At 62.2% G+C, this 56,281-nt stretch carries 57 protein-coding genes (2 of these 57 only partly in view); 26 read left to right on the top strand and 31 right to left on the bottom strand.

All coding sequences use genetic code 11. The features are described 5' to 3' along the window. The 5 genes from gcvP to LVS58_RS10735 all read left to right on the top strand — a co-directional run. Positions 1-1,497: the 3' portion of an aminomethyl-transferring glycine dehydrogenase gene (gcvP, locus tag LVS58_RS10755; protein WP_233691045.1), read on the top strand. It extends 1,359 nt beyond the left edge of the window; only the last 1,497 of its 2,856 coding nucleotides appear in the window; its start codon lies off the left edge, out of view; the stop codon is at positions 1,495-1,497. A 150-nt stretch (positions 1,498-1,647) separates the two neighbouring features. Next, positions 1,648-3,024 (top strand): L-serine ammonia-lyase, encoded by a 1,377-nt coding sequence (locus LVS58_RS10750; protein WP_233691044.1) that lies wholly within the window; start codon positions 1,648-1,650, stop codon positions 3,022-3,024. 27 nt (positions 3,025-3,051) lie between these two features. Beyond that, positions 3,052-4,173, top strand: a complete 1,122-nt coding sequence (gene gcvT, locus LVS58_RS10745) for a glycine cleavage system aminomethyltransferase GcvT (protein ID WP_233691043.1) — start codon at positions 3,052-3,054, stop codon at positions 4,171-4,173. A 357-nt stretch (positions 4,174-4,530) separates the two neighbouring features. Beyond that, a complete protein-coding gene (locus LVS58_RS10740; RefSeq protein ID WP_028631500.1) occupies positions 4,531-4,743 on the top strand; it encodes a cold-shock protein in 213 nt (70 codons plus the stop codon). 89 nt (positions 4,744-4,832) lie between these two features. Beyond that, a complete protein-coding gene (locus LVS58_RS10735) occupies positions 4,833-5,321 on the top strand; it encodes an RDD family protein (protein ID WP_233691042.1) in 489 nt (162 codons plus the stop codon). Between the two features lie 148 nt (positions 5,322-5,469). Here LVS58_RS10735 and lptG read toward each other — a convergent pair whose 3' ends face one another. Both lptG and lptF read right to left on the bottom strand, forming a co-directional pair. Next, the gene (gene lptG / locus LVS58_RS10730) at positions 5,470-6,531 is read right to left on the bottom strand and encodes an LPS export ABC transporter permease LptG (protein ID WP_233691041.1); all 1,062 of its coding nucleotides are present in this window, start codon (positions 6,529-6,531) and stop codon (positions 5,470-5,472) included. Then, positions 6,524-7,639 (bottom strand): LPS export ABC transporter permease LptF, encoded by a 1,116-nt coding sequence (gene lptF / locus LVS58_RS10725; RefSeq protein ID WP_233691040.1) that lies wholly within the window; start codon positions 7,637-7,639, stop codon positions 6,524-6,526. Before lptF ends, lptG begins: the two co-directional genes overlap by 8 nt. Before the next feature lie 301 nt (positions 7,640-7,940). Between lptF and LVS58_RS10720 the strand changes: the two genes are divergently transcribed. The 5 genes from LVS58_RS10720 (at position 7,941) to rlmF (ending at position 14,344) form a co-directional block, all read left to right on the top strand. After that, positions 7,941-9,434 carry a leucyl aminopeptidase gene (locus LVS58_RS10720; protein WP_233691039.1) on the top strand — a complete coding sequence of 498 codons (1,494 nt, stop codon included), beginning with the start codon at positions 7,941-7,943 and terminating at the stop codon, positions 9,432-9,434. Positions 9,435-9,484: 50 nt separating this feature from the next. After that, on the top strand, positions 9,485-9,913 hold the full coding sequence (locus LVS58_RS10715; protein ID WP_014755450.1) for a DNA polymerase III subunit chi: 429 nt from the start codon (positions 9,485-9,487) through the stop codon (positions 9,911-9,913). 5 nt (positions 9,914-9,918) lie between these two features. Continuing rightward, positions 9,919-10,284, top strand: coding sequence for a DNA polymerase III subunit chi (locus LVS58_RS10710; protein WP_233691038.1), 366 nt, complete (start codon positions 9,919-9,921; stop codon positions 10,282-10,284). Between the two features lie 84 nt (positions 10,285-10,368). Then, positions 10,369-13,215: a valine--tRNA ligase gene (locus LVS58_RS10705; protein WP_233691037.1), complete on the top strand. Its 2,847-nt coding sequence runs from the start codon at positions 10,369-10,371 to the stop codon at positions 13,213-13,215. A 175-nt stretch (positions 13,216-13,390) separates the two neighbouring features. After that, on the top strand, positions 13,391-14,344 hold the full coding sequence (gene rlmF, locus LVS58_RS10700; RefSeq protein WP_233691036.1) for a 23S rRNA (adenine(1618)-N(6))-methyltransferase RlmF: 954 nt from the start codon (positions 13,391-13,393) through the stop codon (positions 14,342-14,344). A 47-nt stretch (positions 14,345-14,391) separates the two neighbouring features. On the opposite strand, the gene LVS58_RS10695 is transcribed toward rlmF, so the two are convergent. Continuing rightward, on the bottom strand, positions 14,392-14,673 hold the full coding sequence (locus LVS58_RS10695; protein WP_003255106.1) for an HU family DNA-binding protein: 282 nt from the start codon (positions 14,671-14,673) through the stop codon (positions 14,392-14,394). A gap of 369 nt (positions 14,674-15,042) precedes the next feature. Between LVS58_RS10695 and yejK the strand changes: the two genes are divergently transcribed. Continuing rightward, positions 15,043-16,050 (top strand): nucleoid-associated protein YejK, encoded by a 1,008-nt coding sequence (gene yejK / locus LVS58_RS10690; protein ID WP_233691035.1) that lies wholly within the window; start codon positions 15,043-15,045, stop codon positions 16,048-16,050. Here yejK and LVS58_RS10685 read toward each other — a convergent pair. From LVS58_RS10685 to LVS58_RS10670, 4 genes are all read right to left on the bottom strand, one after another. Beyond that, positions 16,031-16,339: a GIY-YIG nuclease family protein gene (locus LVS58_RS10685; RefSeq protein ID WP_233691034.1), complete on the bottom strand. Its 309-nt coding sequence runs from the start codon at positions 16,337-16,339 to the stop codon at positions 16,031-16,033. The two genes, yejK and LVS58_RS10685, sit on opposite strands and share 20 nt — an antisense overlap. Beyond that, the gene (locus LVS58_RS10680) at positions 16,332-16,808 is read right to left on the bottom strand and encodes a nuclear transport factor 2 family protein (RefSeq protein ID WP_014589835.1); all 477 of its coding nucleotides are present in this window, start codon (positions 16,806-16,808) and stop codon (positions 16,332-16,334) included. Before LVS58_RS10680 ends, LVS58_RS10685 begins: the two co-directional genes overlap by 8 nt. Positions 16,809-16,917: 109 nt before the next feature. After that, on the bottom strand, positions 16,918-18,198 hold the full coding sequence (locus LVS58_RS10675) for a CynX/NimT family MFS transporter (protein WP_233691033.1): 1,281 nt from the start codon (positions 18,196-18,198) through the stop codon (positions 16,918-16,920). A 13-nt stretch (positions 18,199-18,211) separates the two neighbouring features. Further along, entirely contained in the window at positions 18,212-18,862 is a 651-nt protein-coding gene (locus LVS58_RS10670; RefSeq protein WP_233691032.1) for a FadR/GntR family transcriptional regulator, read from the bottom strand. A 138-nt stretch (positions 18,863-19,000) separates the two neighbouring features. Between LVS58_RS10670 and LVS58_RS10665 the strand changes: the two genes are divergently transcribed. Continuing rightward, on the top strand, positions 19,001-20,185 hold the full coding sequence (locus LVS58_RS10665) for an alkaline phosphatase family protein (protein WP_233691031.1): 1,185 nt from the start codon (positions 19,001-19,003) through the stop codon (positions 20,183-20,185). Between the two features lie 241 nt (positions 20,186-20,426). Here the strand turns inward: LVS58_RS10665 and hisC are convergent, their stop codons facing one another. The 10 genes from hisC to LVS58_RS10615 all read right to left on the bottom strand — a co-directional run bounded on the left by hisC (position 20,427) and on the right by LVS58_RS10615 (position 28,514). Further along, the gene (gene hisC / locus LVS58_RS10660; protein ID WP_020193391.1) at positions 20,427-21,473 is read right to left on the bottom strand and encodes a histidinol-phosphate transaminase; all 1,047 of its coding nucleotides are present in this window, start codon (positions 21,471-21,473) and stop codon (positions 20,427-20,429) included. 2 nt (positions 21,474-21,475) lie between these two features. After that, positions 21,476-22,801, bottom strand: coding sequence for a histidinol dehydrogenase (gene hisD, locus LVS58_RS10655; protein ID WP_233691030.1), 1,326 nt, complete (start codon positions 22,799-22,801; stop codon positions 21,476-21,478). 286 nt (positions 22,802-23,087) lie between these two features. Next, positions 23,088-23,723, bottom strand: coding sequence for an ATP phosphoribosyltransferase (gene hisG / locus LVS58_RS10650; protein WP_010952155.1), 636 nt, complete (start codon positions 23,721-23,723; stop codon positions 23,088-23,090). A 91-nt stretch (positions 23,724-23,814) separates the two neighbouring features. Next, on the bottom strand, positions 23,815-25,080 hold the full coding sequence (gene murA / locus LVS58_RS10645; protein WP_003255119.1) for a UDP-N-acetylglucosamine 1-carboxyvinyltransferase: 1,266 nt from the start codon (positions 25,078-25,080) through the stop codon (positions 23,815-23,817). Between the two features lie 23 nt (positions 25,081-25,103). Beyond that, a complete protein-coding gene (locus LVS58_RS10640; protein WP_003255121.1) occupies positions 25,104-25,343 on the bottom strand; it encodes a BolA family protein in 240 nt (79 codons plus the stop codon). A gap of 117 nt (positions 25,344-25,460) precedes the next feature. Continuing rightward, positions 25,461-25,763 (bottom strand): STAS domain-containing protein, encoded by a 303-nt coding sequence (locus LVS58_RS10635; protein ID WP_233691029.1) that lies wholly within the window; start codon positions 25,761-25,763, stop codon positions 25,461-25,463. Continuing rightward, on the bottom strand, positions 25,760-26,413 hold the full coding sequence (locus tag LVS58_RS10630) for an MlaC/ttg2D family ABC transporter substrate-binding protein (protein WP_233691028.1): 654 nt from the start codon (positions 26,411-26,413) through the stop codon (positions 25,760-25,762). Before LVS58_RS10630 ends, LVS58_RS10635 begins: the two co-directional genes overlap by 4 nt. A 9-nt stretch (positions 26,414-26,422) precedes the next feature. Then, positions 26,423-26,908, bottom strand: coding sequence for an outer membrane lipid asymmetry maintenance protein MlaD (mlaD, locus tag LVS58_RS10625; protein ID WP_016485045.1), 486 nt, complete (start codon positions 26,906-26,908; stop codon positions 26,423-26,425). Then, positions 26,908-27,705: a lipid asymmetry maintenance ABC transporter permease subunit MlaE gene (mlaE, locus tag LVS58_RS10620; protein ID WP_003255125.1), complete on the bottom strand. Its 798-nt coding sequence runs from the start codon at positions 27,703-27,705 to the stop codon at positions 26,908-26,910. Before mlaE ends, mlaD begins: the two co-directional genes overlap by 1 nt. Beyond that, a complete protein-coding gene (locus tag LVS58_RS10615; protein ID WP_010952150.1) occupies positions 27,705-28,514 on the bottom strand; it encodes an ATP-binding cassette domain-containing protein in 810 nt (269 codons plus the stop codon). The genes mlaE and LVS58_RS10615 overlap by 1 nt, the downstream gene beginning before the upstream one ends. 248 nt (positions 28,515-28,762) lie before the next feature. On the opposite strand from LVS58_RS10615, the gene LVS58_RS10610 reads away from it, so the two are divergent. From LVS58_RS10610 to LVS58_RS10565, 10 genes are all read left to right on the top strand, one after another. Beyond that, complete coding sequence (locus tag LVS58_RS10610; protein WP_233691027.1) at positions 28,763-29,737, top strand: KpsF/GutQ family sugar-phosphate isomerase; 975 nt, start codon at positions 28,763-28,765, stop codon at positions 29,735-29,737. Positions 29,738-29,749: 12 nt separating this feature from the next. Next, positions 29,750-30,274, top strand: coding sequence for a KdsC family phosphatase (locus LVS58_RS10605; protein WP_233691026.1), 525 nt, complete (start codon positions 29,750-29,752; stop codon positions 30,272-30,274). A gap of 8 nt (positions 30,275-30,282) precedes the next feature. Then, positions 30,283-30,855, top strand: coding sequence for an LPS export ABC transporter periplasmic protein LptC (gene lptC / locus LVS58_RS10600; protein WP_012051313.1), 573 nt, complete (start codon positions 30,283-30,285; stop codon positions 30,853-30,855). Further along, positions 30,842-31,366, top strand: coding sequence for a lipopolysaccharide transport periplasmic protein LptA (lptA, locus tag LVS58_RS10595; RefSeq protein WP_003255131.1), 525 nt, complete (start codon positions 30,842-30,844; stop codon positions 31,364-31,366). Before lptC ends, lptA begins: the two co-directional genes overlap by 14 nt. Further along, positions 31,367-32,092 carry an LPS export ABC transporter ATP-binding protein gene (gene lptB, locus LVS58_RS10590; protein ID WP_003255132.1) on the top strand — a complete coding sequence of 242 codons (726 nt, stop codon included), beginning with the start codon at positions 31,367-31,369 and terminating at the stop codon, positions 32,090-32,092. It abuts the gene before it with no gap. 175 nt (positions 32,093-32,267) lie between these two features. After that, a complete protein-coding gene (locus LVS58_RS10585; RefSeq protein WP_233691025.1) occupies positions 32,268-33,761 on the top strand; it encodes an RNA polymerase factor sigma-54 in 1,494 nt (497 codons plus the stop codon). 79 nt (positions 33,762-33,840) lie between these two features. Then, positions 33,841-34,149, top strand: a complete 309-nt coding sequence (gene hpf / locus LVS58_RS10580) for a ribosome hibernation-promoting factor, HPF/YfiA family (RefSeq protein ID WP_003255135.1) — start codon at positions 33,841-33,843, stop codon at positions 34,147-34,149. A gap of 12 nt (positions 34,150-34,161) precedes the next feature. Then, a complete protein-coding gene (ptsN, locus tag LVS58_RS10575) occupies positions 34,162-34,626 on the top strand; it encodes a PTS IIA-like nitrogen regulatory protein PtsN (protein WP_003255137.1) in 465 nt (154 codons plus the stop codon). A gap of 2 nt (positions 34,627-34,628) precedes the next feature. Further along, complete coding sequence (gene rapZ / locus LVS58_RS10570) at positions 34,629-35,483, top strand: RNase adapter RapZ (protein WP_233691024.1); 855 nt, start codon at positions 34,629-34,631, stop codon at positions 35,481-35,483. 18 nt (positions 35,484-35,501) lie between these two features. Further along, positions 35,502-35,774: an HPr family phosphocarrier protein gene (locus LVS58_RS10565; RefSeq protein ID WP_010952144.1), complete on the top strand. Its 273-nt coding sequence runs from the start codon at positions 35,502-35,504 to the stop codon at positions 35,772-35,774. Positions 35,775-35,802: 28 nt separating this feature from the next. On the opposite strand, the gene LVS58_RS10560 is transcribed toward LVS58_RS10565, so the two are convergent. The 6 genes from LVS58_RS10560 to pmbA all read right to left on the bottom strand — a co-directional run bounded on the left by LVS58_RS10560 (position 35,803) and on the right by pmbA (position 41,064). Beyond that, on the bottom strand, positions 35,803-36,696 hold the full coding sequence (locus LVS58_RS10560) for a ZIP family metal transporter (RefSeq protein ID WP_233691023.1): 894 nt from the start codon (positions 36,694-36,696) through the stop codon (positions 35,803-35,805). A gap of 11 nt (positions 36,697-36,707) precedes the next feature. Further along, positions 36,708-37,319, bottom strand: coding sequence for a superoxide dismutase (locus LVS58_RS10555; RefSeq protein ID WP_233691022.1), 612 nt, complete (start codon positions 37,317-37,319; stop codon positions 36,708-36,710). Position 37,320: 1 nt separating this feature from the next. After that, on the bottom strand, positions 37,321-37,782 hold the full coding sequence (locus LVS58_RS10550; RefSeq protein WP_233691021.1) for a DUF2753 domain-containing protein: 462 nt from the start codon (positions 37,780-37,782) through the stop codon (positions 37,321-37,323). Between the two features lie 27 nt (positions 37,783-37,809). Continuing rightward, complete coding sequence (locus LVS58_RS10545) at positions 37,810-39,186, bottom strand: class II fumarate hydratase (protein WP_233691020.1); 1,377 nt, start codon at positions 39,184-39,186, stop codon at positions 37,810-37,812. Then, positions 39,179-39,580: a hypothetical protein gene (locus LVS58_RS10540; RefSeq protein ID WP_012051310.1), complete on the bottom strand. Its 402-nt coding sequence runs from the start codon at positions 39,578-39,580 to the stop codon at positions 39,179-39,181. Before LVS58_RS10540 ends, LVS58_RS10545 begins: the two co-directional genes overlap by 8 nt. Positions 39,581-39,717: 137 nt before the next feature. Beyond that, a complete protein-coding gene (gene pmbA / locus LVS58_RS10535) occupies positions 39,718-41,064 on the bottom strand; it encodes a metalloprotease PmbA (protein WP_233691019.1) in 1,347 nt (448 codons plus the stop codon). A gap of 109 nt (positions 41,065-41,173) precedes the next feature. Between pmbA and yjgA the strand changes: the two genes are divergently transcribed. After that, the gene (gene yjgA, locus LVS58_RS10530; RefSeq protein ID WP_003255152.1) at positions 41,174-41,695 is read left to right on the top strand and encodes a ribosome biogenesis factor YjgA; all 522 of its coding nucleotides are present in this window, start codon (positions 41,174-41,176) and stop codon (positions 41,693-41,695) included. A gap of 57 nt (positions 41,696-41,752) precedes the next feature. Here the strand turns inward: yjgA and tldD are convergent, their stop codons facing one another. The 8 genes from tldD to mreB form a co-directional block, all read right to left on the bottom strand. Beyond that, a complete protein-coding gene (gene tldD, locus LVS58_RS10525) occupies positions 41,753-43,192 on the bottom strand; it encodes a metalloprotease TldD (RefSeq protein ID WP_233691018.1) in 1,440 nt (479 codons plus the stop codon). 2 nt (positions 43,193-43,194) lie between these two features. Next, the gene (locus LVS58_RS10520) at positions 43,195-44,046 is read right to left on the bottom strand and encodes a carbon-nitrogen hydrolase family protein (protein WP_233691017.1); all 852 of its coding nucleotides are present in this window, start codon (positions 44,044-44,046) and stop codon (positions 43,195-43,197) included. Positions 44,047-44,054: 8 nt separating this feature from the next. Continuing rightward, complete coding sequence (locus LVS58_RS10515) at positions 44,055-47,876, bottom strand: YhdP family protein (protein WP_233691016.1); 3,822 nt, start codon at positions 47,874-47,876, stop codon at positions 44,055-44,057. Between the two features lie 82 nt (positions 47,877-47,958). Continuing rightward, positions 47,959-49,416 carry a ribonuclease G gene (rng, locus tag LVS58_RS10510; RefSeq protein WP_233691015.1) on the bottom strand — a complete coding sequence of 486 codons (1,458 nt, stop codon included), beginning with the start codon at positions 49,414-49,416 and terminating at the stop codon, positions 47,959-47,961. 54 nt (positions 49,417-49,470) lie between these two features. Next, complete coding sequence (locus tag LVS58_RS10505; RefSeq protein ID WP_233691014.1) at positions 49,471-50,082, bottom strand: Maf family protein; 612 nt, start codon at positions 50,080-50,082, stop codon at positions 49,471-49,473. Positions 50,083-50,114: 32 nt separating this feature from the next. Further along, a complete protein-coding gene (gene mreD / locus LVS58_RS10500; protein ID WP_003255161.1) occupies positions 50,115-50,603 on the bottom strand; it encodes a rod shape-determining protein MreD in 489 nt (162 codons plus the stop codon). Beyond that, positions 50,603-51,613, bottom strand: a complete 1,011-nt coding sequence (mreC, locus tag LVS58_RS10495) for a rod shape-determining protein MreC (RefSeq protein ID WP_233691013.1) — start codon at positions 51,611-51,613, stop codon at positions 50,603-50,605. Before mreC ends, mreD begins: the two co-directional genes overlap by 1 nt. A gap of 225 nt (positions 51,614-51,838) precedes the next feature. Continuing rightward, a complete protein-coding gene (gene mreB, locus LVS58_RS10490) occupies positions 51,839-52,876 on the bottom strand; it encodes a rod shape-determining protein MreB (RefSeq protein ID WP_003255163.1) in 1,038 nt (345 codons plus the stop codon). A gap of 205 nt (positions 52,877-53,081) precedes the next feature. Between mreB and gatC the strand changes: the two genes are divergently transcribed. The 3 genes in view from gatC to gatB are tightly spaced (at most 15 nt apart) and all read left to right on the top strand, a layout consistent with a single transcriptional unit that may run on beyond the window. Beyond that, positions 53,082-53,369 (top strand): Asp-tRNA(Asn)/Glu-tRNA(Gln) amidotransferase subunit GatC, encoded by a 288-nt coding sequence (gene gatC / locus LVS58_RS10485; protein ID WP_233691012.1) that lies wholly within the window; start codon positions 53,082-53,084, stop codon positions 53,367-53,369. Positions 53,370-53,384: 15 nt separating this feature from the next. Then, entirely contained in the window at positions 53,385-54,836 is a 1,452-nt protein-coding gene (gene gatA / locus LVS58_RS10480; RefSeq protein WP_233691011.1) for an Asp-tRNA(Asn)/Glu-tRNA(Gln) amidotransferase subunit GatA, read from the top strand. An 11-nt stretch (positions 54,837-54,847) separates the two neighbouring features. Then, on the top strand, positions 54,848-56,281 hold the 5' portion of the coding sequence (gene gatB / locus LVS58_RS10475; RefSeq protein WP_233691010.1) for an Asp-tRNA(Asn)/Glu-tRNA(Gln) amidotransferase subunit GatB. The gene runs 12 nt beyond the window's last position; only the first 1,434 of its 1,446 coding nucleotides appear in the window; its start codon is at positions 54,848-54,850; the stop codon falls past the right edge of the window.

Raw genomic sequence — 56,281 nt, 5'->3', positions numbered from 1 at the left:
ACCGGTTCCCTGCTGCCTGCTGCCCTGCTGCGCCAGTCGGCCATTCTCGAACACCCGGTGTTCAACCGCTACCACAGCGAAACCGAGCTGATGCGCTACCTGCGCCGCCTGGCCGACAAGGACCTGGCGCTGGACCGCAGCATGATCCCGCTGGGCTCGTGCACCATGAAGCTGAACGCCGCCAGCGAAATGATCCCGGTCACCTGGGCCGAGTTCGGCAACCTGCACCCGTTCGCCCCGGCCGAGCAGAGCCAGGGCTACCTGCAGATGACCACCGAACTGGAGGCCATGCTGTGCGCGGCCACTGGCTATGATGCCGTGTCGCTGCAGCCCAACGCCGGCTCGCAGGGCGAATACGCCGGGCTGTTGGCGATCCGCGCCTACCACCGCAGCCGTGGTGAAGGCCACCGCGATATCTGCCTGATCCCGTCGTCAGCCCATGGCACCAATCCGGCCACCGCGCACATGGCTGGCATGCGTGTCGTGGTTACCGCCTGTGACGCACGGGGCAACGTCGATGTCGAGGACCTGCGCGCAAAAGCCATCGAGCACCGCGAGCGCCTGGCGGCAATCATGATCACCTACCCGTCGACCCACGGCGTGTTCGAGGAAGCGATCGGCGAAATCTGCGCGATCATCCACGACAACGGTGGCCAGGTGTACATCGACGGCGCCAACATGAACGCCATGGTCGGACTGTGCGCACCCGGCAAGTTCGGCGGCGATGTTTCCCACCTGAACCTGCACAAGACTTTCTGCATCCCGCACGGTGGTGGTGGCCCGGGTGTTGGCCCGATTGGCGTCAAGTCGCACCTGGCGCCGTTCCTGCCAGGCCATGCACAACTGGAAAACACCCAGGGCGCGGTATGCGCTGCGCCCTTCGGTAGCGCCAGCATCCTGCCAATCACATGGATGTATATCCGCATGATGGGCGGTGCCGGCCTCAAACGTGCCTCGCAGATGGCAATCCTCAACGCCAACTACATCGCCCGCCGCCTCGAAGAGCACTATCCTGTTCTGTATACCGGCGGTAACGGCCTGGTGGCTCACGAGTGCATTCTCGACCTGCGCCCACTGAAGGACACCAGCGGCATCAGTGTCGACGACGTGGCCAAGCGGTTGATCGACTTCGGCTTCCACGCCCCGACCATGTCCTTCCCGGTGGCTGGCACGCTGATGATCGAACCGACCGAAAGCGAGTCCAAAGAAGAACTGGACCGCTTCTGCAACGCGATGATCCAGATCCGCGAAGAAATCCGCGCGGTGGAGGACGGTAGCCTGGACAAGGACGACAACCCGCTGAAAAACGCACCGCACACTGCGGCTGAGCTGGTTGGCGAATGGACTCATGGCTACAGCCGCGAGCAGGCGGTATACCCCCTGGCGAGCCTGGTGGAAGGCAAGTACTGGCCGCCGGTCGGCCGGGTCGACAACGTGTTCGGCGACCGCAACCTGGTGTGCGCCTGCCCGTCGATCGAGAGCTATCAGGACGCCTGATAGCCCCTCCCCGCCACCTGGCTTGGGTGGCGGGCTCTGTGTAGGAGCAGGTTCACCCGCGAATGCGATGGTGGCTATACCGCCGCATTCGCGGGTAAACCTGCTCCTACAGGGCTCAACGTCCGCCCAACAAACTGGCAGGAGGTCAACATGTCACTGAGCGTCTTCGACCTGTTCAAGATCGGCATCGGTCCCTCCAGCTCCCACACGGTCGGTCCGATGCGCGCCGCTGCGCGGTTTGCCGAAGGGCTGCGCCGTGACGGCCTGCTGGCCCGCACCGCCAGCATCAAAGCCGAGCTGTATGGCTCACTGGGCGCCACAGGCAAAGGCCACGGCAGTGACAAAGCCGTGCTGCTGGGCCTTGAAGGCGAACACCCGGACATTGTCGATACCGACAGCATTCCCGCCCGCCTGCAGGCCATCCGCAACAGCGGACGCATCAACCTGCTGGGCGAGCACAGCATTGCGTTCATCGAAAAGCAACACCTGGCGATGATCCGCAAGCCGTTGGACTACCACCCCAACGGCATGATCTTCCGCGCGTTCGACGACGCAGGCCTGCAAATCCGAAGCCGCGAGTATTACTCGGTAGGCGGTGGTTTTGTGGTCGACGAGGATGCTGCCGGCCACGACCGCATCGTCGAGGACAACACGGTGCTGGCCTATCCATTCAAGACCGCCAAGGAACTCCTTGGCCACTGCACCGCGCATGACCTGTCGGTGAGCCAGGTCATGCTGGCCAACGAGACCGCCTGGCGCCCAGAAGCAGAAACCCGGGCCGGGCTGCTGCGCATCTGGCAGGTGATGCAGGATTGCGTCGAAGCAGGTTGCCAGCATGAGGGCATACTACCGGGAGGGCTCAAGGTCAAGCGCCGCGCGCCGGCCCTGTACCGCCAACTGAGCGGCCACCCGGAAGCCAGCCTGCGTGACGCCCTGTCGGTGCTCGACTGGGTCAACCTCTACGCCTTGGCGGTGAACGAGGAAAACGCCTACGGCGGTCGTGTGGTCACCGCCCCTACCAACGGGGCAGCGGGCATCGTCCCGGCAGTCCTTCACTACTACATGCGCTTCGTCCCGGGTGCCAGCGAGGACGGGGTGGTGCGCTTTCTGCTCACCGCCGCAGCCATCGGCATCCTGTACAAGGAAAACGCCTCCATTTCCGGCGCCGAAGTGGGCTGCCAGGGCGAGGTCGGCGTCGCCTGCTCGATGGCCGCCGGGGCGCTGTGCGAAGTGATGGGCGGCAGCGTGCAACAGGTGGAGAACGCCGCCGAAATAGGCATGGAACACAACCTGGGCCTGACCTGCGACCCGATCGGCGGCCTCGTACAGGTGCCCTGTATCGAGCGCAATGCCATGGGCTCGGTGAAGGCCATCAACGCGGTACGCATGGCCCTGCGCGGCGACGGACAGCACTATGTGTCGCTGGACAAGGTCATCCGCACCATGCGCCAGACCGGCGCCGATATGAAAAGCAAATATAAAGAGACCGCCCGCGGCGGCCTGGCCGTCAACATCATCGAATGTTGACCCGACAATGACAGCAAGGAGTCATCGATGTCCGAAACACTGCTCAAGACCCCACTGCATGCCCTTCATCTGGAACTGGGTGCTCGCATGGTGCCGTTCGCCGGCTACGACATGCCGGTGCAGTACCCGCTGGGCGTGCTCAAGGAACACCTGCACACCCGCGAGCAGGCCGGCCTGTTCGACGTCTCGCACATGGGCCAGATCATTCTGCGTGGTGCTGACGCCGCCAAGGCGCTGGAAAGCCTGGTACCGGTGGATGTCATCGACCTGCCGGTGGGCATGCAGCGCTATGCCATGTTCACCAATGAGCAAGGCGGTATTCTCGACGACCTGATGGTTGCCAACCTGGGCGAGGACACCCTGTTCCTGGTTGTCAACGCCGCCTGCAAGGAGCAGGACCTGGCTCACCTGCAAACCCGCATTGGCAGCCGTTGCGAGGTGCAGCCGCTGTTCGAGGAGCGTGCCCTGCTCGCCCTGCAAGGCCCGGCTGCAGTCAACGTGCTGCAACGCCTGGCGCCAGAAGTGGCCGGCATGACCTTCATGCAGTTGCGCCGCATAAAGCTGCTGGGTGTGGACTGCTTCGTCAGCCGCTCGGGCTACACCGGCGAAGACGGCTACGAAATTTCGGTACCGGTCAACGCTGCCGACGCCCTGGCTCGCCGCCTGCTGGCCGAGCCGGAAGTACAACCGATCGGCCTGGGCGCACGCGACTCGCTGCGCCTGGAAGCTGGCCTGTGCCTGTATGGCCACGACATGAACAGCGAGACTACGCCGATCGAAGCCAGCCTGCTGTGGGCAATTTCCAAGGTGCGCCGTGCCGAAGGTGCACGCGCTGCCGGCTTCCCGGGTGCCGAGGCGATCTTCGCCCACGTGCGCGACGGGGTCGCGCGCAAACGCGTAGGCTTGTTGCCTCAGGAGCGTACGCCAGTACGTGAAGGCGCGGACATTGTCGACGCAAACGATAAACTGGTGGGTAAAGTGTGCAGCGGGGGCTTTGGCCCGACACTCGCTGCGCCGGTTGCAATGGGTTATATCGATAGTGAACATGCTGCACTCGACACCGCACTGTTTGCTGTGGTGCGTGGAAAGAAGGTGGCCTTGAAAGTCAGCAAAATGCCTTTCGTGACACCACGTTACTACCGTGGCTGAAACGGCTTTGTGAAGGATTTGGGCAGCGTTGATATATTCGTTTTCGAACCTGCCCAATAACTTTTGAACATAGCGCCAGGCCAGGCCCTATGGCGTTTCCGACAAATCGGTCGGTTATCGGCAAGCGGCCTGTTTTCCACACGACCAAGGGCTTGTTTTTCGCTCAGGAGTTGGCGTAGAGTCATTGCACTGTGTTTGCATGGGTCGCAACAGTTCGTGACCTGGGCCAGTAGCCGAGATTTGCTACAACCCGTTCGACGTCTCTTACTTCCTGCAACCCAGCCCAGTAATCTTTCGCTTACAAAAAAGTGCGAAAGTAACTGTCATCAAAATTTAAGTTTCATAGGAAATAAGACAATGGCTGAGCGTCAGAACGGTACCGTCAAGTGGTTCAATGACGAAAAAGGTTACGGCTTCATCACCCCAGAAAGCGGTGCTGATCTGTTCGTGCACTTCCGCGCTATCGAAGGCAACGGCTTCAAGAGCCTGAAAGAAGGCCAGAAGGTCTCCTTCGAAGCAGTGCAGGGCCAGAAAGGCCTGCAAGCTGACAAAGTTCAGGTCCTCGGTTAATCTGAACCCGACTTCGAAAAGCCCCTGCCAAGTGCAGGGGTTTTTTTTTGCCCGTAGAATAGCGGCTTCGTTTTCTGGAGCTGTTCTGCATGACCAAGCCTCTGCTCACACCCCAGGGTGATTTTCCGCCGGTCGGCCTGGGCCGGCGCCTGGCTGCGATGTTCTATGACTTTTTACTGTGCACCGCGCTGCTGATCGTGACGGCCGGCGCCTACAAGATGATTCAGATGGCGATCATCGGCGAAGCACGCATGCGCGAGCTGACCGAGGCAGGTGCACTGGATGGCGACCCACTGCTGTCTACGGTATTGCTGTTTGCCCTGTTCGGCTTTTTTGCCAAGTTCTGGACCCACGGTGGGCAGACGCTGGGTATGCAGGTATGGGGCGTTCGGGTGCAGAATGCCGATGGCTCGGCCATCAGCCTGTGGCAGGCGCTGTTGCGGTTCGTCGTGTCGATCGCGTCGTGGCTGTGCCTCGGGCTGGGGTTCTTCTGGGTGCTGATCGACAAGCGCAAGCGCGGCTGGCATGACATCTATTCGGAAAGCCAGCTGGTGCGGGTGCCTAAACAGAAGAAATAAGCCAGAGGATTGGCGTTGCCAGTTCGGGCCCTTTCTTGATGCCTGCGCAGCACCTGTAGGAGCGGGTTTACCCGCGAAGAGGCCGGGCCAGATCAACACCCACGAAAAAGCCGACCCTGAGGTCGGCTTTCTTGTGCAACTCAGGCTATCACCCTGCCCGGCGCAACAACCACACTCCGGCCAAGGCACAGATGCCCGCCGGGATCACCACCGCCAGCAACGGCGGGAAGCCGAACACCTGGCTGGAGGGCCCAAGCAAATCCTGGCCGATGCGGAACACGAAGCCCACCAGCACGCCGGTGAACACGCGCTGGCCAAGGGTCACCGACCGCAGCGGGCCGAAGATGAACGAGATCGCCATCAGCACCAGCGCCGCGGTCACCATCGGCTGCAGCACCTTGGTCCAGAACGCCAGCCAGTAACGGGCGTTGTTCAGGCCCTGGTCGGACAGGTAGTGGATGTAGTCCCACAGCCCGGTGATCGACAGCGACTCGGGCGCCAGAATGACGGTATTGAGCAGCTCCGGCGTGAGTGACACATCCCAGCGCTCTTCTGGCGCGGTTACCACTTCAGTGTGGTCGCCCCGGAAGTAAGTGGTGCGCACATCGGCGAGCAGCCAGTGATCTTGCTGGTACTGCGCACGACGGGCAAAGCTCGAAGTAACAATCTTGCGCTCGCTGTCGAAGCGATAGCGGGTCACCCCAAGCAGCAGGCCGCTGGGCTGCACGGCGTTGATGTGCACATACTCCTCGCCCTGGCGGTGCCACATGCCGCGCTTGGAACTTTGTGCTTCACCACCGCCCTGGGCCAGGGACCGGTCGGCCTGGGCCTTGTTCTCGGTCACCGGGGCCACGTACTCGCCAATCAGCAGGCCGACCAGCATCAGCACCAGCATGGGCTTCATCACCGCCCAGACGATACGGCCGATGGACACGCCGGCCGCACGCATGATGGTCAGCTCGCTGCTGCTGGCCAGACTGCCCAGGCCGATCAGGCAACCGATCAGGGCGGCCATTGGCAGCATTTCGTACAGCCGCCGAGGTGCGGTAAGCAGGACAAAGTTACCCGCCTCCATCACCGTGTAGGTGTCACTCAGGTCGCCCATCTCATCGATGAAGGCGAAAAGCGAAGCCAGGCCGAGGATGATCCCCAGCACGGCCAGGATGGCCAGCAGCACGCTCTGGCCAATGTAGCGATCGAGCTTAGCCATGGGCCACCTCCGCACGGCGGGCGGCACGCTTGAGGCGCAGCGGCTCCCAGTACATCAGGCCCAGGCCGATCAGCAGGAACAGGCCGTGGACCCACCACATGCCCAGGGCGATCGGCAGTTTGCCCTTCTCGAGGGCACCGCGTACGGAAATCAGCATTGTCAGGTAGGCCATGTACAGAAGAATTGCCGGCAGCAGCTTGAGGAAGCGGCCCTGGCGCGGGTTGGCCCGCGACAGTGGCACCGCCAGCAGGGTGACGACGAACACCAGGATCGGCAGCGACAGCCGCCACTGCAGCTCGGCGCGCTCACGCAGGCCCTCCTTGCCGATCAGTTCGGAAGTGGGGATGGCTTCGCGCTCGGTCACTTCCTCGGCGACTTCCGGCTTGGGCAGCAGCACACCATAAGTGTCGTACTTGATCGCGCGGTAATCGGCCTGGCCTGGGTTACCGTCATAGCGATAGCCGTTTTCCAGCACCAGGTAGCGGTTGCCGTCAGCCTGGATCTCCTGATGACCTTTTTCAGCGACCAGCACCGATGGGGCGCGGTCCTTGGTCTTGTCCTGGTTGAAGCGCTTCTCGGAGATGAACACCCCGGCCAGGTTGACGCGGTCGTCCGACAGCTGCTCGGTATAGGTCACCCGCGAACCGTCACGCAAGGTCTGGAAGCGGCCCGGCACCAAGGTGTCGAACTCGGTCAGCGTGTCCTGCTGGGCAATGATCTGCTGCACCTGGGCAACGCCCAGGGGCGCAAGGCTCAGGCTCAGCCAGGCCACCAGCAGGGCGACCAGCGCCGCCGGTGCCATGGTCAGCCCCAACAGGCGCTGCTGGCTCATACCGGTTGCGGACAACACGGTCATCTCGCTTTCCAGGTACAGCCGCCCGTACGCCAGGAGAATGCCAAGGAACAGACCCAGAGGCAGGATCAGTTGCAGGAAACCCGGCAGCCGGAAGCCCATGATCAGGAACAGCACGCCCGGGTCGAGCACGCCCTGGGCTGCCTGGGCCAGGTACTTGATGAAGCGCCCGCTCATGATGATCACCAACAGCACAGCGCTGACGGCGCTCAAGGTGACCAGGACCTCGCGGGACAGATAACGAAAGACGATCAAACCAGACACTCCTGGGTTGTCAGGGCGGACTGCCATGCAATGGCGCCAAACAATGACTTAGTACATCCAAGACCAATGCCGGTTCGCCAAAGGCGAACCTCCATGTAAAGTGCGCGCATTATCCTGTGATTGACCGCCCCTGTCACTTGGCCGCGTACGAAGGTGCACAACGGGGTTGTCAGCACGCTTGCCACAAGCTCAAACTGGCTGCTTTTGCGCTGGTGCGCGACGACGCGGCCAGGCCCGTCCAGAGCGCTGGAACACACAGCGCCATTCGTATCGATCATTCGGGGATCCTGACATGGAACTGGTTGTAAAAAGCGTAGCTGCTGCATCCGTAAAAACCGCCACATTGGTCCTTGCGGTAGGTGAAAACCGCAAGCTCGGCGCTGTTGCCAAGGCTGTCGACCAGGCCTGCGAAGGCGCCATCAGCGCGGTGCTCAAGCGTGGCGACCTGGCCGGCAAGCCGGGCCAGACCCTGCTGCTGCAGAACCTCCCGGGCCTGAAGGCCGAGCGCGTGCTGCTGGTGGGCAGCGGCAAGGAAGAAGCCCTGGGCGACCGCGCCTGGCGCAAACTGGTGGCCAGTGTCGCTGGCGTGCTCAAGGGCCTGAACGGCGCTGACGCAGTACTGGCCCTGGAGGATATCGCGGTCAGCAACCGCGACGCCCATTACGGCAAGTACCGCCTGCTGGCCGAAACCCTGCTGGACGGCGAATATGTGTTCGACCGTTTCAAGAGCCAGAAAGCCGAGCCGCGGGCGCTGAAAAAGGTCACCCTGCTGGCCGACAAGGCCGGCCTGGCCGAAGTCGAGCGCGCGGTCAAGCACGCCAGCGCCATCGCCAGCGGCATGGCCTTCACCCGAGACCTCGGCAACCTGCCGCCCAACCTTTGCCACCCAAGCTTCCTGGCCGAACAGGCCAAGGAGCTGGGCAAGGCGCACAAGGCCCTCAAGGTTGAAGTGCTGGACGAGAAAAAGATCAAGGACCTGGGCATGGGTGCGTTCTACGCCGTGGGCCAGGGCAGCGACCAGCCGCCACGCCTGATCGTGCTCAATTACCAGGGCGGCAAAAAGGCCGACAAGCCATTCGTGCTGGTGGGTAAGGGCATTACCTTCGACACCGGCGGCATCAGCCTCAAGCCAGGCGCCGGCATGGATGAAATGAAGTACGACATGTGCGGCGCCGCCAGCGTGTTCGGCACCCTGCGTGCAGTGCTCGAGCTGCAGCTGCCGATCAACCTGGTGTGCCTGCTGGCCTGCGCCGAGAACATGCCAAGCGGCGGTGCCACCCGCCCCGGTGACATCGTCACCACCATGAGCGGCCAGACGGTGGAAATCCTCAACACCGACGCTGAAGGCCGTCTGGTGCTGTGCGACACCCTGACCTACGCCGAACGCTTCAAACCGCAGGCGGTGATCGACATCGCCACCCTGACCGGCGCCTGCATCGTCGCCCTGGGCAGCCACACTTCCGGCCTGATGGGCAATAACGACGACCTGGTCGGGCAGTTGCTCGATGCCGGCAAGCGCGCCGACGACCGTGCCTGGCAGTTGCCGCTGTTCGATGAATACCAGGAGCAGTTGGACAGCCCGTTCGCCGATATGGGCAACATCGGTGGGCCAAAGGCCGGTACGATCACCGCGGGTTGCTTCCTGTCGCGCTTCGCCAAGGCCTACAACTGGGCGCACATGGACATCGCCGGCACCGCCTGGGTCAGTGGCGGCAAGGACAAGGGCGCCACTGGCCGCCCGGTACCTCTGCTGACCCAGTACCTGCTGGACCGCGCTGGCGCCTGACACCGTGAAGCCGGTGGTGCCCTGCGCGCCACCGGCCGGTAATTCCCACCATGAGCAAAGTCGACTTCTACATTCTGCCCACCGACTCGCTGTCGGCGCGGCTCGATTTCGCCTGCAAGCTGTGCGAAAAGGCCTGGCGCCTCGGCCACCGGGTCTATCTGCACTGCCAGGATGCAGAACAGCGCAGCGAACTGGACCAACGCTTGTGGCGCTTCAAGGGCGAGGCCTTCGTGCCCCACGACCTGGCCGAGGTGCATGCCGATGCTGGCGTGGTGCTGGGCCTGGCTGACAATGCAGGCGAGCACCACGGTCTGCTGATCAACCTGGGCGCCAGCGTGCCGGGCTTTGTCGGGCAGTTCGAGCGGGTGGCCGAAATCGTCGTTGAAGAGCCCGCTATCCGCCAATCAGCCCGTGAGCGATTCCGTTTCTACCGTGAACAGGGCTATGCTCTGCAAGACCACCGCTTACAGCGACTTTGACAACGATGGACAAGCCCTCCCCTTTGCCCGATTCCGCCCATCTGCTCGATGACCTCGAGTCGATCCGTCAGCTGCTTGGCGACGCCGACCTGCAACCGCCACTGCTCACCGAGACGGTCGAGCAGATTCCGTTGCTGCTGGACGAAGCCCCCAGCGCCCCCGCGGCGCCCGCCGAACCGGTCGCTGCCGAACCCGAGGACGACCCGCAGACCCGCCGCCAGGACACCCTGCTGCACCTGGAAAGCGAACTGCGCGCCGCAGCGCAGATGATCATGCAGGACGTGATCAACGACTTTACCCCGCATATCGAGAACGAAATCAAGCGCCGGCTGGATGCGCGGATCGAGCGGCTGATCAAGCGTTCGGAGTAGAACCGGGCTGCGGTGTCGCCTGCGGCCCCCAGCTTGGTTATACTTCCCGGCTTTCCCGAATAAATGCACAGGGTCCCGCCGCGCATGGATAAGACCTACCAGCCGCACGCAATCGAAACTTCCTGGTACAACACCTGGGAGTCCGAGAACTATTTCGCTCCACAAGGTGCAGGCGAGTCCTACACCATCATGATCCCGCCGCCGAACGTGACCGGCAGCCTGCACATGGGCCACGGGTTCAACAACGCGATCATGGACGCCCTGATCCGTTTCCGCCGCATGCAAGGCCGCGACACCCTGTGGCAGCCAGGCACCGATCACGCGGGTATCGCCACGCAGATGCTGGTCGAGCGCCAACTTGAAGCCAAAGGCCAGAACCGTCATGACCTGGGCCGCGAGAAGTTCCTGGAAAAAGTCTGGGAATGGAAGGATCAGTCCGGTGGCAACATCAGCCGCCAGATTCGCCGCCTGGGCTCATCGGTAGACTGGAGCCGCGAGCGCTTCACCATGGACGACGGCCTCTCCGAAGCGGTGAAGGAAGCGTTCGTGCGCCTGCATGAAGACGGCCTTATCTACCGCGGCAAGCGCCTGGTCAACTGGGACACCAAGCTGCACACAGCCATCTCCGACCTCGAAGTGGAAAACCACGACGAGAAGGGCCACCTGTGGAACCTGCGCTACCCGCTGGCCGACGGCGCCAAGACCGCCGAAGGCCAGGACTACCTGGTCGTTGCCACCACGCGTCCGGAAACCCTGCTGGGTGACGCTGCCGTGGCAGTCAACCCGAATGACGAACGCTACCAGGCACTGATCGGCAAATTCGTCGAACTGCCATTGGTCGGCCGCCGCATCCCGATCATCGCCGATGACTACTGCGACCCCGAGTTCGGTACCGGTTGCGTGAAGATCACCCCGGCCCACGACTTCAACGACTACGAAGTCGGCAAGCGTCACAACCTGCCGCTGCTGAACATCTTCGACAAGAACGCCTTCGTGCTGGCCAGCGCCCAGGCCTTCAACCTCGACGGCAGCGTCAACGAGCAGGTCGACACCCAGCTGCCTGCCCAGTACGCCAACCTTGACCGCTTTGTCGCGCGCAAGCAGATCGTCGCCGACCTGGACGCCCAGGGCCTGCTGGTCAGCATCGACGACCACGCCCTGAAAGTGCCGAAAGGCGACCGCTCGGGCACCGTCATCGAGCCGTGGCTGACCGACCAGTGGTACGTTTCCACCAAGCCGCTGGCAGAGCCTGCCATCGCCGCCGTGGAAGATGGCCGCATCCAGTTCGTGCCCAAGCAATACGAGAACATGTACTTCTCCTGGATGCGTGATATCCAGGACTGGTGCATCAGCCGCCAGCTGTGGTGGGGCCACCGCATTCCGGCGTGGTACGACGAGGCCGGCCAGGTCTACGTTGGCCGCAACGAGGAAGAAGTGCGCGCCAAGCACAAGCTGGGCGCCGACGTGGTCCTGCGCCAGGATGACGACGTACTCGACACCTGGTTCAGCTCGGGCCTGTGGACATTCTCCACCCTGGGCTGGCCGGAACAGACCGAATTCCTCAAGAAGTTCCACTCCACCGACGTGCTGGTGACTGGCTTCGACATCATCTTCTTCTGGGTTGCGCGCATGATCATGCTGACCATGCACCTGATCAAGAACGAAGACGGCACCCCGCAGGTACCGTTCAAGACGGTGTACGTGCACGGCCTGGTACGTGACGGCCAGGGCCAGAAGATGTCCAAGTCCAAGGGCAACGTGCTGGACCCGCTGGACATCGTCGACGGTATCACCCTCGACGCCCTGCTGGAAAAACGCACCAGCGGCATGATGCAGCCCAAGCTTGCCGAGAAGATCGCCAAGCAGACCAAAGCCGAGTTCCCCGAAGGTATTGCCAGCTACGGCACCGACGCCCTGCGCTTCACCTTCTGCTCGCTGGCCTCGACAGGCCGCGACATCAAGTTCGACATGGGCCGCGTCGAAGGCTACCGCAACTTCTGCAACAAGATCTGGAACGCTGCCCGCTACGTGCTGGACAAGGGCGAAGACTGCGGCCAGAACGGCGAAGCCTACGAGCTGTCGCTGGCCGACCGCTGGATCATTTCGCAACTTCAGCGTACCGAAGCCGAAGTAACCCGCCAGCTGGAGCAGTTCCGCTTCGACCTGGCCAGCCAGGCGCTGTACGAGTTCATCTGGAACCAGTACTGCGACTGGTACCTGGAGCTGTCCAAACCGGTACTGTGGGACGAAAACGCCCCGGTTGAGCGCGCCCGCGGCACCCGCCGCACCTTGGTGCGCGTGCTGGAAGTGGCACTGCGCCTTGCGCATCCGTTCATGCCGTTCATCACCGAGGAAATCTGGCAGCGCATCGCGCCGCTGGCCGGCATCAACGGCAAGACCATCATGCTGCAGCCATGGCCAGTGGCCAACGAAGCGCGCATTGACGTTGCCGCCGAAGGCGACATCGAGTGGCTGAAAGAGTTGATGGTCGGCCTGCGTAATATCCGCGCCGAAATGAACATCGGCCCCGGCAAGCCGCTGCCGCTGTTCCTGAAGAACGCCAACGCCGACGACCAGCGCCGCCTGCAGGAAAACGAAGCACTGCTGAAGAAGCTGGCCAAGGTCGAGTCGTTCACCGTACTGGGTGATGCCGACGAAGCGCCGCTGTCCGCTACCGCCCTGGTCGGTGACCTGCAAGTGCTGGTGCCAATGGCCGGGCTGATCGACAAGGATGCCGAGCTGGCGCGCCTGAACAAGGAAATCCAGCGGCTGCAAGGTGAAGTGCAACGTGTTGGCGGCAAGCTGTCCAACGCAGCCTTCGTCGACAAGGCCCCGCCTGCGGTGATCGAGAAGGAACGCGCCAAGCTGGCCGAGTCCGAGCAGGCTCTGGCCAACTTCACCGAGCAGCATGCGCGGATTGCTGCGCTGTAATCACTAGAGACCGTTGGGCCGCTGCGCGGCCCTTTCGCGACACAAGGCCGCTCCCACAGGACGGCGCCAACCTTAAAGGCGCCGCCATCCTGTGGGAGCGGCCTTGTGTCGCGAAAGGGCTGCGTAGCATCCCCAGGTTCTTCAAGCCACCGCTCGTATAGGGCTGGACACTGCCATGACCCCGAACAAACCCACCCTGCACCCGCGCAACCGCCACCAGGGTCGCTACGACTTCCCCAGCCTGATCAAGGCCCACCCTGACCTGGCCCGCTTCACCATCACCAACCCCCACGGCAAGCCCAGCATCGACTTTGCCAACCCCGAAGCCGTCCGCGTGTTCAACCGTGCACTGCTCAAGGCCCAGTACGGCATCCAGCACTGGGACATCCCAACCGATTACCTGTGCCCGCCCATTCCTGGCCGTGCCGACTACATCCACGTCGCCGCCGATCTGTTGGCCGATGACAATGCCGGCGACGTCCCAAGGGGCGCCCAAGTGCGCGCGCTGGACATCGGCGTGGGCGCAAACTGCATCTATCCACTGCTGGGCTACAGCGACTACCGCTGGCGCTTCCTCGGTTCAGACATCGACCCCGTGGCTCTGGCCTCGGCCAAGGCCATCGTCCAGGCCAATGGCCTGGGCAAAGCCATTACCCTGCGCCAGCAGGCCAACCGAGCGCACATCCTCAGCGGCCTGCTGCAGGAGGGCGAACGCTTTGACCTGACCCTGTGCAACCCGCCCTTTCATGCCTCACGCGACGAAGCCACCCGCGGCAGCCAGCGCAAGTGGAAAAACCTCGGTAAACAGGACCCCAAACGCAAGCTGCCCGTGCTGAACTTCGGTGGCCAGAACAATGAACTGTGGTGCGAGGGTGGCGAAATCCGCTTCGTCACCCAGCTGGTTGGCGAAAGCGTGCAGTACGCCGAACGGGTGCTGTGGTTCACCAGCCTGGTGTCCAAGGCCAGCAACCTGCCGGGCATTGAGGCCGCGCTGAAGAAGTCCGGCGCCAAGGCCGTGCGCATCATTGAGATGGGCCAGGGGCAGAAACAGAGCCGCATGGTCGCCTGGAGCTTCCATGACGACGCCGCACGCCAGGCCTGGCACGCCCAGCGTAAAACACAGGCGTGAAAAAACCGCTCCCGGGCAAGCCGGGCGCGGTTTCGTCAAAGCAACAATTACTTGTTGATGGCGTCGGTCAGCACTTTGGCTGGAACGAACTTGACGACTTTCTTGGCAGCGATTTCGATGGCAGCGCCAGTCGAAGGGTTGCGGCCGGTACGGGCAGGACGCTCGGAGACTTTCAGCTTGCCGATGCCTGGCAGGGTGATTTCAGCGCCGTTTTCCAGTTGGTCGGCAACGATCTGGCCCAGTTGCTCCAGAGCGTTCTTGGCGGTGGCTTTTGGCGCGGCGATCGATTCGGCGATGTCGGCAATCAGTTGGTCTTTGGTCAATGCCATGGTGGTGTTCCTTCCCTATCAAATTCGATGGTTATGCAGCGGACTACGACGTTATCGGGCCAGCCCCTTGAAATGGAGGGCCGCGCCAATTGCGTATGTAGATACGAAAATCGGCGTTTGGTTCGACACGATGAAAGCATGCTGCCAGCAATGCGCACACGAGGGGCGCAAGACCGCGCAAAACTACCACATGAATGGATAAATATCCGCCTCGCACTTTGATTAAATGCAGGTTTTTCGGGGGTTTCAGTTGAAAACACACAAAATTGAACAAAAAACGAACAACCGACATATCTGCCAACATACGGCCACTGCATCACCTCTGGTCTAGGTTAAACTTGGCAACTTTTGCAGCTCGCCGAGAATTCCATGCCAATCCGTCATTGCATCGTTCACCTGATCGACAAAAAGCCCGATGGCAGCCCCGCCGTGCTGCATGCTCGCGACTCCGAACTGACTGCCTCCGATGCCATCGAAAACCTCCTGGCCGACCTCAATGACAGCTACAACGCCAAGCAAGGCAAGGCCTGGGGCTTTTTCCACGGCGAATCGGGTGCCTACCCGCTGAGCGGCTGGCTGAAGCAGTATCTGGATGACGAAAAGGACTTCACCGCCTTCAGCCGCGTGGCTGTCGAGCATCTGCAGAAGCTGATGGAAGAGTCCAACCTGTCCACCGGCGGCCACATCCTGTTTGCCCACTATCAGCAAGGCATGACCGAGTACCTGGCGATCGCCCTGCTGCACCATAGCGAAGGGGTGGCGGTGAATGCCGAGCTCGACGTGACCCCTTCCCGTCACCTCGACCTTGGCCAGCTGCACCTGGCAGCACGCATCAACCTGTCGGAGTGGAAGAACAACCAGAACTCCAAGCAGTATATTTCGTTCATCAAGGGCAAGAACGGCAAGAAGGTGTCGGACTACTTCCGCGACTTCATCGGCTGCCAGGAAGGCGTCGACGGCCCGGGCGAAACCCGTACCCTGCTCAAGGCCTTCAGCGATTTCGTCGAAAGCGAAGACCTGCCGGAAGAATCCGCCCGCGAAAAGACCCAGACCCTGGTCGAGTACGCCACCACCCAGACCAAACTGGGCGAGCCGGTGACGCTCGAGGAACTGTCCAGCCTGATCGACGAGGACCGCCCCAAAGCGTTCTACGACCACATCCGCAACAAGGACTACGGCCTGTCGCCGGAAATTCCTGCTGACAAACGTACCCTCAACCAGTTCCGCCGTTTCACCGGGCGTGCCGAGGGGCTGTCGATCAGCTTCGAGGCGCATCTGCTGGGGGACAAGGTGGAGTATGACGAAGCGGCGGGGACCTTGATCATCAAGGGGCTGCCGACAACCTTGGTGGATCAGCTCAAGCGCCGCAAGGACTGATTTCCCCCAAACCGCCAAAGGAGGCCACTAGTGCCTCCTTTGCCGACTTGCGCAGCCGTTTCACCAACCGCTCCTGGCGCAGCGCCGTGCCCTTGTCCGGCCACTGCTCCACATACACCAGCGCCTGGGCCGGGCTGGTCTTGAAATAACGGGCGCCCTGCCCTTTCTGATGCGCGGCGAACCGACGCTGCGGGTCATCACTGATGCCGCAATACAACGAGCCGTTGGCTGCCCTAACCAGATAGACAAACCAGGGCTTACCAACGGCAGGCTCGACGACGTCACTCACCCTGGGCCTGCTGGAATGCGCGCAACCCCTTGAACGCCTGCAGGCGAACCTTGTTCTGCATCAGCGGCGACCAACCCAGCAGCATGCCAGGAACGCCCAACGCTTGCCGCGACCAACGCCACAGGTCAAAGGTGTCGTCATGCTGGCAAATCAGCCCATCACGAATGACAAAGCGTGCCTGGATATCGTTGACCACAACACGGCCGGTCTGGCTGAACAGGTAGGTTGCCACCCAGTGCGCGCTGCCACTGTGCTCATCTGCGCGGATGCTGTCGAACGTCAGGGTGAAGTTCTTGGCGCGGGTGGTGAGCATCCGCCACATATCGCCTGCGTCCTTGCCGCGCAGGGTGCCGAACACCGGGTCGCTGAAAACGATATCGTTGCTGTAGCAGGCTAGCATGGCGTCGGCATCCAGGCGCTGGAAAGCCTGGTAGAAACGGGTGATCAGGGCGCGGTTGGCATCGCTCATTGGGGGCTGGTCCGTCCTAGGTTCGAAAGCTGCACGATAATCCGCCCCGATGGCTTATGCCAGTACCGTCCTCTTGGCGGGCAAGAGGACAGCACTGCAAAAACATGCCTCAGACTTTTTCGCAGGTCACCTGCACATGCAGCGCCCGCCCGGCACCCAGTCCGAACACGATGGCGCCAACACCCAGCACCGCAAAAATCCAGCCCAGTGCCGCCCAGCCCCCGGTCAGGTCATGCACCAGGCCCACCGCAAACGGCCCCATCGACGCCAGGGTGTAACCCACCCCTTGGGCCATGCTCGACAGGTTCGCCGCCACATGGGCATCCTTCGAGCGCAGCACAATCAAGGTCAGCGCCAGGGCAAAGGTTCCTCCCTGTCCCAGACCCAGCACAATGGCCCATCCCCACAACCCGGAAAGTGGTGCATACAGGCAACCGAACAGACCCGCCAGCGTACCCGACATGACCACCACGATCGCCAACCGCTGGTCCTTGCCGCGGGTGGCCAGCCAGGGGGCACTGAGCGAGCTGATCAACTGCACGATCACCGACCCTGACAGCACCAGCCCTGCCTCGGTAGGGCTGAGGCCGCGGCCGATCAGGATCGATGGCAGCCAACCGAACACGATGTAGGCCAGTGATGACTGCAGGCCCATGTACAGGGTCACCTGCCAGGCCAGCGGGTCACGCCACAAGCCTTGCACGCGATAGGCCACCTTGTGCAGGCCATGCCCCTGACGGGCCTGTGGCAACCACACCAGCATGGCCAGCAACGCCGGCAGCACCCAGAAGCCCAACCCTAGTGCCCAGCTGCCGTCGAAGTGCTGGGCCAAAGGTACGGTGGCACCCGCCGCGATGGCCGCGCCCAGGCATAATGCCATGGTGTATACACCGGTCAGCGTGCCAGCATGCTGCGGAAAGTCGCGCTTGACGATACCCGGCAACAATACGCCGATAATGCCGATGCTGGCCCCTGCCATCAGGCTGCCGAGGAATACCCCAATAGCCCCGAAGGTACTTCGTACCACGAGGCCAAGTGCCAAGGTGACGAGGATGCCCAGAATCACCCGCTCGCTGCCAAAGCGCCGCGCCAGCACCGGCGCCAAGGGCGCAAACAGGCCCAGGCAGAGCACCGGCAAGGTGGTCAGCAAGCCAGCCTGCGAAGCACTCAGCCCCAGGCCTTCAGATACTTGGCCCAGCACTGGCGCCATGCTCGACAACGCCGGGCGCAGGTTCAAGGCCACCAGCACCAGGCCCAGCAGCAACAGCCAGGGCCGCCGCAACTCCACCGCCTGCTGCTGGACCTGTTCGTCGTCAGCTTCAGCATCAATCAGCAGCTCGTCGAGATCCCGCTGGTTCGAGGGGGTATTGCGGGTGATGGATTCAGCCATGGCCTTCTCGGTGTCAGGATTCAATGAGGGTACGGCTCAGGCGCTTGGCCCGTTCAGCGTCACGTTGCTCGACGGCCTCGAGGATCTGCCCATGCAAGTCGAACGTGGCCTGGCAGCGCGGAACGGTCGCCATACTGTGTTGCAGTGCGGCAGCCACCACCCCGGAAAAGTAACGGTACAACTCGCTCAATGCCGGGTTGTGGGCGGCATCGACCAGCCGCTGGTGGAACACCAGGTCGCAAGCCACATAGGCATCGACATCGCCGTGAAAGTGCCCGGCACTGCCTGCAAGAGCATCGCGCAGCGCTTGCAGGTCGGCATCGGTACGGCGCAGAGCCGCCAGGCCGATGGCCTCCGCCTCGAGGATATGGCGGGTTTCACGGGCCTGCTCGAGCGTACAGCGAGACATCGCGTGCACCGCCTGCAGCGGGTCCTGGGCCGTGCGCAGGTAGCTGCCGTCTCCCTGTCGAATCTCCACCAGGCCACTGAATGCCAGCACTCGCATGGCCTCACGCACGGTGTTGCGGCTAATGCCCAATTGCAAGGCAAGCTCTGGCTCGGTAGGCAGGCGCTGGCCGACCTGCCAATCACCCAGCACGATGCATTCGCGCATGCGCTCTACGGCCAACTCCACCAGGGAACGCTTGGTTAGCTCTGTAGTCATGCCACCCAACCAATCATCCGATGATTGATGCAGCTTACTGGATTGCAGACAAAGAGGTAAACCACCTGATATTTCTGCCAGTTGTGGGCATGCTGCTTTGTTGTAACGCTCGTTGCTTGCTTTCAAGGATGCGCCCACATGCGAATGGCGAGTTTGCTGTTACTGCTGTTCCTGGCCCTGCAGCCAGGCTGTGACCCGACCCGGCACCCGAGCCGCCCCAAGACCTTGCTCATCGGTCTTGACGGCGTGCAATTTGAGCAGTATCTGCAACTGGGCGATGCAACCAACCTGAAGCAGCGGCTTTATTACGGCAAGGCTTACGCCGGGGGTATCAATGGTAATGCCAGCGAGCAACCCACCTTGAGCGGCCCTGGCTGGGTCACTTTGCTGACCGGCGTGTGGAGCAACAAGCATGGCGTTGAATCGGACGACGACTCGCAACGGGTAAACCCGGCGTTTCCTAGCCTGTTCAAGCGGCTCCGCCTGGCGTACCCCAATGCCTACCTCTCCTGCATCGTCAACTGGCCGCCCCTCAACACGGCATTTCTGCTGGAGGACGCCCATGACGCCGATGTACGCGAAAGTGGTTTGCCAGATGAACAGGTGATTGAGCGTACGTTGCAGATCCTCGGTGACACAGCCGCTGACTTCACGTTCATTCAACTGGAGGAACCTGACCAGATCGGCCATAACACGGGTTATGGTGAGCGCTATGCCCAGGCGTTACGCAAGGCCGACAGCAATATCGGGCGGCTACTGGACAAGGTAGACCAGCGGCGTCGCATGTTCCCACAGGAAGACTGGCTGGTACTCGTCAGTACCAACCATGGCCGGGACTCTTGGGGGAAAGGCCATGGCGGTGCTTCTGAGCAGGAAAAGAGTATCTTCATCGCCAGCAACAAGCCGTTGAATCAGGAACTGACCGAGCTGAGCATTCCTGTGGAGATGCCTGGGCCCGGCGGCCTGTACGGGCTTCCCGCGCAGACCTCGGTCGCGCCCACGGTGCTGCGCCACATGGGCCTCAAACTGCAGCCGCAATGGCTTTTGGACGGCACGCCCTTACTGGGTGATACCGGCGTGCGCAAGGCGCGGGCCGACGAAAACAAAGGACGGCTACGCTGGAACAGTAGCGCCAATGGTTATCTGACCATTATCAAGAACGGCCATGTGGTTGCCCAGGTTGCGGCCAGAGACGAGCAATGGATCGATCCGGAGGGGATGGGCACGCAGAATGATTATGTACTGGTGCTAAAAGGTACTCCGGCGGCGGTGCGCAGCAGGCCGGCAGGCAAGCCGTTTGTAATCGAAGGCCGCCGCTATTGAGCCCCCCCGGTAGGAGCGGGTTCACCCGCGAAAGGGCCGGGCCTGCTGGCCAATTTATACCGGCCGTTCACCGTTGCTGCCGCTACCGTATTCGCGGGTAAACCCGCTCCTACAATGGACGCGCACAGGCTGTTGTAGGAGCGGGTTCACCCGCGAAAGGGCCGGGCCTGCTGGCCTATTTCCACCGACCGTTCGCAGCTGCCGCCGCTACCGTATTCGCGGGTAAACCCGCGCCTACACGTCAGCTCAACGCATCCAGCAGTGCCTGGTTCATTTCCGGCGTACCGATGGTAATCCGCAGGAACTGGGCAATACGCGGCTGCTTGAAGTGACGCACGATCACGCCCTGCTCGCGCAAGCGTGCCGCCAGCTCACCGGCATCCTGCTGCGGGTGGCGGGCGAAGATGAAGTTGGCAGCCGACGGCAGCACCTCAAAGCCCTTGGCCTGCAGCTGACCGACCAACACCTCGCGGCTGTCTATCACCTTGCGGCAGGTTTCCTCGAAGTACTCACGGTCTTCGAACGCCACCGCCGCGCCGACGATAGCTGCACGGTCCAGCGGATAGGAGTTGAAGCTGTTCTTGATCCGCTCCAGCGCCTCGATCAGGTCCGGGTGCCCCACCGCCAGACCCACTCGCAGACCCGCCAGCGAGCGCGACTTCGAGAGCGTCTGGGTAACCAGCAGGTTATCGTAGCGGTCCACCAGGCTGATCGCCGTTTCACCACCAAAATCGATGTAGGCCTCATCCACCACCACCACCGAATCACGGTTGGCCTGCAGCAGCTGCTCCACCACCTGCAACGGCATCAGGCAACCGGTCGGCGCATTGGGGTTGGGGAAGATGATGCCAGCGTTGGGCTTTTTGTAGTCCTCAATGCGGATCTGGAACTGCTCATCCAGCGCCACCTGTTCGAAGGCAATGCCGTACAGGCCGCAGTAGACCGGGTAGAAGCTGTAGCTGATGTCCGGGAACAGCAGCGGCGCATCGTGCTGGAACAGGCCGTGGAAGATGTGCGCCAGCACCTCGTCCGAGCCATTGCCGACAAACACCTGCGCCGGCGTCACGCCGTAGTACTCGGCAACCGCTTGCTTGAGACGGTCACCGTTCGGGTCCGGGTACAGGCGCAGGTTATCGTTCAGCTCGCCGCGCATGGCCTCCAGCGCCTTGGGCGACGGGCCATAGGGGTTTTCGTTGGTGTTCAGCTTGACCAGGCGGGCCAGCTTGGGTTGCTCGCCCGGCACGTAAGGCACCAGATCCTTGACGAAGGGGCTCCAGAATCGACTCATGCTCAGTTCCCCTTCTCTTGGGTCAGGATACGGTATTCAGCGCTGCGGGCGTGGGCGGTCAGCGACTCGCCACGCGCCAGAACCGAGGCAGTGTGGCCCAGGTCGGACGCGCCCTGTTCGGAGCAGAAAATGATCGACGAACGCTTCTGGAAGTCATACACCCCCAGCGGCGATGAAAAGCGCGCGGTACCCGAAGTGGGCAGCACGTGGTTAGGGCCAGCGCAGTAATCACCCAACGCTTCGCTGGTGTGGCGGCCCATGAAGATCGCGCCAGCATGGCGAATGTGTGGCAGCCAGGCTTGCGGGTCGGCCACCGACAGCTCCAGGTGCTCCGGTGCGATGCGGTTGGCCACTTCCATGGCCTGCTGCATGTCACGCACCTGGATCAACGCACCACGGCCATTGATCGACTTCTCGATGATATCGGCTCGTTCCATGGTCGGCATCAGCTTGTCGATGCTGGCAGCCACGCGATCGAGGAAGGCGGCATCCGGGCTGACCAGAATGGCCTGGGCGTCTTCGTCGTGCTCGGCCTGGGAGAACAGGTCCATGGCGATCCAGTCCGGGTCGGTTTGACCGTCGCACACCACGAGAATTTCCGAGGGGCCGGCGATCATGTCGATGCCTACCTGGCCGAACACGTGGCGCTTGGCGGTGGCCACGTAGATGTTGCCCGGGCCGACGATCTTGTCCACCTGCGGCACGCTTTCGGTACCGTAGGCCAGCGCGGCCACGGCTTGGGCACCACCGACGGTGAACACCCGGTCGACACCGGCGATGCAGGCGGCCGCCAGCACCAGCTCGTTGACCTCACCCCGCGGGGTCGGTACCACCATCACCACTTCAGCCACGCCGGCAACCTTGGCCGGGATGGCGTTCATCAGCACCGACGACGGGTACGACGCCTTGCCGCCCGGCACATACAGGCCGGCACGGTCCAGCGGGGTGACCTTCTGGCCGAGCACGGTGCCGTCGGCTTCGGTGTACTGCCAGGAATCCTGCTTCTGCCGCTCGTGATAAATGCGCACACGGTTGGCGGCCTTTTCCAGGGCCTCGCGCTGGACCGGGGTAATGCGAGTCAGCGCCAGTTCCAGGCGCGCGCGATTGAGGATCAAGTCGTCAATCGACTTGGCGTCAACACCATCGAAACGCTGGGTGAATTCCACCAGCGCCGCATCGCCGCGTTCCCGCACGGCCTTGATGATGTCGAGCACGCGCTGATTGACCGCGTCATCGGACACACTTTCCCAGCTCAGCAGATGATCCAGATGTCGGGCGAAATCCGGATCAGCAGCGTTGAGACGGGCAATTGCAGTGGACACGGTCATGGCGAGGGCCTCGTAATATTAGCGAATGCTCAGGCGCCCTAGGGGATTGTGCGAAAAGTGCCTGCGCGACGATCATGCTACGTTAAAAACAGGCTCGGAATGCTCATTTGCAACCAGCAAAGTCGGGCGCGACCCCGGCCGTTCCTCGCCTGTTTTCGTTCTTGCATGATCGCCGCTCGGCGACTTTTTGCACAATCCCAAGCTACCAGTCCATCCGCGCGGGCACCCGAGAAAAATGGCTATGACGCGGATAGACGGGCGCGACAGCGAAGGTCGCGCGCAGGAGTCAACCGCGGTGTCGCGATTCGACCGCTGCGCGCAGCGTGTCGATCAGGCTTTGAATACGGGCGTGCTGCATTTTCATGGAGGCTTTGTTGACCACCAGGCGAGAGCTGATCGTGGCGATCAGTTCCTGGGGTTCCAGGCCGTTGGCACGCAGGGTGTTGCCGGTGTCGACCACGTCGATGATCTTGTCGGCAAGGTTGATCAGCGGTGCCAGTTCCATCGAGCCATACAGCTTGATGATGTCGACCTGGCGGCCTTGTTCTGCGTAGTAACGCTTGGCGACGTTGACGAACTTGGTGGCCACACGCAGGCGCCCCTTGGGCTCGGCTGCGCCGACTACGCCCGCGGTCATCAGCTTGCATTGGGCAATCTGCAGGTCCAGGGGCTCATACAGGCCCTGGCCGCCGTACTCCATCAGCACGTCCTTGCCGGCCACACCCAGGTCGGCAGCACCATGTTCGACATAGGTCGGCACGTCGGTGGCACGCACGATCAGCAGGCGCACATCGTCCTGCGTGGTGGGAATGATCAGTTTGCGGCTCTTGTCCGGGTTTTCGGTCGGCACGATGCCGGCCTCGGCGAGCAACGGCAAGGTATCGTCGAGAATACGGCCTTTGGAAAGCGCGATGGTCAACATTGGAACGTCGGTCCTTAAGCGGCTGCTGCCGGCCAGGTCATCGACCTGGCCGCATTCAATTCAAAAGGTGCGTCCTTGCACCCGCGGGCTACTAGCCCGGTACGCGGCGAATTTTCGCGCCGAGCATCTGCAGTTTTTCCTCGATGCACTCGTAGCCACGGTCGATGTGGTAGATGCGATCGATCAGGGTATCGCCTTCGGCAACCAGCGCCGACAGCACCAGGCTGGCGGAAGCACGCAGGTCGGTGGCCATGACCGGGGCACCCTTCAGCGCCTTGACGCCAGTGACGATGGCGGTGTTGCCTTCGACCTGGATCTGCGCGCCCATGCGGTGCATTTCGTAAACATGCATGAAGCGGTTTTCGAAGATGGTCTCGATCACCGCGCCAGTGCCTTCGGCAATGGCATTCAGCGAGATGAACTGCGCCTGCATGTCGGTCGGGAACGCCGGGTACGGGGCGGTACGCAGGTTGACGGCTTTCGGCCGCTTGCCGTGCATGTCCAGTTCGATCCAGTCTTCGCCGGTATTGATGTCGGCACCCGCTTCCTTGAGTTTTTCCAGCACGGCTTCAAGGATGGTAGGGTCGGTGTCCTTGACCTTGACGCGGCCACCAGTCACGGCAGCGGCAACCAGATAGGTGCCGGTCTCGATGCGGTCCGGCATCACGCGGTAGTTGGCCGAATCCAGTCGTTCGACACCATCGATGGTGATGGTGTCGGTACCTGCACCCTGAATGTTCCCGCCCATGGCGTTGATGAAGTTGGCCAGGTCGACCACTTCAGGCTCACGCGCGGCGTTCTGCAACACGCTGCGGCCCTTGGCCAAGGCCGCGGCCATCATGATGTTCTCGGTACCGGTCACGCTGACGGTGTCGAAGAAGAAGTGCGCGCCGCGCAGGCCACCTTCAGGCGCCTTGGCCTTGATGTAGCCGCCTTCCACTTCGATCTTCGCCCCCATGGCCTCAAGACCACGGATGTGCAGATCGACCGGGCGCGAGCCAATGGCGCAACCGCCAGGCAGGGCCACTTCGGCTTCGCCGAAGCGGGCAACCATCGGGCCCAGCACCAGGATCGAGGCGCGCATGGTCTTGACCAGCTCGTACGGCGCGACCAGGGTCTTGATGGTGCGTGGATCGATCTCCACCGACAGCTTTTCGTCGATCACAGGCTCGATGCCCATGCGACCGAACAGCTCGATCATGGTGGTGATGTCGTGCAGGTGCGGCAGGTTGCCCACGGTGACCGGGCCATCGGCCAGCAGGGTCGCTGCCAGAATCGGCAGGGCTGCGTTCTTCGCGCCCGAAATGCGGATCTCGCCGTCAAGGCGAGCGCCGCCAGTAATAATCAGTTTGTCCATTGGATTCTCGCCGCCAAGTTGGCTCAGGTGCGCTCAGCCCAGGCTGCGCTGCTGAAAAATTTCATGGTTACCGCATGGATGCTGCCATTGGCGATCCACGGATTCAGGTGAGCATAGATCGCCTGCTGGCGTTTGACCGGGCTCAGGCCAGCCAACTCGTCGCTGATCACGTTCAACTGGAAGTTGCAGCCTTCGCCTTCAACTTCGACCCGGGAACCCGGCAATTTCTCTTCAAGGAAGCTTTTAACTTCTACGGCCTGCATGCTCAACCTCAATCGGCGCCCGATGCGCACGGGTCGGCCATCATACAAAAAAGCCCCTCGCCTGCGAAGCCCAACGAAGGCTTCGCTGACCGAGGGGCCATCATCCGTGCCGAGCCACTAGCTTGCCAGCACTTCATCGAGATCATAGACCTCGGCAATTTCCCGCATGTCGTCAGGCATGCCACGCACTTCGCACGCCTTGCCAGTGGCCTGAGCATCACGCATGTACGCAAGCAGTAACGATAGGCCGACACTGGACGACTTCTGGACAGCCGAGCAATCAAGCACCAGTCGCGGCTCGCGCGAGCCATCGATCAGCACCTTGCCTTGCTTGCGCAGGGCCGGGCCGCTGCGGTAGTCCAGCACACCGGCCAGACGCAGTATGCCAGGCTCGGCCATGCTTACAGCAGCCTCACTCATTTGACGGTTTTCTCCGGGGAGCTGTCGGCCGCCTGCTTGGCCTTGGCCACTTCGCCGGCCCAGCCGTCGATGGTCTTGTCCAGGTTGTTGCCGTTACGCTGCATGGCATCGGCGAACTGGTCACGGAACAGCTTGCCGATGTTGATGCCGTTGACGATGACGTTACGGACCTTCCACTCGCCATTGAGTTTGACCATGGTGTACTGCACCGGATACACCGCACCGTTATTACCGGTGACCTTCATGTTGACGCTGGTGCGATCGTCACCCTCGGCCTTGGCCGGATCGACGGTAATGCCCTGGTTGTTGTACTCGAGCAAGGCATTGCCGTAGAACTGCATCAGGCTGCGCTTGAAGTTTTCCTGAAAGCGCTGCATCTGCGCAGGCGAGGCATTGCGCGAGTACTTGACGGTCATGATGCTCTTGGAAATGCCGTCTGCGTCAACCACCGGCCCCAGGTTGCTGTTCAGGGCGTCATAGAAGGCCTGAGGATCAGCCTTGTACTGCTCCTTGTTGCTCTTGAGGTCGCTGAGCAACTGCGTTGTGGTGGTCTGGATCACCTCCCGGGCGGATTGCCCAGGGGCGGCCACGGTCAGCAGGGGGAAAGCCGCCAGCAGGACCAGCAGGCCACGTCGCAGGATCGAAATCATGGATACTCCTTAATTAGCCGGTTGCGCTTCTTTGGGTTCCTTGCCAACGGAGTTGAGCAGGAACTTGCCAATCAGATCTTCGAGCACCAGCGCCGACTGGGTGTCGTGGATGGTCGCGCCGTCCTTGAGTACCTGGTCTTCACCGCCAACGCTGATGCCGATGTACTTCTCGCCAAGCAAACCGGCGGTCAGGATCGAGGCAGTGGAGTCGGTCGGCAGGTTATCGACCGACTTGTCCAGCTGCAACGTCACCCGACCGGTGTAGGAATCACGGTCCAGATCGATGGCGGTGACCTTGCCGATGGTCACACCGGCCATGGTCACTTTAGCTCTGACCGTCAAACCGGCGATATTGTCGAAGTAAGCATAAACTTTATAGGTATCGCTGCTCGGGCTGGCCGACAGCCCGCTGACACGCAGGGCCAGCAGCAGCAGCGCCAGGATCCCGGCCAGGAGGAACAGGCCGACACCGATTTCCAGGGTGCGGTTTTGCATCAGAAATCTCCAAACATCAAGGCGGTCAGAATAAAGTCCAGACCCAGCACTGCCAACGAGGCATAGACCACGGTCTTGGTGGTTGCACGACTGATCCCTTCTGAGGTGGGCTCACAGTCGTAGCCCTGGAATACGGCGATCCAGGTCGAGACGAAAGCAAACACCAGGCTCTTGACCAGCCCGTTGAGCACGTCGTCCGTGAAAGAAACACTGTTCTGCATGTTGGCCCAGAACGAGCCCTCGTACACACCCAGCCAGTCCACCGCCACCCACGAGCCACCCCAGATACCAACCACGCTGAAGATCAGCGCCAGCAGCGGCAGCGAGATGAAACCGGCCCAAAGGCGTGGCGCAACGATGTACTTGAGCGGGTCGACACCGATCATTTCCAGGCTCGACAACTGCTCGGTGGACTTCATGTTGCCGATTTCGGCGGTCAGCGCGGAACCGGCACGCCCGGCAAACAGCAACGCCGTTACCACCGGGCCAAGTTCACGCAGCAGGGTCAGGGCGACCATCTGCCCTACCGCCTGCTCCGAGCCGTACTTGGTCAGGATGCTGTAGCCCTGCAGCGCCAGCACCATGCCGATGAACACACCGGACACGACGACGATCGCCAGCGACAGCACACCCACCGAGTACAACTGCTTGGTCAGCAGCTGGAAGCCGCCACCAATGCCACCGCGACCGACCAGCGCATGGAACAGGAACAGGCACGAACGCCCGAGCACGGCCAGCACGTCGATTGCCGAGCGGCCCAGCAGGCGGACACGTTCGAGTAAGGATTTTCTGCGCATCAACGCGCTCCCAGCAGGTCGGCGCGGTAGTCAGGCGCGGGAAAGTGGAAGGGAACCGGGCCATCGGGGTCGCCTTTCATGAATTGGCGGATCCGTGGATTGTCCGACCCCATCAGCTCATCAGGCGTCCCCTGGCCCAGCACTTGGCCGTCACCTACCACATAGATGTAGTCGGCGATGCTGGCGGTTTCTGCCAGGTCATGGGAAACCACGATGCTGGTGATGCCCAGGGCATCGTTGAGCAGGCGAATCAGGCGCACCAGTACCCCCATGGCGATCGGGTCCTGGCCGACGAACGGTTCGTCGTACATGAGGATCTGCGGGTCCAGGGCAATCGCCCGGGCCAGAGCCACACGGCGCTTCATGCCACCGGACAGCTCGTCGGGCATCAGGTCGATGGCACCGCGCAGACCCACGGCCTGCAGCTTCATCAACACGATGTCACGGATCATTTCGTCCGACAGCTGAGTATGCACGCGCAGTGGAAACGCGACGTTCTCGAACACATCGAGGTCGGTGAACAACGCGCCGCTCTGGAACAGCACGCCCATCTGCTTGCGGGCGTCGAACAGGTCGCTGCGCGACAGCGTCGGCAGGTTCTGCCCGGCAACCCATACCTCACCGCTCGAGGGGCGCAACTGTGCGCCCATCAGGCGGAGCAACGTGGTCTTGCCGCAACCCGATGGCCCCATGATGCCGGTGACCTTGCCGCGCGGGATGCTGATGTCCACGTTGCTGAAAATGCTGCGCGAACCACGTTTGAAGGTGACACCCTTCAACTCGACCGCGTAGGCGCTATCCACACTCATCTAGACTCCTTGCTAATGCAGCCTCGTCCTAATGGACGCCGGCCTCCATCTGGAAGGCACACGCACCCCTGACAGGCCGAATAGCGGCGAACTATAGCACCGCTGACAGCCCCGCCCCAAGGCCGGGCAAGCAGTCGTTCAGCCTCGGTACAGGCTTTGGTGGTAGTCACCACAGCAATCGAGGAGGTGAGGGTTTTCATCATTGCGCGTATAATCGTCGCCCTTTCATCAGGCATTGCTTTTTCGACATGAGCCAATCCAGCGAGCTGATCCAATCCGCCCAACGCACTCTGCGCCTGGAACTCGAGGCCGTAGAGGCCCTTTTGGCGCGCATCGACGACAATTTCGTCAAAGCCTGCGAACTGATTCTGACCAGCAAGGGCCGGGTCGTCGTGGTCGGCATGGGCAAGTCCGGGCACATCGGCAACAAGATCGCCGCGACCCTGGCCAGCACCGGCACACCGGCGTTTTTCGTGCACCCGGCCGAAGCCAGCCATGGCGACATGGGCATGATCACCCGTGATGATGTCATCCTTGCGCTGTCGAACTCCGGCAGTACCGCCGAAATCGTCACCCTGCTGCCGTTCATCAAACGCCTTGGCATCAAGCTGATCAGCCTGACCGGCAACCCGGACTCGCCGCTGGCCCAGGCCGCCGAGGTCAACCTTGACGCGCGTGTCGCACAAGAGGCCTGCCCACTGAACCTGGCACCCACCTCCTCCACCACGGCAGCGCTGGTACTGGGCGACGCCTTGGCCATCGCCTTGCTCGAAGCCCGCGGCTTCACCGCCGAGGACTTCGCCTTCTCGCACCCGGGTGGCGCGCTGGGCCGCCGCCTGCTACTGAAGGTCGAGAACGTGATGCACGCCGGCGACGATCTGCCTCAAGTACCACGCGGCACCCTGCTCAAGGACGCGCTGCTGGAAATGTCCCACAAAGGTTTGGGCATGACCGTGATCGTCGAAGCCGATGGCAAACTGGCCGGGATCTTCACCGACGGTGACCTGCGCCGCAGCCTGGACCGCAACATCGATGTGCACACCACCCTGATCGACCAGGTCATGACCGTTCATGGCAAGACTGCGCGTGCCGACATGCTCGCCGCCGAAGCCCTGAAGATCATGGAAGACCACAAGATCAACGCCCTGGTGGTGGTGGACCGTGACGACCGCCCGACCGGCGCCCTGAACATGCATGACCTGCTGCGCGCCGGCGTAATGTAAAGGAGCGATGGAATGAACCAGGACCTCATGCAACGCGGCAAAGGCATCAAGCTGGCAGTATTCGACGTGGACGGCGTGCTCACCGATGGGCATCTGTACTTCCTCGAGGATGGCAGCGAATTCAAGACGTTCAATACCCTCGACGGCCAGGGCATCAAGATGCTCATGGCCTCGGGCGTGACCACCGCGATCATCAGCGGGCGCAAGACCCCAGTGGTCGAACGCCGGGCCAGCAACCTCGGTATCCCGCACCTCTACCAAGGCCGGGAGGACAAATTGGTGGTGCTTGACGGCCTGCTCGCCGAACTGGGCCTAAGCTATGATCAAGTGGCTTACCTGGGCGACGACCTGCCCGACCTGCCGGTGATTCGCCGTGTGGCTCTGGGCATGGCCGTAGCCAACGCCGCACCGTTCGTACGCCAGCACGCCCATGGCGTGACCCAGGCACGTGGCGGCGAAGGCGCGGCCCGCGAATTCTGCGAATTGATCATGCAGGCCCAGGGCACCCTGGACGCTGCCAACGCCAACTACCTGTAAGGCTGCCCATGCTCAGCAAGAAAGCCCGAAACATTGTGCTGCTCGGGGCGATAGCCGCCCTGTTGGTAGCCATTGGCTACTGGAATGTCAGCCCGGAAAGCTTCCTCGACAAGCCCGTGGCCCAGGTCGACGAAAGCGCCATCGATTACTACGCGATCAACGCACACAGCGTGCAATTCCTGCCTGACGGCAAGCTGCAATACGAAATGACCGCCGACAGGATCGAACACCTCAAGACCAGCGAAGTCACCCAGGTGACCACACCGGACCTGCACCTGTACCGCGGTACCGAATACCCATGGCATGTGCAAAGCACGCGCGCCGAGGTCAATCCGGACGGTACCGAGGTCGAACTGATCGACAAGGTACGGATTGCCCGCACCGATGAAAAGCAGCGTGAAACCATCATCACCAGCTCACGCATGACCGTGTTCCCGCAGAAGCAATATGCGCAGACCGAGCAAGCCGTTAGAATCGACGGCGCCGGAGGCACGACTACGGGCAAAGGCATGAAAGCGTATTTGAAAGAAGGCAAGATGGACTTGCTCTCTAACGTAAGAGGACAGTATGAGGCTCGTTAAAACCCTCCCCCTTTTGCTCAGCCTGAGCGCAGCACTGGGAAGCGCGAGCGCCCTCGCCCTGCCGAACGACCGTGACCAGCCTATCCGCATCCAGGCCGACAACGCTCACCTGGATGACAAGCAAGGTGTGGCCACTTACACCGGCGATGTGATCATCACTCAGGGTTCGATGATGATCAAAGGCAACACCGTGACCATTACCCGCTCCGCCTCTGGCGATATCGACGTAGTGACCTCGGTGGGCAACCTGGCCTACTTCGAGCAGCAGCAGAGCGCAGCCAAGCCGGACAAGATGAAAGGCTGGGGCGTGACCATCCAGTACCAGTCGCAGAAGGACTTGGTCATTCTCACCGACCGTGCCAAGGTCGAGAGCGAAGGCAATACCACCGAAGGCGAAAAGATCGTCTACAACACCCAGACCCAGGTGGCGACCGCCGGTCGCGGTGGCAATGTGACAACACCCCGTCAGCGCATCGACATGGTGATCCAGCCCAAGAAGAAGGCCGAGTAAATGGCAACCCTCAAAGCCCAGCACCTGGCAAAGAGCTACAAGGGGCGGCAGGTAGTACGTGATGTCAGCCTGTCTATCGACAGCGGCCAGATCGTCGGCCTGCTCGGCCCCAACGGCGCCGGCAAGACCACCTGCTTCTACATGATTGTCGGGCTGGTCCAGGCCGAACAGGGCCGCGTACTGATCGACAACCTCGATGTAAGCCACCAGCCCATGCACGGCCGCGCGCGCGCCGGGATCGGCTACCTGCCGCAGGAAGCCTCGATCTTCCGCAAGCTGTCGGTCGCCGACAACATCATGGCCATCCTCGAGACCCGCAAGGACCTCGACCGGGACGGCCGCCGCAAAGAGTTGGAAAGCCTGCTGCAGGAGTTCCACATCAGCCACATCCGTGACAACCTCGGCATGAGCCTGTCCGGTGGTGAACGCCGCCGCGTCGAAATTGCGCGCGCCCTGGCGACCGCACCCAAGTTCATCCTGCTGGACGAACCGTTCGCCGGTGTCGACCCGATTTCGGTCGGCGACATCAAGCAGATCATTCACCACCTCAAAGCCAAAGGTATCGGTGTACTGATTACCGACCACAACGTGCGTGAAACCCTGGATATCTGCGAAACCGCTTATATCGTCAACGATGGCCGATTGATCGCCGAAGGCGACGCTGAAACCATCCTGGCAAACGACTTGGTCAAAGAAGTTTACCTGGGCCACGAGTTCCGCCTCTGACCCGGCACGCGCCTGAAGTACTGGCAAACACCACTGAGACTGCGGGTAAAGTTGTTACGGTACTCTAGGCAAACGCTACAATTTAAGGCATAAAACTTGCTTGATCTGGCGCCTCGGCGCCCTCGTGTAGTGGATGGCGCATGCGCGCCGGCGAACAAGGTATTAAGCCCCTGCCATGAAACCATCGCTCGTCCTAAAAATGGGCCAGCAACTGACGATGACGCCTCAGTTGCAACAGGCCATCCGCCTGCTCCAGCTCTCTACCCTGGACCTCCAACAGGAAATCCAGGAAGCGCTGGAGTCGAACCCGATGCTCGAACGTCAGGAAGACGGTGAAGACTTCGACAACAGCGACCCGATGGCCGACAACGCCGAGAACAAGCCGGCCGCCGAAGTTCAGGACAACAGCTTCCAGGAAAGCACTGTCAGCACCGACAACCTGGAAGACGGTGAGTGGGGCGAGCGCATCCCCAACGAGCTCCCGGTCGATACGGCTTGGGAAGACATCTACCAGACCAGCGCCAGCAGCCTGCCCAGCAACGATGACGACGAATGGGACTTCACCACTCGCACATCGGCCGGCGAAAGCCTGCAAAGCCACCTGCTGTGGCAGTTGAACCTGGCGCCGATGTCCGACACCGACCGCTTGATTGCCGTGACCCTGATCGACAGCATCAACGGCCAGGGCTACTTGGAAGACACACTCGAAGAAATCTGCGCCGGTTTCGACCCGGAGCTGGATATCGAGCTGGACGAGGTCGAAGCCGTACTGCACCGCATCCAGCAGTTCGAGCCGGCTGGCGTCGGCGCCCGCAACCTGGGCGAATGCCTGTTGCTGCAACTGCGCCAACTGCCCGCTACCACCCCGTGGATGACCGAAGCCAAGCGCCTGGTCACCGATTTCATCGACCTGCTCGGCAGCCGTGACTACAGCCAGCTGATGCGGCGGATGAAAATCAAGGAAGACGAACTGCGCCAGGTCATCGAACTGGTGCAAAGCCTTAACCCGCGCCCTGGTTCGCAGATCGAGTCCAGCGAGCCCGAGTACGTGGTGCCGGACGTCATCGTGCGCAAGGACAGCGACCGCTGGCTGGTAGAACTGAACCAGGAAGCCATCCCACGCCTGCGCGTCAACCCACAATACGCCGGCTTCGTGCGCCGTGCCGACACCAGCGCCGACAACACCTTCATGCGCAACCAGCTGCAGGAAGCGCGCTGGTTCATCAAGAGCCTGCAAAGCCGTAACGAAACCCTGATGAAGGTTGCCACGCAGATCGTCGAGCACCAACGCGGCTTCCTCGACCACGGCGACGAAGCGATGAAGCCGTTGGTACTGCATGACATTGCCGAAGCGGTAGGCATGCACGAATCGACCATCTCGCGGGTTACCACGCAGAAATACATGCACACCCCGCGTGGCATCTACGAACTGAAATACTTTTTCTCCAGCCATGTCAGCACCTCCGAAGGCGGAGAATGCTCGTCCACGGCGATCCGCGCGATCATCAAGAAACTGGTTGCGGCGGAAAATCAGAAAAAGCCATTGAGTGACAGCAAGATCGCTGGTTTACTGGAGGCACAAGGCATCCAGGTAGCCCGTCGCACCGTCGCCAAGTACCGCGAGTCCCTCGGCATCGCACCGTCGAGCGAACGCAAGCGACTGATGTAGCCCCTGAGATGTGCCACAGCGTTTTCGTGGCAGGTGCAAGACCTGCCTCTTTATGCACGGGCAACAAAGGAGAAGCTGTATGCAAGTCAATATCAGTGGACAGCATGTAGAAGTCACCCAGCCACTGCGCGATTACGTGCTTGAAAAGCTCGCCCGCGTGGAGAGTCACTTCGACAAGATCACCAACGTGCAGGTAATCATGAAAGTCGAGAAGCTTCAGCAGAAGGTCGAGGCGACCCTGCAGATTCCCGGCGGCGAAGTGGTAGCCAACGCCGAACACGAAGACATGTATGCAGCGATCGACGCCTTGGCCGACAAGCTCGACCGCCAACTGAAAAAACACAAGGAAAAACAGCAAAGCCTGCTGCAAGGTGCAGCTGCCCGCTGATCCCCCTCATCCATGATCCGACTTGAAACCATCCTGACCCCCGGCCGTTCCCTCGTGAACGTGCCGGGCGGCAGCAAGAAGCGCGCCCTGGAAAAGGTCGCCACTGTCATCGCCGACCAAGTGCCAGAACTGGAGATGCAGGACGTCTTCGAAAAACTGGTAGCCCGGGAAAAGCTCGGTTCTACTGGTTTTGGCAATGGCATCGCCATCCCGCACTGCCGGCTTGAAGGGTGCTCCGCGCCAGTCAGCGCCCTGCTGCATCTGGAAGCGCCTATCGATTACGACGCCATCGATGGCGCGCCGGTGGACCTGCTGTTTGTGCTGCTGGTACCCGAAGCGGCTACCGATGCCCACCTTGAACTTCTGCGTCAGATCGCCAGCATGCTCGATCGCAAGGAGGTCCGTGATCGGCTGCGTGCGGCCACCAGCAACGAGGCCCTGTTCCAGGTTGTCCTGGACGTACAGAACGAGCACTGAACATGCGCCTGATCATCGTCAGCGGCCGGTCCGGCTCCGGCAAGAGCACCGCCCTCGATGTCCTGGAAGACAGCGGTTTCTATTGCATCGACAACCTGCCGGCCGGGCTATTACCGCAGTTGGCGGAAAATGCACTGATCAACACTGAATTGCTGCAGCCCAAGGTGGCAGTATCGATCGATGCGCGCAACCTGCCCAGCCACCTGATACGCTTCCCCCAGCTGCTTGAAGAAGCCCGCGCCCGGCACATCCAGTGCGACGTGTTGTACCTGGATGCCGATGAAGAGGTCCTTCTCAAACGTTTCTCGGAAACCCGCAGGCGGCACCCCCTGACCAACGCCAACCGCTCGCTCGCAGAAGCGATCCGCGTGGAAAGCGATTTGTTGGGCCCCATTGCCGACCTGGCCGACCTGAAGATCGACACCACCAACCTGAACCTGTACCAGTTGCGTGACTCGATCAAACTGCGCCTGCTCAACCAACCCGAGCCTGGCACAGCGTTTCTGGTCGAATCGTTCGGTTTCAAGCGGGGCATGCCGGTCGACGCCGACCTGGTTTTTGACGTGCGCTGCCTGCCCAATCCCTACTGGAAACCAGAACTGCGTGAGCATTCAGGTCTCGATCAACCCGTGATCGACTACCTGGCCGCACAACCGGATGTCGAAGACATGTACAACGACATTTCCAGCTACTTGCTCAAATGGTTGCCGCGCTTCGCTGCCAGTAACCGCGCCTACGTAACCATTGCCATCGGCTGCACAGGCGGCCATCACCGTTCGGTCTATATCACCGAGCGCCTGGGCCAACAGCTGCAGCAAACCCTGAAAAACGTCCAGGTCCGCCATCGCGACCTCTAGCCCAAGGATCCACCCCAGATGCCCGCCCGCGAAATCACCATCATCAACAAGCTGGGTCTGCATGCCCGGGCGGCAGCCAAGTTCGTCGGTGTGGCCGGCCGCTTCCCCTGCCAGGTACGGGTGGGGCGCGCCCCAGACAAACTGGTGGATGGCAAGAGCATCATGGCGGTGATGATGCTGGCCGCAGGCAAAGGCACCCAGGTGCACCTGCATACCGAGGGCGAGCAGGACAGCGACGCCATGGATGCCCTGGTCGAGCTGATCAACAATTTCTTTGACGAAGGCGAATAGACCCTCGCAAACCTGCGCTGGCACAAAGTCAGGACATCGCGGTATCCATCACCATCATCAGACAGAAGCCTGTACACAGCCCAAGACTGGCCAGACGATGATGGCCGTTGCTGCGCGATTCGGGGATGATTTCCTGGGTGACCACCAGCAACATCGCCCCCGCTGCACAGGCCAGCCCCAGCGGCAGCAGCAGTTCGGCAACATTCACCAGCCAGGCACAGATCAACGCCGCCACCGGCTCGACCAAGCCTGAGGCTGCGCCGATCAGGAAGGCCTTGAAGCGCGGCATGCCCGCCCCTGCCAGCACCAGCGCGATCACCAGCCCCTCAGGCACATCCTGCAAGGCAATGCCCATGGCCAGGCTGTCGGCGTCGGCCATCCCTCCCCCGGCCGACACGCCAATGGCCATACCTTCGGGGATGTTGTGGGCAATGATGGCAATCACGAACAGCCAGACGCGCGCTGCAATCACCGGCTGGTTGGCAGTACCCACCAACGTCTCCGGCGAAGCCCAGGATACCTTGAGGTCGACCAGGAACAGGCACAACGCCCCGAACATCAGGCCAAAACTGACCAGGCCTCCTGCCCCCCAAGGGCTGAAGCCAATAGACTGAGCCGCCGCCAGGCCCGGCATGATCAGGGAAAACGCGGTGGCCGCCAGCATCACGCCAGCACCGAAGCCCAACAGCGTATCCGCCAGCGCCACGGGCATATTGCGAATGACCAGTACCGGTACTGCGCCCAGTGCCGTACCCAGCGCGCACAAAGCACCGCCCTCCAGGGCGCGCAGCATGCGCGGCTCAAGGTCTAGCCAGGCCAGGCCCCGCGCCACCAGTAACGCGGCGCCAGCCAGCAAAAGCAAAGTCCCAAGCGCCAGGCGGAACAGGCGCACACTGCTGACAGACATCACCTCAGAGCGCATACCGGTCCGACTCACTTCAGGGCTTCAAGGTAGCGACGTTCAACTTCCACCCAGTCAATGACGTTGTAGAAGGCACCGATGTATTCCGGACGACGGTTCTGGTACTTGAGGTAGTACGCGTGCTCCCACACGTCCAGGCCCAGGATCGGCGCATTGCCGTGCATCAGGGGGCTGTCCTGGTTGCCGCTACTTTCCACCATTAACGTTTTTTGCGGCGTCACGCTTAGCCAGGCCCAACCGCTGCCGAAGCGGGTCAACGCGGCTTTGGTGAAAGCCTCCTTGAAAGCCTCGAAGCCGCCAAGTTGTGCAGTGACGGCTTGCGCCAGCCGGCCCACAGGCTCGCCACCGCCCTGAGGTGACATGACAGTCCAGAACAGGCTGTGGTTGGCGTGACCGCCGCCGTGGTTGGTCACAGCGCCACGCAGGTTTTCCGGCAGCTGCGTGACGGCAGCGACCAGCTTTTCCACCGGCCATTCGGCCCACTCGGTACCTTCGAGGGCGGCATTGAGGCCGTTCACGTAGGTCTGGTGATGCTTGGTGTGGTGGATTTCCATTGTCTGGGCATCAATGTGGGGTTCCAGCGCATCGTAGGCGTATGGCAATGCAGGCAAGGTATGGGGCATGTCAGTGAATTCCGTAGGCATGGTTTCTGGGCGCCACATGCGTCTGGGCAGCGAGCTCGCTGGCCCCGGCGCTGTGGCGGTTGAGCAAGCGCTCGGTACGCGGGTACTGGCCATATTCGGCAATGAAACTCAGCAGCTCGGTGTAAGTGCGCGCACTGTGGCGCAAGGCTGCATCACGCAATGCCTGAGGCAGGCGCACTTCCTGGCACGCCTGCAGCAGTCGCTGGTGAGCCGCGCACAGGTAGTCGGCGCTTTCATGCGGCTGGTCAAGGCGCAGGTGCAGGTCAGCCAGGTTGTGGTGGGCGATGACGAATGCAGCCACCGCTTCGTCCACGTCATGCCAGCGCTCGAATAGCACCTGGGCCAACGCCAAGGCTTGCAGGTAGTGTTCCCGGGCATCCACCAGTTCGCCTTGTTCGAATAGGCGGTTGGCGGTTTCTGTGGTGCGTTTCCAGTGCTGCATGGCTGTCTCCTGGGCGGTGGCGCAGTGTCAAATACCGCCGGCGGTGAGTTTTTCCGGGTCCAGCAGCGCTTCAAGCTGGTCGCGGGACAGGTCTGTGTGCTCCAGCGCCACATCGATGATTGGGCGACCCTGCTTGTAGGCGGTCTTGGCGATTTCGGCGGCCTTGAGGTAGCCGATGATCGGGTTCAACGCAGTGACCAGAATCGGGTTGCGCGCGAGGGCTTCCTTGAGTTTGTCTTCGTTGACCTTGAAGCTGGCGATGGCTTTGTCGGCCAGCAAGCGGCTGACATTGGCCATCAGCTCGATGCTTTCCAGCAGGTTGCGGGCGATCACCGGCAGCATCACGTTCAGCTCGAAGTTACCGGCTTGGCCTGCGACGGCGATGGTCGCGTCGTTGCCAATCACTTGGGCGGCGACCATGGCAGTGGCCTCCGGGATCACCGGGTTGACCTTGCCTGGCATGATCGAAGAGCCCGGCTGAAGAGCTTGCAGCTCGATTTCGCCCAGACCGGCCAGCGGGCCGGAGTTCATCCAGCGCAGATCGTTGGCGATTTTCATCAATGCCACAGCGGTGGTCTTGAGCTGGCCAGACAAAGCCACGGCAGTGTCCTGCGAGCCGATCAGTGCGAACAGGTTCTGGCCGGGCATGAACTCGATCTTGGTCAGGCCACTGAGCTGGCGAGCGAAACCGACAGCGAACTGCGGATGGGCATTGATGCCGGTACCCACGGCGGTTCCCCCCTGGGCCAGCGCCTGCAAGTGCGGCAGCACCCCTTCGATGTGCGCCTTGGCAGCATTGATCTGCGCTGCCCAGCCATCCAGCACCTGACTCATACGCACGGGCATCGCGTCCATCAGGTGAGTACGACCGGTCTTCACGTATTGGTGTACTTGTGCCGACTTGACCTCGATCACCTGTACCAGGTGCGCCAGGGCTGGCAGCAACTGCTCGTGCAGGGCCAGCGCGGCGCTGACGTGGATGGTGGTCGGAATGATGTCATTGCTGCTCTGGCCACAGTTGACGTGGTCATTGGCATTGACCGCCTCACCCAGTAACTGGGTCGCCAAGGTGGCGATCACCTCGTTGGCGTTCATGTTCGAACTGGTGCCAGAGCCGGTCTGGAACACATCCACCGGGAAGTGCTGGATGAAGTCCTCGGCCAGCAATTGCTCGACAGCCTTGACGATAGCCTGGCCCTGCCCCGCAGACAGTTGCTCCAGTTCGACGTTGGCCTTGGCCGCAGCGGCCTTGGCCAGCAACAAGGCACGAATGAACTGGGCCGGCATACGCTGGCCGCTGATCGGGAAATTGTCGACCGCGCGCTGGGTCTGGGCGCCGTAGAGGGCCTGGGCCGGCACCTGCAGCTCACCCATGCTGTCACGCTCGATACGGGTATCACTCATCATCAAATCCTTGCATCAGTTCATCGGGAGAAATCGAAGGCAGCAGACGGCAATTGGCCAACTGCAGGGCGTAGGGTTGCCAGCGTTGGTTCTGTTCCTGGCGATCGAGGTTGCGCAGGTCCAGCAGCGGGCGCCAGGCCTGGTCCAGGCACAGGCAACGCCAATGCCAGGGGAGCATGCGATCGCAGGCGGTATCGAGCAGCAGGCGAAACGCTGTCAGCGCCACCGTCCATGGCGAGGTTTCGGTGCAGCACACCAGATAGCGGCCTTCGGCCAGGTAATGCTCGATCAGCCGCGGCTCGTCGGGATCGAGCGCACAGCGAATGCGCCGGCTGAGCCAGCGCCAGTTTTCCAGGTAGGGCAGTTCGCGGAGGACGGATTTCATGAACATCATCGCCGGGTTACTGGATAATGATATTCATTATTAAGTGATAAACAGAATCACTTCAAGAAAAAGGTAATGAAATAAAAACCCGGCACGAGGGCCGGGTTTTCGAATGTGCAGACAAATTTGCCGGCGCAGGCTACCGATCAGCTACCCGCAACGGTCATCCGCTCGATCAGCACCGAGCCCGTGTGAATATTGCTACGGGTTTCAAGATCGCTGCCAATCGCGACAATCTGTTGGAACATGTCATTCATGTTTCCGGCGATGGTGACTTCCTGCACGGCATGCTGGATCTCGCCATTCTCGACCCAGAACCCCGCCGCACCGCGGGAATAATCCCCCGTCACCATATTCAAGCCATGCCCCATCAGTTCGGTCACCAGCAGCCCACGCCCCATACGGCGAATCAGCGCGGCCTGATCTTCAACACCATGGCTGACGAACAGGTTGTGCACGCCACCGGAATTGGCCGTACTCGGCAAACCCAGCTTGCGCCCCGAATAGGTACCCAGCAAGTACGACACCAGCTCGCCTTTGTCGACAAACGGTTTGGCATAGGTGGCCAGGCCATCACCGTCGAAGGCGGCGCTGCCCAACGCGCGCGGAATATGCGGGCGTTCGTCGAGGGTCAGCCAGGAAGGGAACAGGCGCTGGCCAATGGTACCCTCCAGGAACGACGACTTACGGTACAGGTTGCCGCCAGAAATGGCCGACAGGAAGCTGCCGAACAGGCCACCGGCCAATTCGGCCGAGAACAGCACCGGCACCTCGCAAGTCGGCACCGGCCGGGCGCCAAGGCGGCTGGCGGCCCGCTGGGCAGCGCGCACGCCGATGCTGCTCGGGTCGGCCAGCAGGTTGCCCTGGCGGTTCACGTCGTACCAGTAGTCTCGCTGCATCTGCCCGTCGCCTTCGGCAATCATCACACAGCTCAGGCTGTGGCGGGTCGAGGCGTAACCCCCGATGAATCCATGGCTGTTGCCATATACGCGGCAGCCCTGATGGGTATTGAGGGTGGTGCCATCGGCGTTGAGGATGCGCGGGTCGGCGTCGAACGCCGCCGCCTCGCAGGCCAGGGCCATTTCGATGGCCTTCTCGGGCTCGAGATCCCAGTCGTGGTACAGGTCCAGATCAGGGATTTCACGCGCCATCAGCGCTGCGTCGGCCAAGCCCGAGCATTCATCCTCGGAGGTATGCCTGGCAATTGCCAACGCTGCAGCGACGGTCTCGCGAATCGCCTCCGGGCCACTGGCCGAGGTGCTGGCCGAGCCTTTGCGCTGGCCAACATAGAGGGTGATGCCAAAGCCCTGGTCGCGGTTGAACTCGACCGTTTCGACCTCACGCTGGCGTACGGTGGTGGACAGCCCCTGCTCCAGCGACACCGCCACTTCGCAGGCACTGGCCCCCTGACGACGCGCCTCGGCGATGATCGCCTCGACCTGTTCCTGCAATGCTGGCAGGTCTTTCGGACCTACGCTCTGGACTGCACTCATGGTTCTCTCCACTCAAATTCTGCGTACGGCTTGGGGTCATTCTACGACCGGGCCGGACAAGCGGCCCCCGACTGGTTATCATGGCGGCGATTTCTAGCGGACTGCCACCATGGTTGATTCAAACGACGACGCCTTCGACGGCGAAAAAAGCAAAACCCAGATCAAGCGCGAACTGCATGCGCTGGTCGAACTCGGCGAGCGGCTTACCACGCTCAAGGCCGATACCTTGGCGCGCCTGCCTTTGACCGACGAGCTGCGCAAGGCACTGGCCGAGGCCAGCAAGCACACCGCTCATGGCGCCCGTAAACGCCACATGTCGTTCGTCGGCAAGCTCATGCGCGTGCAAGACCTCGATGCCATCCACGCCTTGCTCGAGCAGATGGACAGCTCGACTCGCCAGTACAACGAACGCTTCCACAGCCTGGAGCGCTGGCGTGACCGGTTGATCGACGGTAACGACGAAGACCTCGAGCGCTTCGTCAATGAGTACCCCGACACCGACCGCCAGCAGCTGCGCTCGCTGGTGCGCCATGCCCAGCACGAGAAGGCCCGGAACAAGCCGCCTGCCGCCGCGCGCAAGGTGTTCAAGTACATCCGCGACCTCGACGAGTTGCAGCGCGGGTTGCGCTGACGGACTGGGGCCCTGTGGGAGCGGGCGTGCCCGCCCCCACAATGGTCCCCGAAGCCATCAAGCCCCGGTACCGCCCACGGTAATTGCATCCAGTTTCAAGGTAGGTTGCCCCACCCCGACCGGCACCGACTGCCCGTCCTTGCCGCACGTTCCTACTCCGCTGTCCAATGCCAGGTCGTTACCGACCATCGAAACCCGGCTCATCGCCTCGGGACCGTTGCCGATCAGGGTTGCGCCCTTCACTGGCGCGGTAATCTTGCCGTCTTCGATCAGGTAGGCCTCACTGGTGGAGAACACGAACTTGCCGCTGGTGATGTCCACCTGCCCACCACCGAGATTGGCGCAGTAGATACCCTTCTTCACCGACGCGATAATCTCCTGCGGGTCGCTTTCGCCGGCTCGCATGTAGGTGTTGGTCATGCGTGGCATCGGCAGGTGCGCGTAAGATTCACGGCGGCCATTGCCGGTCACGGCCATACCCATCAGGCGCGCGTTCAGCTTGTCCTGCATGTAACCCTTGAGCACGCCATTCTCGATCAGCGTGGTGCATTCGGTCGGGGTGCCTTCGTCATCCACGCTCAGAGAACCACGGCGGCCTTCAAGGGTGCCATCGTCAACGATGGTGCACAGGCTCGACGCCACTTTCTCGCCAATGCGGCCACTGAATGCCGAACTGCCCTTGCGGTTGAAGTCGCCTTCCAGGCCATGGCCGACAGCTTCGTGCAACAGCACGCCCGACCAGCCCGGGCCCAACACCACTGGCAAGGTACCGGCCGGTGCCGGGATCGCTTCCAGGTTCACCAAGGCCTGGCGCAGGGCCTCGCGGGCATAGCCCATCACCCGCTCTTCGGTGAAGTAGCGGTAATCGGTACGCCCGCCACCGCCCTGCCCACCGCGTTCACGACGGCCGTTCTGCTCGACGATGACGCTGACATTGAAGCGCACCAGCGGGCGTACGTCGGCGGCCAGGCTGCCATCGGCCGCGGCAATCAGAATGCGCTCCCAGACCCCGGCCATGCTCACGCTGACTTGCTGAATGCGCGGGTCCAGGGCACGGGTGGCGGCATCGACACGCTTAAGCAGCTCAACTTTTTCGGCACGGCTGAGCACGTCCAGCGGGTTGTCCGCGGCATACAGGGCGGCCACCTCCTGGCTGCGGAAGGCTTGCACCGTGCCGTTCTGCCCGGCACGGGAAATAGAACGGGCAGCACGGGCTGCCGAGGTCAGCGCTTCAAGGTTGATCGCGTTGCTGTAAGCAAAGCCGGTTTTTTCGCCGGACTGGGCACGCACGCCAACGCCCTGGTCGAGGTTGAAGCTGCCCTCTTTGACGATGCCGTCTTCCAGCGCCCAGGTTTCCGAGATCTGGCCCTGGAAATACAGGTCGGCGGCGTCGATGCCGGGGCCAGCCAACTCACCCAGCACGCTCTGCAGGCTGTCCAGGGTCAAGCCCCCTGGGGCCAGGAGCTGCTCACTGACGGTGGATAACATCTGGCTCATAGTCACTCCGAGGTATGCGCAGGCCGCAACGCGCCCTGCGAAAAAAAGCGCCGGTGCGATACCACCGGCATGCGCGTCCGAATGGACGCTTGTTCTTCAATGTCGCGCTCGGCAAGCAGTACCGCTTCACCTCGCGCCTGTTCTGCGAGCATGCGCCCCCAAGGGTCGACGATCGCCGCATGTCCATGGGTTTCCCGTGGGCCAGGGTGCACGCCGCCCTGTGCCGCAGCCAGCATGTAACACTGGGTTTCGATGGCCCGGGCACGCACCAGCACCTCCCAATGTGCTGCGCCGGTCACTGCAGTAAACGCCGCAGGTGCGGTGATCAGCTCCGCGCCGGCCGCGCGCAGCGCGCTGTACAGTTCGGGAAAGCGCAAGTCGTAACACACGCTCAGCCCCAGCCGCCCGACCGGCGTATCAGCCACCACCACCTGAGCACCCTGCGCGTAGTCATCCGATTCGCGGTAACGGCCCCGGTTATCGGCCACGTCCACATCAAACAAGTGCAGCTTGTCATACCTTGCCGCCACCTCGCCGTGTTCATCGACCAGCAGCGAGCACGCATGGGCCTTGGCATCGGGCTGGCCGAACGGTGGCAAGGGCAAGGTACCGGCAACAATCCATAACTTGAGGTCGCGCGCGGTGCGTTTCAACCATGGCAGAATGGGCCCTTCGCCCATGGCTTCGGCACGGCCGATTGCAGCAGAGTCCTTGCGCCCCATGGCGGCAAAGTTTTCCGGTAGCACCGCCAGCCGTGCGCCGCCCAACGCGGCCTGCTCCAACAGGGCACCGGCACGCTGCAGGTTGGCCAGCACATCGTCCTGGCTGACCATTTGGATTACCGCTGCCTTCATGGGTACTCCTAGCGGGATTTCTCGAAAGGTTTCACAAATGTGATTCTAGGCTCTTTCCATGGCCCTTCGACACGGTAGTGCACGCTGGCAAAGCGTGACACGCGGTCACCGATCAGCCGATCGACCAGGAACAGCGCACCGCCCACCGCCGGCGCGCCGACGATCAACGCCGCCAGCGGCAGGTTGTTGGTCACCGGCAGGCTCACCTGCAAGTCAGCATCGACCCGGTCGCTGACCATGTCCAGCGTGCCGTCGAGCTCAAAGTTGCTCGACGGGCCGGTCACGGTAATCGGCTCGCGGGTCACGTACACGCCACTGCTGGCCACCAGCAAGCCCTTGACCCGGTCATAGGCCAGGCCCTTGTCAAACAGGTCGGAAAAGTCCAGACGCAGGCGCCGGCCAATCGAGTTGAAGTTGAGCAGGCCAAACACCCGCAGTGCCTGTGCGCTGCCTTCGACCTCGACGAACTGACCGGTGCGCAGTGCTGCATCCATGCTGCCCGAGAAGCGCTTCAGGCCCACTGCGGCCGGCGAACCGGGCCAGCGGCCATCCACATCCAGGCGGAAGTCGCGGCTGGTCACAGTCGGGGCAAAGCCCCAGGCGCTGAGCACATCGGCCAGGTTCTTGCCGTCAAGGCGCCCTTTGTACCAACTGCTGGTTTTGCCCGTTTCACCCTCCCAGCCACCACCACCGTCGATGCGCAACCCTTTGAGGTCGAGGTCGATATCACTGGCTGTAACACCACGTGGGGTCGGCCGCAGCTTGATCGAGGCGCTGCCGTAAAGATCGTCACCGCGATAGAGCTTGTCGATGCTCAGGTCCAGTGCCGGGACTTTGCGTGGATCGAACGAGCCCAGCGGGTCGGGGCCGTCTTCAGCCTGCTGTTCAGCGGCGCTGGCGGCAGGCAGCCGCAAGGTCTGCATGCGCACGACCATGGGCGCGCCCTTGGCATCCGGTACGCGCGCATTACCGATGACTTCCTTGCTGTCGAGGCGCAAGTCCCAGGCCGGGCCGCCCCGTGCCAGGCGGACCACGGCCTGGTTCAGGTCCATGCCGAAGGCTTTCAACTGGCCGATGCTCAGGTCGACGCTTTGCAGGTTCTGCCGCGCGCTGCCACCGGGGTCGTCCCCAGCCAGCCGGCCCGCCTGCTCTTGCCAAGGGCCCAGGTCCAGGGTCTCCAGGCGCCCGCGCACCCTCAGCCCCTGGCTGGCAGGTACCCGGGCGTCGCCTGTGCCCAGCACTAGCTCGCCACGGCCCTGAGTCAACGTTTCAGCCGGTGCAGCATAGGCAAAGCGAGCAAGGTCGGCGTAGGCAGCATCGAATTGCCGCTCCGGGCCCTGAAGGCTCATGCTGAAACGGCTGTCACGGGTATCTGCTGCCGCCTTGCCGAACGGAGCCGGCAGGTCGATGGCCAGACCCTTGAGGCTGGAAGTGACACTCAGGCGGTTGTCCCGGCTGCCCAGACTGAGCTGCAACTGATAGGGCAGGTCACCGGAGGCCGGCAAGGCATGCTTGAACTGCAGCCAGTCAGTCAGCGTCTTGAGCGCTAGCTGGCCATTGGCATTAATGCGGGTCTGCATCTGACCAGCCTGACCTTCAGCGGTTATTTGCGCCGTTACCGGCTTGCCGAAGGCCTGCAGGCTGATGCCCTTGCCACTCAGGCCCTTGTCGAAGTCGAAGCTGAAGTCGCCCTTCAGGCGGTTCAACTCCAGGCTTGGCGGGGCAACTTTCAGGCGCGCATCGTTGGTGGCGAAGTCCACCTGCACTTTTGGGCGCTGCCCATGGGCCAGCGGGATATCGAGTTTGACCTTGCCCTTCAGCGGCCCCTCACCTTCCCAGCCGGCGAAAATCTCACCGGTGCCGATTGGCGCTTCCTTGAGAATCTTCAGGCCATCACCCAAGCTACCGTCGAAGTCGCCATCCAGGTAGAGGTGGCTGTGCTGGTCACCGTCGACATGCGGGATATCGACACTCACATCGCTGACCTTGGTGTCGAGCAGCATGCCTCGCTGGGCCTTGATGCGCACGCCACTGTCTTCGATGAACACATCGCCATCGACATGCTGCACCTGTGGCCAACCGGGCTGGAAGTCCAGGGCGGCGTCATGCACCTTGAAGAACAGGCTGATGCTGCGCGCTTGCGGGGATGCGCCATGGTTCAGCGAGCCCTGATACTGGAAGTAGCCTTCATCCACAGCGCCTTTGACGATAGCGCTGCGCAGCCACTCGTCGAGGGCCGGGCTGAGCACCTCGGGCAGATACTTGGCAGTGTAGCGGCCATCACCTTCGGTCAGGCCTACGCGCAGGTCCATGTAGTCCTCGCGGCCTTCCTCGAACAACAGGCGAATCAGGAAGTCACCGGCGATCTTGCCCTCCTCGCCCAGCACCTTGAGGTAGGGCGCAATCAGGGTGAAACCGTCTTTGTCCAAGGTCCAGGTCAAGCGCGCATTCGCCTTCTGGTAATGCCAGGGCTTGGCGAAGATCGGGTACAGATGCAGCATGAACGCATCGGTATCCAGACGCAGCTCGCCGTGGCCCAGGTCACCACTGATGCTGCCACTGACGTTACCGGCCGCCGGGGCGTTGTGATAAGCATCGAAGCCTACCTTCTCCAGGTTGGCTGCGAACTGCAGACGCTGGTCACCCTCGGCCTTGGGCCTGGCCTCGAGGCGCACATTGCGCAACGCACCGGTCACCTTCAAGCCATCGACCACATCCTTGACCTTGTCCGGCAGTGGTGCCAAGGCATCGATCAGCGGGGTCAGCGGGGTGAGGTCGAGGCGGTCGGCCTGTAACTGCCAGCTTTCATCAGCTGCGTTCTGGCCAGGGCGTTGCTGCAACTGCAGGTGAGATTCCCAGCGGGTCTTGCCGAGGTCCATGGCCAACGAGTCGACGACCACATCGAAGCCTTCCTCCCGGCGCTGGAACCAGGCGCCCAAAGCCAGGTTATTCAGGTTGGCAGCCTTGCGCCCGGCATAGGCCCCCTCCAGCCTGGGTGCATTGAGCCTTACGACGGCCCGTTGCAACTGCCCCTTGCCCCAGCCGATCCAGAACTCACCGCCCGCCCGCAGGGTGTCGGCATGCCACTGCCCCATCACCCTGGGCGGCAACCAATGTGCCCAGTCACTTTGCGGCAGGCTCACATAGGCTTCTACCTCGCCATTACGCCAGGCCTCGGCCGACATCCGGCTGTTCAGGCTCAACGCCAGGGGTTGGCCGTCAGGCAGGGTCGCACGCACATCCAAGGCCTGGCGGGTGGCACCGGCCTGCAGGCCGGCACTCACATAAGTCAGGGTCAGCGGGTCGCGCTGCCAGGGGTGCAGGGTGACCAGACTGTCGAACACATCGATGCGCCCCAGCTGGCGCAGGCGCTGCAGCAAGTCGGCAGGGTCCAGCGGCGCGTCGTCCTTCTTCGGCAGGCCCTCCAGGCTCCAGGCGCCCTGCTCGTTCTCGCGAAGGATCAGTTGCAGACCGCCCAGCTGGATGCGCGCCAGGCGCACTTCGCGGGCGGTGAGGCTGGCCCAGATGTCGGGCACCACCCTGACGTCGTCCAGCCGGAGCGCCTGGGTGCCTTCGCCCAATTGCAGGTCGCGCACCCGCAGCACAGGGGCCAGTCCGCTCCAGTGCCCTTCCAGGGCTCCGACATGCACGGGCAGGCCCAGCGCCTGCTCGGCCTTGCTTTCTACGTCGGCACGGTACTCGGCTACCAGCGGCACCAGTTCACGACCAAGGCTGACATACAGCGCCACCAATACTGCCAGCAGGGCACATATGCCCAACCCCCAGCGGGTCAGAGCAACAAGAACGCGGTTCAGACGTCCCATGGCCATGGCCCTCCAAGTCGTTTATCCATGATGGCCCGTCGCGCCGGCTTTGCCAGCGCGACGATGCAGTGGCGTGTTTCAGAAGGCCTCAGAGCAGCACCACGTCGTATTGTTCCTGCGAATACATCGACTCGACCTGGAAGCGAATGGTTCGACCGATGAAGGCTTCCAGTTCCGCCACGTTGCCTGACTCTTCATCCAGCAGGCGGTCGACCACCTTCTGGTTGGCCAGCACACGGTAGCCTTCAGCCTGATAGGCACGGGCCTCACGCAGGATCTCGCGGAATATTTCGTAACAGATGGTCTCGGGTGTTTTCAGCTTGCCACGGCCCTGACAAGCCAGGCACGGCTCGCAAAGCACCTGTTCCAGGCTTTCCCGCGTACGCTTGCGAGTCATCTGCACCAGGCCCAACTCGGTGATGCCGATGATGTTGGTCTTGGCGTGATCGCGCTCCAGCTGTTTTTCCAGGGTACGCAGTACCTGGCGCTGGTGATCTTCGTCTTCCATGTCGATGAAGTCGATGATGATGATGCCGCCAATGTTGCGCAGGCGCAGTTGTCGGGCAATGGCAGTAGCGGCCTCGAGGTTGGTCTTGAAGATGGTTTCTTCGAGGTTGCGATGACCGACGAAAGCCCCGGTGTTGACATCGATGGTGGTCATCGCTTCGGCCGGGTCGACCACCAGGTAACCGCCGGACTTCAACGGCACCTTGCGCTCCAGAGCCCGCTGGATCTCGTCTTCGACGCCGTACAGGTCAAAGATTGGGCGCTCGCCGGGGTAATGTTCGAGGCGGTCGGCAATTTCCGGCATCAACTCGCCGACGAACTGCGTGGTCTTCTGGAAGGTTTCCCGCGAGTCGATGCGGATCTTCTCGATCTTCGGATTGACCAGGTCGCGAAGGGTACGCAGGGCCAGGCCAAGGTCTTCGTAAATGACCGTGGGCGCGCCGCAAGTCTTTATCTGGGTGCCGATCTGCTCCCACAGGCGGCGCAGGTAACGGATGTCCTGCAAGATCTCCTCGGCACGCGCGCCTTCGGCGGCGGTGCGCAAGATGAAGCCGCCGGCATCCTTGATGTTCTCGCTTTCCATGCAGTCGCTGACCACTTGCTTGAGGCGCTCACGCTCGGCTTCGTCCTCGATTTTCAGCGAAATACCGACATGACTGCTGCGAGGCATGTACACCAGGTAGCGCGACGGGATCGATAGCTGGGTGGTCAGGCGCGCGCCCTTGGTGCCGATCGGGTCCTTGGTCACCTGCACCACCAGGGCCTGGCCTTCGTGTACCAGTGCGGTGATGTTCTCTACCGCCGAGCCTTCGCGCTGGGAGATTTCCGAGGCATGGATGAACGCGGCGCGCTCGAGGCCGATGTCGACGAAGGCTGCCTGCATGCCTGGCAGCACACGTACCACCTTGCCCTTGTAGATATTGCCGACGATGCCACGGCGCTGGGTGCGCTCGACATGCACTTCCTGCAGCACCCCGTTTTCCACCACCGCCACACGCGACTCCATCGGGGTGATGTTGATCAGGATCTCTTCACTCATGGCAGGCTCTCGTCAAAGGTTCTTTCTAATGATGGATGGCGTATGCACTGCTGGCTACTGCGGGTTTGTTACCTCTGGCGTATGCACGAGCGATTGCCAGCAGGCGATGCCGAACTGGGCAAGCAAATCGGCCGTTTCACAGAGCGGCAAGCCGACCACCGCCGAATAACTGCCGGAAAGACCGGTGACGAAGACCGCACCCAGCCCCTGGATGGCATAGCCGCCAGCCTTGTCAGCGGGCTCACCGCTGGCCCAATAGCGTTGCGCTTCATCGGTGCTGATGGCGCGAAAGCGCACCGTGCTGGTCACGCAAAAACTGTGCACACGCTGGCCATCGTCCAGGGCGACAGCGGTCAGCACCTGATGCTCGCGGCCGGACAGGTCAGCCAGCATGGCCAAGGCATCTTCACGGTTTTCCGGTTTGCCGAGAATACGCCCATCGAGCACAACGGCAGTGTCTGCGCCGAGCACGACGGCCGGGCCGTCGACACGGGCCAGACCGGCGGCGGCCTTTGCCCGGGCCAGGCGTTCGACGTAGGCAGGGGCGCTTTCGCTGGGTAGCGGAGATTCATCCACGGGGGCACTGATGACAATGAACGGCACGCCGATCTGCGTCAGCAGTTCACGACGACGGGGCGAGCCTGAAGCCAGGTATAGCGGGGTCATGCAGACATCTCCCTGTCAGTGGCGCGTTGCCGTCAGTTGATGTGCAAGCGTCGACGCAGGTCGCGCAAGGCAAAGCTGATCCACGGCCAGAGCAAGGCACTGATCACCGCCGACCAGACCAGCGCCAGGGTGGGCAGGCGGTTGCCGGTCAGCGCACTGAGCCACAGCTGGATCAATTGGGCGATACCAAAGATCACCAGGATGACCAGGCTTTGCTGCCACATGGGGAACATGCGCAGACGCTGCTGCAGGGACAGCACCAGGAAGGTGATGAGGGTAAGGACCAGCGCATTCTGCCCCAGCAGCGTGCCATACAGCACGTCCTCGGCAAGGCCCAGCACGAATGCCGTGGTCATGCCAACCTTGTTCGGCACGGCAAGGGTCCAGAACGACACCAGCAAGGCCAGCCACATGGGCCGGAACACTTCCATGAACTGCGGCATGGGGGAAACGCTGAGCAGCAGGCCGATGGCGAATGTAAGCCAGATGACCCAGCCGTTATTGCGGCGTGATGCAGCCATCATTGCCTCCGGGGTTGAGCGGGTGCGGCCGGCATGGCAGGTGCAGCAGACGGGGCTGCTGGTTGCGCGACCGGAGTGGCCGGTGCTGCCGGTGCTGCCGGTGCTGCCGGTGTGACCGACGCGGCAGGCGTGCCAGCGGCGGGTGCAGCCTGACCATCGGTAGCGGCTGGCTGGCCGGCAGGTGCAGCCCCCTTGCGGTCAGCCTCTTCCTGGGCAATGGCGGCATCGGTGGCACGCTGCTCCGGGCTACGCCGGTCACTGAACACCAGCAACATATAGCGGCTGCGGTTAAGCGCGGCGGTGGGGATGGCACGGACGATGGCAAAGGGCTGGCCGGAATCGTGGATCACTTCGTTGACCGTGGCCACCGGGTAGCCGGCAGGAAAGCGCTGCCCCATGCCGGAACTGACCAGAAGGTCGCCTTCCTTGATGTCGGCAGTGTCGGCCACATGCCGCAACTCCAGGCGTTCCGGGTTGCCAGTGCCGCTGGCAATGGCACGCAGGCCGTTGCGGTTGACCTGCACCGGAATGCTGTGAGTGGTATCGGTCAGCAGCAGCACCCGCGCGGTATAGGGCATCAACTCTACGACCTGGCCCATCAGGCCGCGGGCATCGAGCACCGGCTGGCCCAGGAACACACCATCACGCTCACCCTTGTTGATCAGAATGCGGTGGGTAAACGGGTTGGGGTCGACACCGATCAGCTCGGCCACTTCGACCTTTTCGTTGACCAGCGCTGAAGAGTTGAGCAACTCGCGCAGCCGCACGTTCTGCTCGGTCAGGGCCGCCAGCTTCTGCAGGCGACCCTGCAGCAGCAGGGCTTCGGTCTTGAGCTTCTCGTTTTCGGCAATCAGCTCGGTGCGGCTACCGAACTGGCCGGCCACACCTTGCCAGGCACGCTGCGGCAAGTCGGTGATCCAGTACGACTCCATCAGCACCAGGCCCATCTGGCTGCGCACAGGTTTGAGCACGTCGAAGCGCGCGTCGACAACCATCAACGCGACCGACATCACCACCAGAACGAGCAGGCGAACGCCCAGCGAAGGGCCCTTGGAGAAAAGCGGTTTAATGGGCCGTTCCTCGTGGACGACTCAGGAGGTCATTGGACATGGAACAACGCACCAGCCTGGTTGCGGGTTGACGGATACGGTGCCCCAACGGGCACCAGCCCAGCACATACAGGTAGCACTGTGCGTACTACCTGTAAACCGGGCGCTCGTGAACAGCGAGCGGGATCACTCGCTGGAGAGCAGGTCCATCGCGTGCTTGTCCATCATCTCCAGGGCGCGACCGCCGCCACGGGCGACGCAGGTCAGCGGGTCCTCGGCGACGATCACCGGCAGGCCGGTTTCCTGGGCCAGCAGTTTGTCGAGGTCACGCAGCAGCGCACCACCACCGGTCAGCACCAGGCCGCGCTCGGCGATGTCCGAGGCAAGCTCCGGCGGCGATTGCTCCAGGGCGCTCTTGACCGCCTGGACGATGGTCGCCAGCGATTCCTGCAGTGCTTCGAGCACTTCGTTGGAGTTCAGGGTGAAGGCACGCGGCACGCCTTCGGCCAGGTTACGACCACGCACGTCGACTTCACGTACTTCGCCACCTGGGTAGGCAGTACCGATTTCCTGCTTGATACGCTCAGCGGTGGATTCGCCGATCAGGCTGCCGTAGTTGCGGCGCACGTAGGTAACGATGGCTTCGTCGAAGCGGTCACCGCCCACGCGGACGGACTCGGCATAAACCACGCCGTTCAGCGAGATCAGGGCGATTTCAGTGGTACCGCCACCGATATCGACGACCATCGAACCGCGGGCCTCTTCAACCGGCAGGCCGGCACCGATGGCAGCGGCCATTGGCTCTTCGATCAGGAACACTTCACGGGCACCCGCACCGAGGGCCGACTCGCGGATGGCGCGGCGCTCGACCTGGGTCGACTTGCATGGCACGCAGATCAGCACGCGCGGGCTCGGCTGCAGGAAGCTGTTCTCGTGAACCTTGTTGATAAAATATTGCAACATTTTTTCGCAGACGCTGAAGTCGGCAATGACGCCGTCCTTCATCGGACGAATGGCTGCAATGTTGCCAGGCGTACGGCCCAGCATGCGTTTGGCTTCGGTACCGACGGCGACAACGCTTTTCTGGTTGCCATGGGTACGGATGGCAACAACCGAGGGCTCATTCAGGACGATACCGCGCTCACGCACGTAAATAAGGGTGTTGGCAGTACCCAGGTCGATGGAAAGATCGCTGGAAAACATGCCACGCAGTTTCTTGAACATGGGAAAGTGACCCTGGGGAAAGCGTGGGTAAAAAAGTGCGGCAAACTCTAACAATGGCAGGGATTTTGGGCAAGGAGCCAATATGTTAAATTGGCTGTTTTTCCGAGCATGCCAGCAGAATTTCGCGGCCGTTAGACCGCCAGAAAGCTGACATGTTCCTCACTGCGGACCCAAATTCCGTTCTTTGTTTCCCTTGGAGATCCTCATGGCGCTTGAACGCTGCGACGTGGAAAAGATCGCCCATCTGGCCCGCCTGGGCCTGAATGATGGCGAACTGCCACGCATTACCGACGCCCTGAACAGCATTCTCGGCCTGGTCGACCAGATGCAAGCGGTCGATACCACTGGCATCGAGCCCCTGGCCCACCCGCTGGAGGCCAGCCAGCGCCTGCGTCCTGACCACGTCACCGAAAGCAACCAGCGCGATGCCTACCAGGCCATCGCGCCGTCGACCGAAAGCGGTCTGTACCTGGTTCCCAAAGTCATCGAGTAAGGGATAGAGCCTGCCATGCATCAATTGACCCTGGCCGAGATCGCCCGCGGACTCGCCGACAAATCGTTTTCTTCCGAAGAGCTGACCGGCGCGCTGCTGACGCGCATCAAACAGCTCGACCCACAGATCAACAGCTTCATCAGCATCACCGACGACCTGGCCCTGGGCCAGGCGCGTGCCGCCGATGCCCGTCGCGCCGCTGGCGAAACCGGCGCGCTGCTGGGTGCACCGATCGCCCACAAAGACCTGTTCTGCACCAACGGCGTACGTACCAGCTGCGGCTCGAAGATGCTCGACAACTTCAAGGCGCCCTATGACGCCACCGTGGTCGCCAAGCTGGCCGACGCCGGCATGGTCACCCTGGGCAAGACCAACATGGACGAGTTCGCCATGGGTTCGGCCAACGAATCCAGCCATTACGGCGCGGTGAAGAACCCGTGGAACCTCGAGCACGTGCCGGGCGGATCGTCCGGTGGTTCGGCCGCTGCCGTGGCCGCGCGCCTGCTGCCCGTCACCACGGGCACCGACACCGGCGGCTCGATCCGCCAACCCGCAGCACTGACCAACCTCACCGGCCTCAAGCCGACGTACGGTCGTGTTTCGCGCTGGGGCATGATCGCCTACGCCTCCAGCCTCGACCAGGGCGGCCCACTGGCCCGCACCGCCGAGGACTGCGCGCTGCTGCTGCAAGGCATGGCCGGTTTCGACGCCAAGGACTCCACCAGCATCGAAGAACCGGTGCCGGACTACAGCGCCAGCCTGAACGCTTCACTGCAGGGCCTGCGCATCGGCCTGCCGAAAGAGTACTTCGGCGCAGGCCTGGACCCACGCATCGCCGACCTGGTCCAGGCCAGCGTCAAAGAGCTGGAAAAGCTCGGCGCAGTGGTCAAGGAAATCAGCCTGCCGAACATGCAGCATGCCATTCCGGCCTACTACGTGATCGCCCCGGCTGAAGCCTCTTCCAACCTGTCGCGTTTCGACGGCGTACGCTTCGGTTACCGCTGTGAAGAGCCCAAGGACCTCACCGACCTGTACAAGCGCTCACGCGGCGAAGGGTTCGGTGCTGAAGTACAGCGCCGCATCATGGTCGGTACATACGCCCTGTCGGCCGGCTATTACGACGCCTATTACGTGAAGGCGCAGCAAATCCGCCGTCTGATCAAGAACGACTTCATGGCCGCCTTCAACGATGTCGACCTGATTCTCGGCCCGACCACGCCAAACCCGGCCTGGAAGCTTGGCGCCAAGAGCAGCGACCCGGTTGCCGCCTATCTCGAAGACGTCTACACCATCACCGCCAACCTGGCGGGCCTGCCAGGCCTGTCGATGCCTGCGGGCTTCGTCGACGGCCTACCGGTCGGCGTGCAACTGCTGGCGCCCTACTTCCAGGAAGGCCGCCTGCTCAACGTCGCGCACCGCTACCAACAGGTGACCGACTGGCATACCCGCGCCCCCAACGGCTTCTGAGGAATTCACACATGCAATGGGAAGTTGTGATCGGGCTGGAAATCCACACTCAGCTCGCCACCCAGTCGAAGATCTTCTCCGGCAGCGCTACCACCTTTGGTTCCGAGCCGAATACTCAGGCCAGCCTGGTTGACCTGGGCATGCCCGGTGTACTGCCGGTGCTGAACGAGGAAGCCGTGCGCATGGCGTGCATGTTCGGCCTGGCCATCGATGCCGAAATCGGCAAGCGCAACGTGTTCGCACGCAAGAACTACTTCTACCCCGACCTGCCCAAGGGCTACCAGATCAGCCAGATGGACCTGCCGATCGTGGGCAAGGGCCACCTGGACATCGCGCTGGAAGACGGCACCATCAAGCGCATCGGCGTAACCCGCGCGCACCTGGAAGAGGACGCCGGCAAGAGCCTGCACGAAGACTTCAGCGGCTCCACCGGCATCGACCTGAACCGCGCCGGCACCCCGCTGCTGGAAATCGTCTCCGAGCCTGACATGCGCAGCGCCAAGGAAGCCGTGGCGTACGTCAAGGCAATCCACGCGCTGGTGCGCTACCTGGGCATCTGCGACGGCAACATGGCCGAAGGATCGCTGCGCTGCGACTGCAACGTATCGATCCGCCCGAAAGGCCAGACCGAGTTCGGCACTCGCTGCGAAATCAAGAACGTCAACTCGTTCCGTTTCATCGAGCGCGCGATCAACAGCGAAATCCAGCGCCAGATCGACCTGATCGAAGACGGTGGCAGAGTCGTGCAGGAAACACGCCTGTACGACCCGAACAAGGACGAAACCCGCTCCATGCGCAGCAAAGAGGAAGCTAACGACTACCGTTACTTCCCCGACCCCGACCTGCTGCCGGTGGTCATCGAGGACAGCTTCCTCGAAACCATCCGCGCCGGCCTGCCGGAGCTGCCGCCACAGAAGGTCGAGCGCTTCCAGACTCAGTACGGTCTGTCGGCCTACGATGCCAACGTGTTGGCTTCCAGCCGCGAACAAGCAGACTACTTCGAAGAAGTGGTGAAGATCGGTGGTGATGCCAAGCTGGCGGCCAACTGGGTCATGGTCGAACTGGGTAGCCTGCTGAACAAGCTGGGTGTCGAAATCGATCAGGCGCCGGTCAGCGCCGCGCAGCTGGGCGGCATGCTGCTGCGCATTCGTGACAACACCATCAGCGGCAAGATTGCCAAGACCGTGTTCGAAGCCATGGCCGCCGGTGAAGGCGATGCCGACAGCATCATCGAGAGCAAAGGCCTGAAACAGGTTACCGACACGGGTGCGATCGACAAGATGCTCGACGAAATGCTGGCAGCCAATGCCGAGCAGGTCGAACAGTATCGCGCGGCCGATGAGGCCAAGCGCGGCAAGATGTTCGGCTTCTTCGTCGGTCAGGCCATGAAAGCCTCCAAAGGCAAGGCCAACCCGGGGCAGGTGAACCAATTGCTCAAGGCCAAG

The sequence above is a fragment of the Pseudomonas sp. JR33AA genome (assembly GCF_021378985.1).
Taxonomy (GTDB): Bacteria; Pseudomonadota; Gammaproteobacteria; order Pseudomonadales; family Pseudomonadaceae; genus Aquipseudomonas; species Aquipseudomonas alloputida.
The sequence above is the reverse complement of the archived record's forward strand: the minus strand, read 5'-3'. Positions and strand labels throughout refer to the sequence as shown.

Bases quoted from the DNA above. Each gene is read 5' to 3' on its own strand.
- LVS58_RS10750 (WP_233691044.1), top strand. From the start codon at position 1,648: ATGTCACTGAGCGTCTTCGACCTGTTCAAGATCGGCATCGGTCCCTCC.
- gcvT (WP_233691043.1), top strand. From the start codon at position 3,052: ATGTCCGAAACACTGCTCAAGACCCCACTGCATGCCCTTCATCTGGAA.
- LVS58_RS10740 (WP_028631500.1), top strand. From the start codon at position 4,531: ATGGCTGAGCGTCAGAACGGTACCGTCAAGTGGTTCAATGACGAAAAA.
- LVS58_RS10735 (WP_233691042.1), top strand. From the start codon at position 4,833: ATGACCAAGCCTCTGCTCACACCCCAGGGTGATTTTCCGCCGGTCGGC.
- lptG (WP_233691041.1), bottom strand. From the start codon at position 6,531: ATGGCTAAGCTCGATCGCTACATTGGCCAGAGCGTGCTGCTGGCCATC.
- LVS58_RS10720 (WP_233691039.1), top strand. From the start codon at position 7,941: ATGGAACTGGTTGTAAAAAGCGTAGCTGCTGCATCCGTAAAAACCGCC.
- LVS58_RS10715 (WP_014755450.1), top strand. From the start codon at position 9,485: ATGAGCAAAGTCGACTTCTACATTCTGCCCACCGACTCGCTGTCGGCG.
- LVS58_RS10710 (WP_233691038.1), top strand. From the start codon at position 9,919: ATGGACAAGCCCTCCCCTTTGCCCGATTCCGCCCATCTGCTCGATGAC.
- LVS58_RS10705 (WP_233691037.1), top strand. From the start codon at position 10,369: ATGGATAAGACCTACCAGCCGCACGCAATCGAAACTTCCTGGTACAAC.
- rlmF (WP_233691036.1), top strand. From the start codon at position 13,391: ATGACCCCGAACAAACCCACCCTGCACCCGCGCAACCGCCACCAGGGT.
- LVS58_RS10695 (WP_003255106.1), bottom strand. From the start codon at position 14,673: ATGGCATTGACCAAAGACCAACTGATTGCCGACATCGCCGAATCGATC.
- yejK (WP_233691035.1), top strand. From the start codon at position 15,043: ATGCCAATCCGTCATTGCATCGTTCACCTGATCGACAAAAAGCCCGAT.
- LVS58_RS10680 (WP_014589835.1), bottom strand. From the start codon at position 16,808: ATGAGCGATGCCAACCGCGCCCTGATCACCCGTTTCTACCAGGCTTTC.
- LVS58_RS10675 (WP_233691033.1), bottom strand. From the start codon at position 18,198: ATGGCTGAATCCATCACCCGCAATACCCCCTCGAACCAGCGGGATCTC.
- LVS58_RS10670 (WP_233691032.1), bottom strand. From the start codon at position 18,862: ATGACTACAGAGCTAACCAAGCGTTCCCTGGTGGAGTTGGCCGTAGAG.
- LVS58_RS10665 (WP_233691031.1), top strand. From the start codon at position 19,001: ATGCGAATGGCGAGTTTGCTGTTACTGCTGTTCCTGGCCCTGCAGCCA.
- hisC (WP_020193391.1), bottom strand. From the start codon at position 21,473: ATGAGTCGATTCTGGAGCCCCTTCGTCAAGGATCTGGTGCCTTACGTG.
- hisD (WP_233691030.1), bottom strand. From the start codon at position 22,801: ATGACCGTGTCCACTGCAATTGCCCGTCTCAACGCTGCTGATCCGGAT.
- hisG (WP_010952155.1), bottom strand. From the start codon at position 23,723: ATGTTGACCATCGCGCTTTCCAAAGGCCGTATTCTCGACGATACCTTG.
- murA (WP_003255119.1), bottom strand. From the start codon at position 25,080: ATGGACAAACTGATTATTACTGGCGGCGCTCGCCTTGACGGCGAGATC.
- LVS58_RS10640 (WP_003255121.1), bottom strand. From the start codon at position 25,343: ATGCAGGCCGTAGAAGTTAAAAGCTTCCTTGAAGAGAAATTGCCGGGT.
- LVS58_RS10635 (WP_233691029.1), bottom strand. From the start codon at position 25,763: ATGAGTGAGGCTGCTGTAAGCATGGCCGAGCCTGGCATACTGCGTCTG.
- LVS58_RS10630 (WP_233691028.1), bottom strand. From the start codon at position 26,413: ATGATTTCGATCCTGCGACGTGGCCTGCTGGTCCTGCTGGCGGCTTTC.
- mlaD (WP_016485045.1), bottom strand. From the start codon at position 26,908: ATGCAAAACCGCACCCTGGAAATCGGTGTCGGCCTGTTCCTCCTGGCC.
- mlaE (WP_003255125.1), bottom strand. From the start codon at position 27,705: ATGCGCAGAAAATCCTTACTCGAACGTGTCCGCCTGCTGGGCCGCTCG.
- LVS58_RS10615 (WP_010952150.1), bottom strand. From the start codon at position 28,514: ATGAGTGTGGATAGCGCCTACGCGGTCGAGTTGAAGGGTGTCACCTTC.
- LVS58_RS10610 (WP_233691027.1), top strand. From the start codon at position 28,763: ATGAGCCAATCCAGCGAGCTGATCCAATCCGCCCAACGCACTCTGCGC.
- LVS58_RS10605 (WP_233691026.1), top strand. From the start codon at position 29,750: ATGAACCAGGACCTCATGCAACGCGGCAAAGGCATCAAGCTGGCAGTA.
- lptC (WP_012051313.1), top strand. From the start codon at position 30,283: ATGCTCAGCAAGAAAGCCCGAAACATTGTGCTGCTCGGGGCGATAGCC.
- lptA (WP_003255131.1), top strand. From the start codon at position 30,842: ATGAGGCTCGTTAAAACCCTCCCCCTTTTGCTCAGCCTGAGCGCAGCA.
- lptB (WP_003255132.1), top strand. From the start codon at position 31,367: ATGGCAACCCTCAAAGCCCAGCACCTGGCAAAGAGCTACAAGGGGCGG.
- LVS58_RS10585 (WP_233691025.1), top strand. From the start codon at position 32,268: ATGAAACCATCGCTCGTCCTAAAAATGGGCCAGCAACTGACGATGACG.
- hpf (WP_003255135.1), top strand. From the start codon at position 33,841: ATGCAAGTCAATATCAGTGGACAGCATGTAGAAGTCACCCAGCCACTG.
- ptsN (WP_003255137.1), top strand. From the start codon at position 34,162: ATGATCCGACTTGAAACCATCCTGACCCCCGGCCGTTCCCTCGTGAAC.
- rapZ (WP_233691024.1), top strand. From the start codon at position 34,629: ATGCGCCTGATCATCGTCAGCGGCCGGTCCGGCTCCGGCAAGAGCACC.
- LVS58_RS10565 (WP_010952144.1), top strand. From the start codon at position 35,502: ATGCCCGCCCGCGAAATCACCATCATCAACAAGCTGGGTCTGCATGCC.
- LVS58_RS10560 (WP_233691023.1), bottom strand. From the start codon at position 36,696: ATGCGCTCTGAGGTGATGTCTGTCAGCAGTGTGCGCCTGTTCCGCCTG.
- LVS58_RS10555 (WP_233691022.1), bottom strand. From the start codon at position 37,319: ATGCCCCATACCTTGCCTGCATTGCCATACGCCTACGATGCGCTGGAA.
- LVS58_RS10550 (WP_233691021.1), bottom strand. From the start codon at position 37,782: ATGCAGCACTGGAAACGCACCACAGAAACCGCCAACCGCCTATTCGAA.
- LVS58_RS10545 (WP_233691020.1), bottom strand. From the start codon at position 39,186: ATGAGTGATACCCGTATCGAGCGTGACAGCATGGGTGAGCTGCAGGTG.
- LVS58_RS10540 (WP_012051310.1), bottom strand. From the start codon at position 39,580: ATGATGTTCATGAAATCCGTCCTCCGCGAACTGCCCTACCTGGAAAAC.
- pmbA (WP_233691019.1), bottom strand. From the start codon at position 41,064: ATGAGTGCAGTCCAGAGCGTAGGTCCGAAAGACCTGCCAGCATTGCAG.
- yjgA (WP_003255152.1), top strand. From the start codon at position 41,174: ATGGTTGATTCAAACGACGACGCCTTCGACGGCGAAAAAAGCAAAACC.
- tldD (WP_233691018.1), bottom strand. From the start codon at position 43,192: ATGAGCCAGATGTTATCCACCGTCAGTGAGCAGCTCCTGGCCCCAGGG.
- LVS58_RS10520 (WP_233691017.1), bottom strand. From the start codon at position 44,046: ATGAAGGCAGCGGTAATCCAAATGGTCAGCCAGGACGATGTGCTGGCC.
- LVS58_RS10515 (WP_233691016.1), bottom strand. From the start codon at position 47,876: ATGGCCATGGGACGTCTGAACCGCGTTCTTGTTGCTCTGACCCGCTGG.
- rng (WP_233691015.1), bottom strand. From the start codon at position 49,416: ATGAGTGAAGAGATCCTGATCAACATCACCCCGATGGAGTCGCGTGTG.
- LVS58_RS10505 (WP_233691014.1), bottom strand. From the start codon at position 50,082: ATGACCCCGCTATACCTGGCTTCAGGCTCGCCCCGTCGTCGTGAACTG.
- mreD (WP_003255161.1), bottom strand. From the start codon at position 50,603: ATGGCTGCATCACGCCGCAATAACGGCTGGGTCATCTGGCTTACATTC.
- mreC (WP_233691013.1), bottom strand. From the start codon at position 51,613: ATGTCGGTCGCGTTGATGGTTGTCGACGCGCGCTTCGACGTGCTCAAA.
- mreB (WP_003255163.1), bottom strand. From the start codon at position 52,876: ATGTTCAAGAAACTGCGTGGCATGTTTTCCAGCGATCTTTCCATCGAC.
- gatC (WP_233691012.1), top strand. From the start codon at position 53,082: ATGGCGCTTGAACGCTGCGACGTGGAAAAGATCGCCCATCTGGCCCGC.
- gatA (WP_233691011.1), top strand. From the start codon at position 53,385: ATGCATCAATTGACCCTGGCCGAGATCGCCCGCGGACTCGCCGACAAA.